This window comes from Devosia sp. (assembly GCF_017307495.1).
Classification (GTDB): Bacteria; Pseudomonadota; Alphaproteobacteria; order Rhizobiales; family Devosiaceae; genus Devosia_A.
In genome coordinates, this window is sequence record NZ_JAFKHE010000023.1 from 1 (window position 1) to 56,570 (window position 56,570).

Here is a 56,570-nt window from a genome sequence, read left to right on the forward strand (position 1 = left end):
AATGCCAGCGTCGGATAACGCTCAACAATGCCATGTCGATCACTCCACAGCCCCCGCTCAAACCACGAGGGGCAAGGGTCACACATGGGTCAAATCTCGATGGAAAAATCCCAGCCTGCTGGGTCAGTTCTCAGTGGCAATCAACAGAGAGAGCGTCTCTTGTCAGCCTCTGCACGCCCCTACGATGCCCGTGCACTAGGGAGGTAGCTGCGCTTGCTAACAGCATAGCGGCGACGGGCTTTGGGGCTACAGCGACGGGCTACGGGCACCCTGCCGCTTCCTGCGTCGGCGACGGCAATGGCAATGATGCCTTTTCCGGTAGGAATATCAGTCACATGACTACATGCTCGATCCATCGAAGCACCGATGGAGAGCATGATGAACACCCTCAATTCGCTGAACCTGATCGCACTGCCGAAGGTCGATGCACGTGACCCGAAGCATCAGCGCCGCAACAAGCTGGTCACTCAGCTTCAGCAGCAGCGTTCGCTCGCCCTTGATCCGAACTTCGTGGTTCCGCGCCAGAAGTGGGTGAAGGCTGAGAACGGCGAGAAGCAGCTGGTCAACAGCCCGAAGCGGGTGAAGCGCTGGTGGAACGAGGATGCTAACGGCAACTGCTTCCTCGTCGTCCGTTACGGAAGCAAGCCGCTTGCACTGGCTGCTGGCAAGCATGCGATCGCAGTGGGCACGAAGGACAAGCTCGTTGAGGTGATCGACCTGGTCACTGTTGCTGCTAAGGCAGGCGAGCTTGATGAGCAGATGGCTGCTACGCAGAAGGTCGGTCAGAAGCCGCCGAAGAAGGGCTAGTTGCCCCAGTCCTGATCATCGACTTCATCAGGAAAGGGCCCAATGTAGCCGAGCTTTTGGCAATGGCGAGTGATCGCCATGCCATCGTCATTCAAAGCGTTTACGTCGCCGATGCCCTGATTTTTGTCGGCAGGTTGGAGCTCGCCGTGCTCTTCGTAGAGAAGTCGCACCATTTCTGTTGCGATGCCGGCCCTCCTAAAGGCCGGATGTAGCTCCCATCCCGTGACCTTCGGTGGCTCCCAGCCATGCTCCAGTTCTATTTGGCCAGTCGTCTCCACAAATCCGATGCACTTCCCGTTCGAGTAGGCGTGGGCGACATCCCCAAGCATGTCGATCTCGACCAGACGGCCAGCCTTATCTATGAAGCGATGCACGAGTGACCCTCCAGTCCACGAGGACATTCTGAAACGGGGCTGTCGATCTGCCAAGTGGCATGCTACACAACCATGCTACGAATAGGAATGATGTTTAATATCAATACTATAAGTGTCTGAACAAATTATTCGTAATGAGGGGGTCGCTGGTTCGAATCCGGCATGCGGCACCACCCCTTCCTTCCCTGAAATTCGCGGATCGTCCGCAGCCCATCACGGGCGACGGCGCAACGATTGCGGAAAGCCTGTCCGGGTTGCGCCTGGCCAGGGCTTGCGCGCAGCGATGGCAGCTGACCCGGCCATCAAAGACCGTCGGTTGCGGAACCGATCCGCCATTCGGGGCTTACCCCTCCCGAGCACAACACGCTCAGGAGCAACAAGAATGAAGAAACCTCTCCTTGCCTCGACGGCAATCCTCATGCTCGGCGCCGCCCCGGTGATGGCGCAGAGCGACAGTGGCGCAGTGGTCGGCGGAACGGCCGGCGGCGTCAGCGGCGCCGTGGCCGGTGGCCTGATCTTCGGGCCGATCGGCGCCATCATCGGCGGCTTCACCGGCGCGGTGATCGGTGCATCGGTGGTTAGCGAGGCCTCGGTCGACTACGTGCGCACCCACCCCACCGAGCCGGTGGTCATCGAGGGCAATCTCGAGGTCGGCTACGTCGTGCCGGATGCCGTCGAACTGCACGTCATCGACGGTGATCCGGAGTATGGCTACTTCTACACCAATGACCGCGTCTGGTTCGTGAAGCTGACCGATCGGACGGTGGTCTATTCGCCCGGCATCGTGGTGGCTGCCAAATAACGCCTGGAACTGTTCCCAGCACGCCCGTCCGGCTCTCGCCGGGCGGGCTTTTTGTTGCCCGCGCCCTTGCGCCGCGCCGCGGGATCGGGCCAGAAGACCGGGGCGAGCGGAGGCGAACATGCAGGCGACGAGCGAGATAGCCAAGTTGAAGCGCGAGATCGCAACGCTCCGCGATATCGTTGTCCGGCCGCGGCCGGCCCTGACGGCGGTTGAAAAGCGCTCGCTCAAGTCCGAGATCGACCGCTGCATCCTCGAGCTCGACGAGTTGCGCGACAGGCTGAGCCGGTGACCTGACCGGCATTGCCCGTTCGTCATGGAGCGACGCGGCCGGGGCCGCGCCGGTAGACCCGCAGTTCGATCACCGAGGGGACATGCCACTCGAGGGAATGCATCACCGGGCGCCCGGCAGTGTCGTGGTCGACCTGCTTGAGGTGCTGGAGCGGAGTGCCCTCCGCCACGCCGAGGATCCCCGCCAGCTCCGCATCGGCGATAACCGGGGAGAGCACGGCGCGGGCATGGTCCACGTCGTGGCCGCGCTGTGACAGCAGGCGGTAGAGCGAACCGGTGAACGCCTCGAGATCGGCCTGGGCATCGGCAAGGTCGGCCGGCAGGCTGTCGATCGAATAGACGGCCGGCCTGCCGTCGGCACTGCGCACGCGCCGGATAACGACGATGTCCGCGCCCGGGTCGAGCCGCAGGTCGGCCGCGACGTCGGCGGGCGCCCTGGCGGTGCGGGCCTCGAGCAGTTGCTTGGTGGCGCGCACGCCGATGCTCTCGAGGTAGTCGGTGTAGCTGAAATTGGTGTCGAGCGAATTGCGCAACGCCGGGCCCTGGTTGACGAACGTCCCGGCGCCCTGGCGGCGGGTGACATAGCCGTCCTCGATCAGGCCGCGCACGGCTTCGCGCAGGGTGATCCGGCTCACCGAGAAGCGGGCGCACAGGGCGTCCTCGTTGGGCAGGCGCGACCCAGGGGGAAACTCGCCCCCGATGATCAGGCGCCTGAGTTCGGCGCGGACCACATCGGGGAGCAGGGGGCGGGAGCGGACATGCTGCATGGACATGATCTCTGCGTTGGCGCTGACGCTGGCGCCGCATCGTCATAGCATGTCCGTTGCGCCCGGGAAGGGTCGGGCCTATGTCGGTTCGGATACAGAGATGGAGCCAGGGGCGATGAGCCTTGACGCGATCGTATGGCTGTTGGCGGGAGTAGGGCTCGGCGTGGCGGCGAGCGTGATGCTGCTGGGTGCCTTCGCGGGCCTCGAGCGTCTGCGTCTCGGCCGCCGCCTCAAGCGTGCCCGGGCGCAGAAGGCCGTGCCGTCGCCCCGCGCAGCGGCGATCCCCGCTCCGGGCAGGCCGGCAGCAGCAATCGCAAGGTTCCAGCCGAACGTCGCCCGCAAGTCGGATCCCGCGTCGGGCACCGGCGGGCAGGGGCGAGCCAAGGTAGTGCCGCTGGCGCGGAAAAAAGACATCGAGACCCCGGCCAAGCCGGCCGAGGACGAGACCGGGCTGGCAGCCATGGGCTCGTCCATCGGGAGCGGGGCGACGGCCCCGGGCGTGGAGCCAGGTCCGGCGACCGAGGTGGTGTCCATCGAGAGGACCGAAGTGCCGCCCCGGCCGCAAGGCGCGGCGGAGCCAGGGGCTGGATCGGAACGGCAGCCGGGGCCGGTCGCCGATGCCGCGGCGATGCGGCAGGTGGAAGGCTCGGCCAGGTCCAGGGCCGATACCGCAAGGCCGGCACCGGTGGCCATGCCCGCTCCGCTGCAACCGCCAAAGGCCGAGCCGAAGAGCGTCGAAGCCCTGTTCGCGGAGGCGTTCGCCCGCGATCGGCTCGTCGTCCCCGGCGACGAGGGCAGCAAGCCCTAGCGGTTGCGATAGACGGCGAGCGTGAGGGCCCCGACCGCCAGCAACAGGCCGCCGACGATGCGCGTATCGTTGTTCGAGATATCGAGCAGTGGCGCCCAGTGCCGATACCACGGGTAGAGAAACACCAGGACGCTCAGCAGCAGCGCTGCCAGGCCGACTGACCGCATATTGCCCTCCGCCAAAGCGGGTGAATTGGCGACGCCGGTGACACTCCCGGTCGAGCAGAGCCTGCCACAGGCCCGTTAACCAGCGATTGCCAGGCCCTCTGCCGGCACGCAGAAAGCGGCGGCGCGGGTGCCGGACGACGTGCATTTCTTGCGATCACCGGAATCTGAACGTCGCCGGCGGCAACCGGATGTCGGTGGCGACGTTGCTTCTCCAACAGACGTGGAGCCGGAGCCCCACGCGACCAAGGAGACCAGTCATGCGCAAGGCAGAACTCGACCGCCTGCTGGAAAAGACCGTAGCCGACGCCCTCGGCGTCAGCTTGCCGCCGCATCGCCGCAGCGCGCGCCCGCACGCCGAGCGCCGGTTGGCGGCCCCGCGCCGCCAGCATCGCCACGCGGTTCGTGAGCTGCATCCGGCGTGATTGGACTTTCGCACCTGCTGGTCTAGATTCGCACCCCGGGGAGCGCTCCCAGGCAAAGCTTCAGGCTTTTTCGGGTTGGGAGCGCTACCCTGCCATGACTTGGCGCAGTCTGCCGATGAGACGGTGGACTGTTGCGACGGGGGACGCGACGATGGAGGGAGTGCCGGCGGCCGAAGTCGCGCGCTATCGCGCCCTGGTCATCGGTACGCTGCCGCAGTTTGTCGGCGGCTCGTTCACCCTGATCAGTCAAACACGGCATACCCTCGCACTGGAGTGCGACGGTTGGATCTTCAAGTTCGCCCGCTCTTCAGAGGCCGAGGCCCGGCTGCGGCGCGAGGTGGTGCTGCTGCAGTTCCTCCGGCCGCGCATTACCATGACGGTACCGCAGATCGTGATGCACGAGGGGCCGGTGCCGTTCTCGCAGCATCCAAGGATTCCCGGCTCGGCGCTGGAAACGGCGGATTATCTCGATCTGGACGAGGGTCGGCGCAATGCGCTGGCCCTGCGCATGGCGCAGCTCTATGCCGAGCTTCACGCCCTGCCGCTGAGCCGGATGCAGCAGGTCGGCGCCGTCGGCGTCGATCCGTGGATGGCGCCCGACGACATCGTTGCCGGGGCCCGTGCGAAGCTGCCGCGTGGCTACAAGGGATATCTCGATCGGACCGTCGCGGCGTACCGCAAGCTGTCGATCGCCGGGCCTGAACTGGTTTACGGCTATTTCGACGGGCACGGCGGGAACATGGCGTTCGACCATGAGACGGGGCGGCTCAACGGCGTATTCGATTTCGCCGATTCCGGCTTCGGTTCGCGCCATCGCGACCTGAGCTGCAGCAACTGGGTGTCGGCCGACCTGACGTTGCGGATCATCGAGCGCTACGAGGAGCTGGCCGGCGTCGAGGTCGATCGGGACAAGGTGATGCTCTACAGCTCCGCGCTGCGGCTGGCCGAACTGGCCGGGGGCTCGCTGCCCGAGAACAGGGCCATCGCCAACGTCACCGACTGGGTGGTCGAGCTCAAGGCGATCGGGATGTTTCACGGCTGAAGGTCAGGCCAGAACCCCGTTGGCGACCACGGCGTCGGCCAGCGTGGTGCGGTCCAGCACCTCGCGGGTGGCGATGGTGACGCGGGCGAAGACGTGCCGGATCTCGCAGGTCAGCTCCTCGGCGCAGTCGGCACAGCGCCGGTAGGCGATCTTGCTGAGGCAGGGCAGCGGCGCAATGGGCCCGTCGATCAGGCGCAGGACCTCGCCGAAGGTAACCTGCTCGGGCGAGCGCAGCAGCACGTAGCCGCCGAGCCGGCCGCGGCGGCTCATGACGATGCCCGCGCGCTTGAGCTCGAGCAGGATCTGCTCGAGGAACTTCTTGGGGATGGCCTGGGCGCGCGAAATCTCCGAGATCATCAGGGACTCGCCGGGGGGCACCTTGGTGAGCGCAACGAGCGCCCGCAGCGCGTATTTTGCCTTCTGCGAAATCATCGCGAGTATCCGGGGCCGCTATGTCGACCGCACGGCTAGGATATAGAAAGTCGACGATGAAGAAAGCCTTGTCTTCAACTCAGGTCTCCTCCACTTCGGCCGGAGGGGGAGGGACCTCGGGGTTGAAGTATGGGGAGCTGGTAGCCTGGGCATTAAAGGGGCTGCCCGGTTTCGTCGCCGGTGCCGCGGGGCTTGGCGGCGCGGGAGCAGTGACCCCGTCGGGCTCGTCCGACGCGTCGACGGCGGCGTGCTCGCCGTCGAGCGCCTGCAAGTCGCTGAGGTCCTCCACCTCGACCCCGTCCGCGTCGGGTTCCTCGCCATAGGAAGAGACAAGGGCGGGTGGCTCGGCCGGCCCGGTATCGGCATGCTGGACGCGGGCCTGGGCCGCCTCGATCGCCTCGGCGAGAAGGTTGGGGTCGGCCGGAAGCCGGGCGCTTGCCAGCGGCGCCAGCACGGACTCGACCGCGTCGGCGGCGGCGATCTCGGCCACGGCCTTGCTGTCGCGATTGACGACATCGGCCATGCCGAGGCCGATCTCGCGTTCGCCGAGGATCACCACGTCCGCGCCGAGGCCCTTGAGATGGCCCGCTTCCTCGTCGGAATGGGCGCGGGCCACGATCAGCACTTTCGGATTCTGCTTGCGCGTCTGCTCGGTTGCCTGCCCGGCCTCGAACGCATTGGGGATGGCGATGACCACCGATGCGGCGCCGGCGACATTGGCGAGCCCGAGCACGCGCGGAGCGGCGGCATTGCCGACGACCACCTCGATGCCGAGTGCCCGTGCGGCCGCGGCGCGACCCTCGGCGTCCTCGACCACGAGGAAGGGCGTCCTCGACTCCAGCATGGCCTCCCCGACCACCGAGCCGACGCGGCCGAAGCCGATGATCACGACATGGCCGGACTTGGCGGTCGGGACCTCCGTCGGCTCGGGTTCCGCCACGGCCTCGACACTGGGGGTGGCCGCCGAAACGGTCAGGTCGGGCTCGACGCGCACGCCCGCCGGCGCGGCAACCATCGCCTCGGAGGTCCGGCCGAGCCGGTTCTCGAGCCAGGGCCGCAGCAGGTCGACGGCGATGAAGATCACCGGGTTGAGGATGATCGAGACAATGGCGCCGGCAAGGATCAGGTCCCGGCCGGCCTCGGGCAGGATGCCCAGCCCCACGCCGAGTCCGGCGAGAATGAAGGAGAACTCGCCGATCTGGGCCAGGCTGGCCGAAACGGTCAGCGCGGTGCCGAGCGGGCGCTTGAAGGCGGTGACGATGACGTAGGCGAGGATCGACTTGCCGATGACGATGATGAACACGGTGGCGAGCACCGGCAGGGGGTTGTTGATCAGTATCATCGGGTCGAACAGCATCCCGACGGCGACGAAGAACAGCACCGCGAAGGCATCGCGCAGTGGCAGGCTTTCCTGTGCGGCGCGGTGGCTCAGTTCGCTTTCGGACAGGATCATGCCGGCAAAGAAGGCGCCAAGCGCCAGCGACACGCCGAACAGGTACGCCGCGCCGGCTGCAACGCCCAGGGCAATGGCCAGCACGGCCAGGCGGAACAGCTCGCGGCTGCCGGTGTGGGCGGTGTAGTGCAGCAGCGCCGGGATCAGCCGGCGACCGACTACCAGCATGAAGCCGACGAAGGCCGCCAGTTTGACGGTGGTGATGCCCAGGATGCCGGGGATGCCGAGGTCGCCGGTGAAGCGCTCGACGAAATCGACGAACGGATCGTGCACCTCGGCGCCGGCAATGCCCGAGATCGAGGCTATGGCCGGGATCAGCACGAGGGCGAGGACCATGGCGAGGTCCTCGACGATGAGCCAGCCGACCGCGATCCGCCCTTTCTCGCTGTCGATCATGTGCCGGTCTTCGAGCGCCTTGAGCAGCACCACGGTCGAGGCGACCGACAGCGCAAGGCCGAAGAGCAGACCGGCGCCGATGCCCCAGCCGAGCAGCGTGGCGAGCCCCAGGCCCATGATCGTGGCGCCGGCGATCTGGACGATCGCGCCAGGCACGGCGAGGGCGCGCACCGACAGCAGGTCCTTGAGCGAGAAATGCAGGCCCACGCCGAACATCAGCAGGATCACGCCGATCTCGCTGAGCTCGGTGGCCAGTTCGGTGTCGCCGACGAAGCCGGGCGTATTGGGGCCGACGAGCACACCGGCGATCAGGTAGCCCACCAGCGGCGGCATGCGCAGCCGGTTGGCCACGGCGCCGAGGATGAATGCCAGCACAAGACCCGCAACGATCGTCGAGATCAGGGGCGTACTGTGCGGCATTGGTGGGACCTCCGGCAGTTCGACCCAAGAGCTTTGTGAACGATTGTGCGTTTTCGAAGATGGGGCAAACACCCGCCCCGTGCAACCACGGCCGCCGCAAAAAGTGCGGCAGAATCATGGGAATGGCCAAATCCTGGCCAAGTCTTTCGTCACGTCAGCGGACCATCACCACCTTGATCTCGCCGAGTGCAGGAGCCGCGCCGACGACATCGGGCACCTCGCCCAGCTCGATCGTGCGGGTGATCAGGCGATCGAGCGACAAGGCCCGCCCGGCGATGAGCGCGGCGGCGCGGGGGTGGGTGAGCGGATTGAGCCAGGCCGCCTCGAGCCGCAATTCGCGCGTCAGCAACTCGAACGGCGATACTTCCACCCGTTCGTCTTGCGGAACCACGCCGAAGAACACGACGGTGCCGCCGCGCCTGGCGAGGCGTAGCGACTGCAGGAAAGTCGCGGGGACGCCGGCACATTCGAGCACCACGTCGGCACCGCCGGGCAGCAGGTCGAGGACCGCTTCGTCGCCCCCGGTGGCGTCGACGGCAATCGCACCCAGCGCCTGCGCAAGCGCGCGTCGTGGCGCCTGGCGGGTGGCGAGCACGACGGTTCCGGCCCCGGCCTGCAAGGCCAGCTCGGCCATCAGTAGGCCGATCACGCCGCCGCCCAGGATCAGCACCGAACCGCCGCGCGGGATGCGGGCGGTGTCGATGGCATGCAGGCAGCACGAGACCGGCTCGCAGAAGGCGCCGTGGCGCGGATCCAGGTCCCCGGGCAGCACCGCCGCCTGGCCCTCGGGCACCAGCACGTATTCGGCAAAGCCGCCGTCGCGCATCACGCCGATCGGGCTGAGTTCGGCGCACAGGTTGGGCCGGCCGCCCCGGCAGAATGCGCACCGGCCGCAGGCGATGTTGGGATCCCCGCTGATCCGCATGCCGACGCGGACGCTTGTCACCGCCGCCCCGGCCTCCTCGACGATACCCGAGAATTCGTGGCCGAGCGTCACCGGCCTCGCGGTAGGGTATTCGCCGCGGAACATGTGCCGGTCTGAGCCGCAGATGCCGCACGCCTCGACCCTGACGAGCAGGTCGTGCGGGCCGGGGACGGGCCGCGGCACGTCCTCGACCAGCATTCGTCCCGGTGCATGGAGACGTGCCGCCTGCATGGTCCAGTCCTCCGTTTCCGGTATCATGAACCCGTCGGGTCGATCCGCAAAGACCGATACGCGCCGGGGATCAGGCAGGGGCCTGGCCGTTCGCGCGTATCGTGGCCTCAAGCGATCAGGCGGTCGATCTTCCCGGCCAGCGCCATGTCCCTGTCGGTCAGGCCGGAGGCGGAGTGGGTGGTGAGCGTGATGCGCACCGTGTTGTAGGTGTTGGACCAGTGCGGGTGGTGGTCCATCTTCTCGGCTGCCAGCGCAACCCGGGTCATGAACCCGAAGGCCTCGGAAAACGTCCTGAAGCTGAAGTCATGGCTGATCGCGTCGGCGACGGGATCGTAGATCCACCCGTTGAGCCGCGAAAGCGCCGCTTCGCGTTGGGCAGGATCGAGCTTTTCGGGCATTGTGGATGACCTCGCTGCAATGAGTCGGGAGTGTCGCGGGACAAAGCGCCCGATTGGTGGCGTCCGTACCGCCGGTAGCGCGATGTCAGCAATGCCGGGCTGCGGGCCAAGGATGCATAAACCATCCCGGCGGAATGCGCCGGCAAAGCAAGCTACCGGCGGCCGCAACGGCCAGCCGGTCGCCCGCCTGAAAGCAGGCATTAACGCCTCGGCGGCAAGATCGCGGCTACCTTGGTGAGGTCCATGTTCGAGCCAGCCTATAAGTCACTGCCGCCCGTCGACTACGTTTCGATGATCCGGTCGCTCTATGCGGACCGGCGCGTGATGATGCTGGGCGCGCTGTCGTCGGCCCTGGTTGCGGGTGTCGCAGGCTTCGAAGCCAATTCGTGGGTCCTCATCGGCGTGGCGATCGGCTTTGCGCTGGTGGGCATGGCGCGCGACGTCGACATGCGCGCCTTCGATCGCACGCCGATCGCCGATGACGACGTGGCCACGGCCGTGCGCTGGGAGCTGCGCTCGACCGTCGGCGCGGCCGCCATCGCCATCCTTTACGCGTTCTGGATGGCCTACAGCTTCCTCGTCGTGAACACCCCGTTCGCCGAAATGAGTTCGCTCTCGGTGACCGCCGCCGTGCTGGTGGGCGTGGTCGGGCGCAACTTCGCCATCGACCGGCTGGTGACCATTCAGATGGCGATCATGTCGATCGGCATGGCCATCGGCATGCTGTTCGACGGCTCCTTCCACACCCTGATGCTATCGGTGGTGCTGATCACCTTCCTGCTGTCGCTGCGCAAGGTGACGGCCAATATCCGCGCCATCCTGCTGCGCGCCGTGCACGGCCGGATCGAGGCGACGCGGCTGGCTTCAGAGCTCGACACGGCGCTCGAGACCATGCAGCACGGGCTTTGCATGCTCGATGAGAACGGGTTGATCACGGTCGCCAATGATCGGGCCGAAGTGGTTTTCTCGAACTTCGTGCCCGGCGACTGGTCCGGGCGCCCGTTCGCGGCCATGGTTGCGGCGGCGGCGCAGCGGGGCACGATCCCGCAGCGTTCGGCGAGCCAGCTGATGGATACCGTGGTTGGCGGCGATGGCGGCAAGGTGGTGCTGAAGCTCTCGAACGGAGAGTTCTGCGAAGTCACCGTTTCGTCGCGGCTCGACAAGACCGTACTGCTGTTCGAGGACATCACCGAGCGCGTCAAGGCCGAAGAGCGCATCAACTACATGGCGCACTACGACACCCTGACCGGGCTGCCCAACCGCGCCTACTTCACCGAGCAGGTCGAGGCCGACCTCGAGCGCCGGCGCCGAGGCAAGCACGGCAAGCATGCCGGAGACATGGCCATGCTGATGATCGTCGACATCGACGACTTCAAGCATGTCAACGACACCATGGGCCACCTGATCGGCGATCGGGTGCTGGTCGAGACCTCCGAGCGGCTGACCCGGGTGCTCGGCAAGGACAGCCTCGTGGCCCGGCTGGGCGGCGACGAGTACGTGGTCTATCGCTCGGGCGGCGTGCAGCTCGCCGATACGGTGAGCGATCCCGAGGCCATCCTCGGCGGGTTCCGCGGTCCGTTCGAGGTCGAGGGCGAAGTGTTCTCGGTCAATGTGTCGATCGGGCTCGTCACCATCACCGAGGGCACCGACGATCTCGACGGGCTGATGACCAAGGCGGACCTTGCCCTCTACAAGGCCAAGGCCCTGGGCAAGGGGCGCAGCCAGGTGTTCCACGACGAGATGGACACCGACTACCGCTATCGCCAGCGGCTCAAGGCCGAGCTCAAGCAGACGGTCGCCGATGGCGGGCTGTCGCTGGTGTTCCAGCCCATCGTCGACCTCCAGTCGCGCCGCGTCGTCAGCTGCGAGGCGCTGGCGCGCTGGCATCATCCCGAACTCGGTTCGATCCCGCCCTCGCTGTTCATTCCGATCGCCGAGGAAACCGGGCTCATCTCCGACATCAGCCGCTGGGTGCTCGCGACCGCGGCGACCGAGTGCCGCAACTGGCCCGAAGAAGTGTCGGTGTCGGTCAACATCTCGGCGCGCGACTTCCGCAATGCCGACGTCGCCGGCATGGTCAAGGACGCGCTGGACAGTTCGGGGCTCGCGCCGCACCGGCTCGAGATCGAAGTCACCGAGACCGCGGTGATCGAGGAGAAGGCCGCCGCCACCACGATCCTCGCCAAGCTGGCCAAGCAGGGCATCGGCATCGCGCTCGATGATTTCGGCACCGGCTATTCGTCGCTGAGCTACCTGCAGGCGCTGCCGTTCAGCAAGCTCAAGATCGACCGCTCGTTCGTGATGGACATCGCGACCAACCCGCGCTCCCTGAAGCTGCTCAGCAACGTGGCGCAGCTGGGCAAGGACATCAACCTGACGGTGACCGCCGAAGGCGTCGAGACCGAGGAACAGCTCAACCTGATCGCCGAGCACTCCAAGGTGGACCAGATCCAGGGCTACCTGTTCGGCGTGCCGCTGCCGCGCCGCGAGGTGGCCGAGCTCATCGCGCGCATGGCGTCGCGACCGACGATCGAGCGCATGCTCACCGTTACCTCGGCAAACCGCAAACGTGGTTAACTTCGTCTAAACCATTCTAGAATCGCGGCAAAACGCGCACGACTCCGGCCCGTTCACCTGCCCATGCGTGGCGCGGACCCCAAGCCTGCGGCATTTCGCGATTTTATTAAGGCTAACGAAAGGTTAAACTTCGCATCAAAGTTGCGGAGTTCCCTATGCGTTCGGACGTTGAAGCTTCGGCAGCCACGTCAGCTGCCCCCGTTTCTCGCTTCGCCGGCACACTGATGGATATACTGGACCGCGTGGAGTATTCACGTGTGCGCATGGACGTCACGGACAATCCAATCTATCGCCTGCGCTACGAAGCTTACCGACGCGAAGAATCGGTCCCGTTCAACGATGCCGGCGTCGTTGTCGACGACCTCGACACCACTCCCAACGGCATGAGCTTTGGCGTTCATATCGACGGCGAACTGGTGAGTTCTATCCGGCTCCACCATGTCAGCGCACGTTATCCTTTCGGTCCGAGCATGAAGAGCTGCCCTGACGTGCTGCAGCCGCTGCTCGACCGGGGCGAGACCTTCATCGATCCGTCGCGATTCACCGCCGACTACGAGGCCTCGCTTGCCTATCCGGCACTGCCGTTCCTGACGCTCAGGATTGCGGTGATGGCCTCGATCTTCTTCAAGGCCGACGCCTGCCTGGCACTGGTGCGGCCCGAGCACACCGCCTTCTACCGCCGCGTCTTCGGCTCGGAGGAGATGTCGGACGTGCGGGTCTATCCGGGGCTGGCCTTCCCGGTGACGCTGTTCGGCGCCTATGTGAACACCAAGCTGCCGGCGACGCTCAGGCGCTACCCGTTCTTCATGTCGACCGAGGAAGAGCGCGAGAAACTCTTCGCCCGCGCCGTCGACGAGCATTTCGAGGCGCCGCAGCGCGCCAGCTCCAGGCTCGCCTACGAGCGTGCCCTGCTGGAGCAGCAGTTCGGACCCGTCGCGGCGGAGTAAGGTCCGCGCCACTACTTGGGCATGCCCTAAGTCCCCCCACCAACTCGAAGTCATCCCTGCGCAGGCAGGGATCCAAGCCTCAGCCGGCGCTGGCGGCGAGATGGATCCCTGCCTTCGCAGGGATGACAGCCGGTGGGGATGACAGCCGGTGGGGAGGAGAGTCCGGGTGGCTCGGACTCTCCAAATAGCTAGCCTCAGGCCTCGGGGATCCACACCACCATCGAGCCCTGGCCGCGATTGGCCCACAGGTAGTAGGGCAGGGCGGTGAGCGTCGCCGGGCCCTCCTTCGGCGGTGCGGTGCGATAGAGCGAGTTCCACTCGCCCTCGTCGATCGCCTTGCCCTTGGCCTTCAGCTGCACGATGCCGTCGAACAGGGACGCCTTCGTCACCTCGAGTTCGCTGTCGCGCGGCAGCTTCAGGCGTTGCACGGTACCGCCCTGGTTGTCGGCTTCCTCGAGGCAGTAGACCAGCGGGCCACGCTTCAGCGCCACGCGCCCGGCATCCATCACCACGGCGGGGTGGGCAAAGACGCGCACCGCCGGCATGGGCAGGTCGAGGGTGAGCGTGTCGCCCTTCTTCCAGGTGCGGTGGACTGTGACGTAGCCGTTGACAGGGTTGAGCGCGATCGCCTCGCCGTTTACCCGGGCCGTCGCGCCATGGCACCAGCCTGGAATGCGGAACTTGACGTCGAAGGCCTTCTCGACCTCGGGGTCGATGGAGATCGAGACATCGCCCGACCAGGGGTAGTTCGAGACTTCCCTGACCGCCACCTTGGTGCCGCCGACGTCGAGCGTCGACGAGATGCCGCCATAGAGGTGGAAGGCGATGCCGTCCGGCGCCGTCGAGACGAAATAGCCGCCGACCGAGGCGACGAGGCGGGATACGTTCATCGTGCAGCACGGGCAGGTGTGCCAGTCCCAGCGCGACGGCGTGCCGTTGCTCTCGAGCGGGTTCATGTAGAAATAGTGCTCGCCATCGCGGCTCAGCCCCGACAGCGCGCCGTTGTAGAGGGCGGTCTCGAGCACGTCGCCATACTTGCCGTCGAGATCGAAATGCAGCATGCGCTGGGCCCAGAAGATCAGCGCCACCGAGGCGCAGGTCTCGGCATAGGCGGTCTGGTTGGGCAGATCGTAGTCGTAGGTGAAGCCTTCATTGTGCGCCGACGGGCCGAGGCCGGCGGTGATGTACATCTTGGTGATCATCACGTCGTTCCACAGCGTCTCGCAGGCCTGCTTCAGCGCCGGGTCGCCGAGCTCGACCGCGAGGTCGGCCATGGCGGTGTAAAGATACATGGCACGAACTGCGTGGCCGACGACCTTGTCCTGCTCGCGCACCGGCTTGTGGCTCTGGGAGTACTCGTAGTTCGACTGGGCGTAGCGCTGGGTTTCCCAGCCCTTCTTTTCGCGCTCCTCGCGCTCGACGTCGAAGTAGTGCGGCGGCTGCTGGCCGCGCTCGTTGATGAAGTAGGCGGCGAGGTCGAGGTGCTTTCTCTCCTTGGTGAGGTGGTAGAGCTTCACCAGCGCCAGTTCGATCTCCTCGTGGCCGCAATAGCCGCGCTTCTGGCCCGGGCCGGTGCCGAAGGTCTGGCGGATGTGCTCGACATAGCGCTCCATGATATCGAGCCAGCGGCGGCGGCCGGTGGTCTCGTAGTAGGCGATGGCGCCCTCGAGCATGTGCCCGGCATTGTAGAGCTCGTGGTTGTCGCGCAGGTTACTCCAGCGCTTTTCCGGCTCGCGGCCGAGATACCAGCAGTTGAGGTAGCCGTCCGGCGCCTGCGCCTTCTCGAAGTCGTCGACGATCGCCTCGATCTTGGCCTCGATGTCGGCGTCGCGCCGGTGGCTGAGCGCATAGGCCGCGGCCTCGATCCACTTGCCGACGTCCGAATCCCAGAACACCTGCACGGTGAAGCCATTGGCATGGCGCGGGAAGCGCAGCGGCGGCGGCGGGTTGGGCAGCTTCAGCGAGTCGAGCAGCCCATATTCGCCGAGCTTTTTGTGCTGGCTGGGAATGGTGCGGGCAAGAACGGTGTCGAGCCGTTCCTTCCAGAAGTCGCCCTCGAGGCGGACATCGACGAAGCGGACGGGGTGGTACTGGCTCATTGCAACTCCTCTTGGCCCCTGCCACCGAGCGAGCGGCGGGGCTTTTCTTGAACTAGCGCCGGGTCGACTCGCGGACGACCAGGGTGCAGGGCAGGCGGCGGATGCCGCGAATCTCTTTGCCGCCGATCATGTCGATCAGCAGCCGGCCGGCCTCGTGACCGAGGGCGGAAAGGTTCATGTCGACGCTGGTCAACGGGGGGCGCGCAGCGTCGGTCATGACGTTCCAGTTGTCGAAGCCGACCACCGCCACCCGTCCCGGTACGTCGATATCGCGCTCGCGCAGCGCCTCGACGACGCCGCGCGCGATCTGGTCGTTGCCGCAGAACAACCCATCGGGGGGCTCGTTCTGCCCATCGAACAGTCGCGCCACCGCGTCGCGGCCCCAGGCCTCGGACCAGGCGCCGGCCAGATAGTGTGACGGGTTGGCGACGAGGCCGGCCTCGGCAATGGCGCTCAGGTAGCCGCGATGGCGCAACTGCACCGCCTCGAAGCGGAGCGGGCCGGTGACGTGGGCGATGCGCTGGCAACCGATCTCGGCGAGGTGCCTGACGGCGATGCGGGCGCCCCCCTCGTCGTCGGGGATGAGCGACAGGGCGCTGTCGTCGTCGGCCTGGGTGAACACGTAGATCGCCGGCAGGCCGGGTGGCAGCGGACCGACCGGCGGGCGCTTGTCGGCGCGGCGGGCGGTGACGACGAGCCCATCGATGCGCTTGCCGAGCAACTGGTCGAGATGCTGGCTCTCGCGCTCCGGATCGTCGGTGGCGTTGCACATGAAGATGGCGATGCCCCGGTCGGCGAACTGCTCCTCGAGCGCCTGGAAGATCGGCAGGGTGAAACGGCCGAAGCTGTCGGTCGAGATGATGCCGACGGTCATCGAACGGGAGCGGTGGAGGCTCTGCGCCATGTCGTTGGGGCGATAGCCGATCTCGCGCGCCACCTCGCGCACCTTGTCGCGCGTCTCCTGCTTCAGTCGTCCGTTGGCGTTGAGCGCCTTGGACGCGGTGCCGATCGACACGCCCGCGATCCGCGCCACGTCGCGGATCGTGGGGCCGTGCCGGCCGTTTCGGTCTGTGGCGCGCTCGTCGGTCATGGCAGCTACTTCACGGCTCCGTTGAGGAAGCCTGCGACGTAGTATTTCTGCAGCAGCAGGTAAATCAGCACGCAGGGCAGGATGGCGATAATGACGCCGGCCTGCAGCGCACCCCAGTCGACCGAGCCAAGCCGGCCGGCACGCACGCTCACCAGCATGATCGGCACGGTGAAGCTGGTCTCCTTGTTCATGAAGATCAGGGCCGAGAGGAACTCGTTCCAGCTGGCGATGAAGGCGAACAGGCCGACCGTCACGATCCCCGGCACGGCCAGCGGCAAAAAGATCGAGCGCAGCGTCTGCCAGGAACTCGAGCCATCCACCTTGGCGGCCTCCTCGAGCTCGCGCGGGATCGACTCGAAAGCGTTGCGCATCATGTAGATCGAAAAGGGCAACTGCAGGATGGTGTGCACCATGGCGAGGCCAAGATGCGAGTTGGCGAGGCCGGCCTTGGAGAAGGTGAGGTAGAGCGGCGTGAGCAGCGCCTGGTAGGGGATCATCAGCGGCGCCAGCAGGATGATGAACCACACCTCCTTGAACGGGATTTTGAAGCGCGCCAGCCCGTAGCCGGCGGGGACCGCAAGCGCGAGGCAAATCACGATGGTCAGTGCCGCGACCAGCAGCGAGTTCGACAGGTACGTCCACAGCCCCGCCTGGAATTCGAACACCTTGAAGTAGTTTTCGAGGCTCAACGCGTGCGGCAGGTAGGTGGGCGGCGACTGGCGTGCATCGGCGGCCGGCTTGATCGAGGCCAGGAAGCCGAGCACGATCGGCGCCAGCATGACGGTCGAGACGGCGACGCAGACGGCGCCGACGAGGTAGCGGATCGGCCGGCTTTCGCCAGCGGCACGGCTGACATGTTCGGCAGCAACGGGGCGCACCGTGCCTTCGGCAATGGCGGTCATGTCGAGGGGCTCCGGTTGGAGAGGAACACCTGGATGGACGAGAACACCAGGATGATCAGCGTCAGGATGATGGAGAGCGCGGCGCCGTAGCCCAGTTTGAAGCTGATGAAGCTGTTCTGGTAGATCCAGTACACCGAGGTGAAGGTCTGCCCGCGCGGGTTGCCGCCGGTCATGATGTAGAACTGGTCGAAGGCGAGCATCGAGCCGATGACCGAGATCAGCGTCGTGAGCAGGATGATGCGCAGGCTGAGCGGCAGGATGATGTACCACACGCGCTGCCAATAGTTGCCGCCATCGATCAGCGCGGCTTCGCCGATCTCGCCGTTGATCGACTGGATACCGGCGACGAACAGCAGCATGCCGAAGCCGATGACCTTCCAGGTGATGGAAATGGTCACGGCGACCAGCGCCATGTCGGCCTTGGTGAACCAGACCGCCGGTTCGGCGAGCAGCCCGATATCGACAAGGAACTTGTTGAACAGGCCGACCTGCTGGTCGAACAGCCAGAACCACAGCAGGCTCGATGAGCCGATGCCGATGACCACGGGCAAAAAGACGATGCCGCGGGTGATCTGCTGCAGCGGCCGGTTCGGCGCCGTCAGCAGGGCAAGCGCGAAGCCGAGGCCCATCAGGATGGGGGTGATGAAGACCGTGTACTTCAGCGTGAACCACAGGGCCCGCCAGAAGGACTTGTCCTCGAAGGCCTTGATGTAGTTCTCGAAGCCGATGAACTTGCCGCCACCGAGCAGGGACGTGTCGGTCAGCGACAGGTAGATGAGCTGCGCCAGCGGCCACAGCACGAAGAAGCCGACGAAGGCCAGTGCCGGCAGCACATAGAGGAAGCCTTCACTCTTCCGAAGCGCCCGAACCACGCTTCCACTCCCTTGGTAGATTCATGAGACTGGCCCGCGACGGCGATGCGCCGCGAGCCAGGGGCCCGGGAGGGCTTACTCTGCCGCGATGGCGTGCATCGCGTCACGCGCAGCCTGGATGGCGCCGTCGACGTCACCGTCGAACACCGCCGTCTGGATCATGGTGAGCCACGGCGATTGGTCGGCGTTGACCATGTCGTTGAAGTGGAAGGCGTAGGGCGTCTGCCCGATGCCGACCGCCTGCGCGGTGGTGATGTAGCGCGGCTCCTCCTGGAAGTACTTGTTGTCGGCCAGGTCCGAGCGCGAGGGCAGGATCAGGTTCTTGGCAAGACCCTCGAGCTGGGCTTCGTCGGTGAGCTGCCACTGGATGAACTGGGTGGCGAGGTCGGCGTGCTTGGCGCCGGTCGGGATGGCGATCACGTCGCCGCCGACGAAGCTCGAGGCCTGGCCCTCGTTGATCCCTGGCAGCGGCGCAATGCCAAAGTCGATCTCCGGGTGGTTGGCCTTGAGCGAAGCGATGGCGAAGCCGCCCGAGCCCTGCATGCCGATGGTGCCGGTCTCGAACGTCGCCTGGAAGTTTGCGCCGGTATCGGCTTCGGCGCTCTCAGGGATGACGCCGGCTTTCCACATGTCCTTGAGCATGGTCAGGACTTCCTTGACGCCCGGGCCTTCCATGGCCGGAGCGTCGCCGGAGGTGGGCAGCAGCGTTGCTCCCGAACCCCACATCATCGGAGCCTGGGTGAAGATGTTGCAGCCGCCGCACGAGCCGGAGAAGTAGTAACCGTAGGCGCCCGGCACCTTCTCCTTGATCTGGGTGGCGTATTGCTGCAACTCGCCGATGGTCTTGGGCGGCTTGTCCGGATCGAGGCCGGCCTGCTTGAACAGGCCCTTGTTGTAGAGCAGGATCGACACGTCGGGGGTGAAGCCGGTCCCGTAGAGCTTGCCGTCATAGGTGGCGAGATCGCGGAAGGCCTTGGCCACCTTGGCCTGGTTTGGGTCGGCGCTGAGCGTCGCGGTGAGATCGGTCAGGAAGCCCGCCTTCATGAAGTCGGGCATGAAGATCAGGTCGAACGAGATCAGGTCGGGCACGTCGCCGGCCTGCACGCTGGTCGCGAGCTTGGTCACCATCTGGTTGTCGGGAATGGTGGTCAGCTCGATCTTGTCGTCGTGGCTCGAATTCCACAGGTCGATCATGTGCTGGGCGGCGTTCGAGCTCGAGGCGCGCGCCCAGATGCTCAGCGTTTCCGCAAAGGCCGTGCCCGGAACGACGGCGACGGCCGACATGGCGACGGCCAGCGCCGCCTGCCAAAGACTTGGCATTCTCATGGATTTCCTCCCTCTGTGCCGTGCCACCCTCCGGACCCGCCTCAATGCGGGCTCCTCCCAGGGGTAGCAGAGAAAAGCTTTTCCTGGATAACCGTCGCCGACGCTTCGCTGGTCGGTCGATGGTGTGGGAAAAGGTTTTCGCACGATGTTGGTCGCATGTTTCCCGGTGCCGCGCAAGAGGTTGGGAAATGCTTTTCTCGAAACCCCCTGGAGGGGGCGGGGAGGGCGTGGTCCGGGTGGCTTGGGCCGCCGATACGGCGCTGTGGCGGGCACCTTGGGTAGCCGGCGCGCGGCGCGGCGCGGCTGGGGCGGCCCGCTCATATGGCAGGTGCGCGCAAAGCCATGCTCATTCACAGAGCGCGACTTGAGGTTTGCGCAACGCAGAGGCTGCTGCTAGCCTCGCTGGAGAAAGCTTTTCCGCTTTCTTGCGCTACGTCGCTTCGGGCCTTTCTTGAGAATGCCGACTGACACGGTAGAGTTAGGGTAGTTACTCTTCACCAGGAGGACATGATGAAGACAACAGCCAGAATTCTCGCCCTCGGCGGCCTCGTCGCCGCCCTTGCCCTGTCCACCGCGGTCACCGTGCGCGCCGCCGACCAGACGCTGCTCAACGTCTCGTACGACCCGACCCGCGAGCTCTACGTCCAGTTCAACGAGGCGTTCGCCAGGCACTGGAAGGACACCACCGGCAACACGGTCACCATCGAGCAGAGCCACGGCGGCTCGGGCAAGCAGGCCCAGGCCGTGATCGACGGGCTTGGGGCCGATGTCGTCACGTTAGCGCTCGAGGGCGACATCAACGCCATCGCCAGCAAGTCGGGGCTGATCGACGAGAACTGGCGCTCCGAGTTCCCCAACAACTCGACGCCCTACACCTCGACCATCGTGTTCCTCGTCCGCAAGGGCAACCCCAAGGCGATCGCCGACTGGGGCGACCTGGTCAAGGACGGCGTCGAGGTGATCACGCCCAATCCCAAGACCTCGGGCGGGGCGCGCTGGAACTACCTGGCGGCCTGGGCCTATGCCAACAAGGCCTCCGGTGGCGACGAAGCCAAGGATATCGAGTTCATCAAGCAGCTCTACGCCCATGTTCCGGTGCTCGACACCGGCGCGCGGGGCTCGACCGTGACCTTCGCGCAGAAGGAACTGGGTGACGTGCTGCTCGCCTGGGAGAACGAGGCCTACCTCGTGCTCGACGAGTTCGGCGCCGACAATTTCGACATTGTCTATCCGCCGACATCGATCCTTGCCGAGCCGCCGGTCGCCATCGTCGACAAGAATGTCGAGGCGCACGGCACCGCAGACCTCGCCAAGGCCTATCTCGAATACCTCTATTCGCCCGAGGGCCAGACCATCGCGGCGCGGAACCACTATCGCCCGTCCGACCCCTCCAAGGTCACCGACCAGGCGCTGGTCGACGCCTTCCCAATGATCGATCTGATCTCTATTGATGATCCGCTTTTCGGCGGCTGGAAGACGGCGCAGCCCAAGCACTTCGGGGACGGGGGCATCTTTGACCAGGTCTACACCCCTGCGCAGTAACGCTCGGGCGGCGGCACCCCTGACCGGTGCCCCCGGAGGTTCATCCCACCCCGCGCGAGCGGGGTGGAGCTTTGTCAAGCCGAGCGTCATCCCGGGCTTCGGGCTGACCTTCGGCTACACCATCCTCTACCTCAGCCTCATCGTCCTGATCCCGATCGCCGGACTGTTCCTCAAGGCGGCGACGACGCCGCTGGAGCAGATCGTCAGGATCGCGACCTCTCCCCGCACGATCAAGGCGCTCGAGGTCAGTTTCGGCTCGTCGCTGATCGCGGCGCTGGTCAACGTGGTGTTCGGCATCGTCGTCGCCTGGGTGCTGGTGCGCTACAAGTTCCCCGGCCGGCGCATCCTGGATGCCATCGTCGACCTGCCTTTTGCCCTGCCGACGGCGGTGGCCGGCATTGCGCTCTCGACGCTCTATGCGCCCAAGGGCTGGATCGGTTCGCTGTTCTCCGACAAGGGCGCGCTGTGGCAATGGTGGCACGCGCAGACCTGGCTGCCGTTCGGGCTGCACGAGTTCTCGCTCAACTTCAAGATCGCCTATACGCCGACGGGCATCGTCATCGCGCTGATCTTCATCGGCCTGCCGTTCGTCGTGCGCACCGTGCAGCCGGTGCTCGAGGAGTTCGAGACCGAGCTCGAGGAGGCGGCGGCGACGCTCGGCGCCAATCGCTGGCAGACCATCACGCGGGTGATCCTGCCGCGGCTCACCCCGGCCGTGCTCACCGGCTTCGCCCTCGCCTTCGCGCGCGCCGTGGGCGAGTACGGCTCGGTGATCTTCATTGCCGGCAACCTGCCCAATATCTCGGAGATCGCCCCGGTGCTGATCGTGATCAAGCTCGAGGAGTTCGACCAAGCCGGGGCCGCCGTGATCGCCGGCATCATGCTGGTCATCGCCTTCGTCATGCTGCTCGTCATCAACCTGATCCAGGCCTGGGCGCGGCGGAGGTTCGGCAATGTTTGAGCCCGAAGTCGTCTACGACAGCCGCCGCGTCATCCCGCCCGAGGAGCATACGCGGCCGACCACCGAGCGACCGTGGGTGCGGCGCACGCTGATCGCCACCGCCGTGGTGTTCATGGCGCTGGTGCTGGTGCTGCCGCTGGTGCTGGTGTTCTTCGAGGCCTTCCGCAAGGGCGCGGAGACCTATTTCGCCTCGTTCTCGGACCGCAACACGCAGACCGCGATCGCGCTGACGCTCACCGTCGCGGCCATCGCCGTGCCGCTCAACCTCGTCTTCGGCGTCGCGGCGGCCTGGTGCGTCGCCAAGTACGAGTTCTGGGGCAAGAGCTTCCTCACCACCCTCATCGACCTGCCGTTCTCGGTTTCACCGGTGGTCTCCGGTATGGTCTACGTGCTGCTGTTCGGGGCGCAGAGCGTGCTCGGCCCGATCCTCAGGTCGTGGGGCGTCGAGATCATCTTCGCCGTGCCCGGCATCGTGCTGGCGACGATCTTCGTCACCTTCCCGTTCATCGCGCGCGAACTGATCCCGTTGATGCAGGACCAGGGCAATACCGACGAGGAGGCGGCGCTGTCGCTCGGGGCCACCGGCTGGCAGGTGTTCTGGCGGGTGACGCTGCCCAACATCAAGTGGGGCCTGCTCTACGGCGTGCTGCTGTGCAACGCCCGCGCCATGGGCGAGTTCGGCGCCGTGTCGGTGGTCTCCGGCCACATCCGGGGCAAGACCACGACGATGCCGCTCGACATCGAAATCCTCTACAACGAGTACAACTTCGCCGCCGCCTTCGCCGTGGCCTCGCTGCTGGCGCTGCTGGCGCTGGTGACGCTCGTGTTCAAGACGGTCCTCGAGTTCCACTACGGCGAGGAGCTCGCCGGCACCCGCCGACACTAGGAGCAGAACAGCTTGGATATCCGCGTCGACACCGTCCGCAAGGAATTCGCGCGCTACCCGGCGCTCAACGACGTCTCGCTCGACATCCGCTCGGGCGAACTGATCGCGCTGCTCGGGCCATCCGGTTCGGGCAAGACCACGCTGCTGCGGCTCATCGCCGGGCTGGAACTCCCCACCGCCGGCCGCATCTACTTCGGCGACGAGGATGCGTCGTCGAAGACGGTACAGGAGCGCAATGTCGGGTTCGTGTTCCAAGCCTATGCGTTGTTCCGCAACATGACGGTACTCGACAACATCTCCTTCGGGCTCAGCGTGCGCCCGCGTGCGACGCGCCCGCCCAAGGCCGAGATCCGGCGCCGGGCCCTGGAACTGCTCGACCTGGTGCAGTTGAGCGGTCTCGAGAAACGCTTTCCGCAGCAGCTTTCGGGCGGGCAACGCCAGCGTGTGGCGCTGGCCCGGGCGCTCGCCATCGAGCCGCGTGTGCTGCTGCTCGACGAGCCGTTCGGCGCGCTCGATGCGCAGGTGCGCAAGGAGTTGCGCAAGTGGCTGCGTGAAATCCACGATCGCACCGGCCACACCACGGTGTTCGTCACCCACGACCAGGAAGAGGCGCTGGAGCTCGCCGACCGCCTGGTGGTGATGAGCCAGGGCAAGATCGAGCAGGTCGGCACGCCCGACGAGGTCTACGACCGGCCGAACGCGCCATTCGTGTTCTCGTTCATCGGGGAGTCCAGTTCGATACCGGTGACGGTCGAGAACCACGAGCTCTGGGTCGGCGGTCGCGCCATCGGCCTGCCGGCGCCGCACGATGCGGCCGGTGAGGCGGTGCTGTTCTTCCGGCCGCACGACGTCGAGCTGGTCGAGGATGGCGCGGCCCTCGCGGGCGTCGTCGTGGCCACGCGCCGCGTCGGCGGCACGCGCCGCGTCGAACTCGAGGTGGGCGGCAATCCCAACCGGGTAGAAATCGACCTGCCGTTCGACCACCCCGCCGGCGAAAAGACCCGCATCGCCTTCCGGCCCAAGCGCTGGCGGGTGTTCCCGAAGGGTTAGTGCCTTCCACCCCTCACCCGTCTCGGCCTGCGGCCGATCCACCCTCTCCCCGACGGGGAGAGGAACAGGGGTGATTACCGAGGCCGCAGGATTCTTCTCCCCGTCGGGGAGAAGGTGGCGCGTAGCGCCGGATGAGGGGGTTCAGCGCTCTGAAGCTGCCGGCGTGCGCACCGCCGTCGCCAGCCAGATGCCCAGGCTGACCAGCCCCAGCGCCACGAGGTTCTTCCACTCGAGGAAGGACTCGCCCAGCACCAGCCCGCTGAGCGTCACGCCGAAGACCGGGATCAGGGTGTTGAAAATGGCAATCGAGCCAACCGGGTTGTGCTTCAAGAGCAGGGCCCAGAGCGAGAAGGCCGCCGCCGACAGGGCGCCGAGATAGGCGAGCAGCACCACCATCTCGAGGCTGAACGCGCCGAGGTGGCCGCTGGTCGCGAGGCCGGCCACGCTCAGCATCACGCCGCCGAGCCCAAGCTGCCAGCCGGTCATCACCAGCACGTCCAGCTTCTTGCTGATGCGCTTGCCGTAGATGCCGGCGACCGAAAACAGCACCGCCGCGATGAGGATGAAGCCCTCGCCGAGCAGCGAGAAGCTGAAATCGAGGGCGGCGCTCGACAGGTTCACCACCACCACGCCGGCAAAGCCGATGACGCAGCCGAGCAGGCGGCGGAGCGTCAGCTTGTCGTTGGCATAGAGCCAATGCGCGAGGAGGGCCGAGAAGAACGTGCTCGACGAGGTGGTGATCGACACCTTCACTCCGCTCGTGTGCGCGAGGCCCACATAGTAGAACAGATACTGCCCGGCCGTGGACACCAGCCCGAGCAGGCCGACCTGGCCGAGGCTGCCGGTGCTCAGCCCGATCGGCCGCCGCGTCGCCACCGCATAGCCGAGCAGCAGAACGCCCGACAGCGTGAAGCGCACCCCGGCAAACAGGAGCAGGGACGGCGTGTCGCCGGGCGCGATCGACAGCAGTTCATAGCCGATCTTCACCGCCGGCACGGCGCTGCCCCACAGGAAGCAGCACGCAAGGGCGAGGGCGAGGACGACGCGACGATCGGAGAGGGGAGAGGGCACGGGTGCTTCTGGAGCGGGAGGTGCACGTTGCTACCCCCACTCCGACCCTCCCCACAAGGGGGGAGCGAGCCCCGCCTGCTGCCCCTAGCCGAATACCACGGTCTTGCGACCGTTGAGCATCACGCGGTTCTCGAGGTGGAGCTTCACCGCGCGCGCCAGCACGCGGCTCTCGATGTCGCGGCCGGCGGCCACCAGGTCGTCGGGGCTCATGGCATGGGTGACGCGCGCCGTCTCCTGCTCGATGATCGGACCCTCGTCGAGTTCGGGCGTCACATAGTGCGCCGTGGCGCCGATCAGCTTCACGCCCCGCTCATGCGCCTGGTGATAGGGCTTGGCGCCCTTGAAGCTGGGCAGGAACGAGTGGTGGATGTTGATGATCTGGCCGTAGAGCCGGGTCGCGAACTTGTCCGACAGAATCTGCATGTAGCGCGCCAGCACGACGAGGTCGGCGCCGGTCTCCTTGAACAGGGCGATGACCTGCTCCTCCTGCGCCGCCTTGTTGTCCCTGCCGACCGGCAGCAGGTAGTAGGGGATGCCCTCGTAGTCGGCGGTGCGGCGGCTGTCCTCGTGGTTGGAGACGATGCCGACGATCTCGGCATCGAGCCAGCCGACCCGGATCTGGTAGAGCAGGTGCAACAGGGTGTGGTCGAACTTCGAGACCATCACCAGGATCTTCTTCTTCTTCGACCGGTCGACCAGCGTGGTGCGCATGTCGAAGCGCTCGATGGCCGGCTTGAGCCCGCGTTCCAGCGCGTCGCGGTCGACGCCGTCCGGCGCGGTGAAGGCCAGCCGCATGAAGAAGGTGCCCGTCTCCTTGTCCCAGAACTGGTTGGATTCGGCGATGTTGCAACCCAGCCCCGCCAGTTCCGTCGTCACCGCGGCAACAATCCCCGGCCGGTCGGCGCAGGAGAGGGTGAGGATGAAATTGGCAGACATCTGAGGCTCCAAAACAAAGTCGCGGAGCGATGCACGCAATAGCGGGTGGGGTCAACAGGTTGGTGGGGTGGAGGGTTTGCGGAGCCAGGAGCGAGGCGGCTAAGCCGCTCGCAACTGCTCGATGGCGTCGATCTCCGCCTTCTTGGCCTTTGCCTCGGTTGCCAGATCGTAGGACGCCTGCATGTTCATCCAGAACTCGGCGGTCGTGCCGAAGAACTTGGCGAGCCGCAGGGCCGTATCCGGCGTGACCGGGGTCTGTTCCGCAGCCAGGCGCTCGATCCGGGTCCGCGGCACATGCAGCTTCTTGGCCAGAGTGTACGGCTTCAGTTTGAGCGGGAGGAGGTATTCCTCACGCAGGATCTCGCCGGGATGGATGGCAAAGCCGAGAGCGGTCATGGTCTGGTCCTCAGTCGTGATAGTCCGTTATCTCAACGTCCTCTGGTCCGGCATCGGTCCAGCGAAAGCAAAGCCGAAACTGGCTGTTGATCCAGATGGCGTGCTGTCCCGCCCGATCCTTGATCAAAGGGTGCAGCTTGTTGCCGGGCGGCGATTTCAGGTCGTCCAGGGTCGTTGCGTTGTCGAGCATAACCAGCTTGCGCTGCGCCGATCGGATCAGATCAGACGGAAAGCCCTTCGGCGACTTGCCGGCCGCAACCGCCTCAGTAGTCTTGTCCCGGAAAGACCTGATCATGCACGTATCATTGCGCGATACCAAGCGTCCGGTCAAGCAAAAGTATCACGACGAGATACGTTGGCCCTGCTCAGCCTGGCCTACCCCTCCAGCCAGGCGCGCCGCCGTCTCGCTCCCCTCCCCCTTGAGGGGAGGGGGTGGGGGTGGGGGTCGTGCGGTGACTCATCGGGCCATCCCCTCCCTCGATCCCTCCCCTCAAGGGGGAGGGAGGTCCAACCGCAAAGCCAGCAGGCCTACCCCTCGAGCATCCACTCATGCTCAGGCGCATTGTAGAATTTCCACGTGCGCCTCGGACCGGCCATGACGTTCAGATAGTAGATGTCATACCCCGCCACCGCGGCCACCGGGTGGTAGCCCTTGGGCACCAGCACCACGTCGCCGTCTTCGATCAGCATGGTCTCGTCGAGCGAGCGGTCGTCGGTATAGACGCGCTGGAAGCCAAACCCCTGCGGCTTGGAAAACCGGTGGTAGTACGTCTCTTCGAGCAGGCTCTGGCGCGGCAGGTCGTCCTCGTCGTGCCGGTGCGGCGGATAGCTCGAGGTATGCCCACCCGGGGTGATGACCTCGACCACGAGCAGGGAATCCGCGTCCGCCGTCTCGGGCAGGATGTTGGTGGGGTAGCGCGTGTTGGTGCCCTTGCCGCGCGTCAGGCGCTCCGCCTGCTCCGGCCCGAACATCCGCGCGGGACGCGCGCCGGGCCTGCCGGGCGCGGTGCAGATCGCGACCTCGAGCGGGGTCAGCGCCTCGATGCGCCAGCTGGCGCCGGCCGGGGCATAGACCGCGTGCGGCGGGCCCTCGAACGGGCTCATGCGCTCGCCGGCAAGGAAGGTCTGGCCGTCGACCTCGATCGAGGCGCGGCCCGAAATCAGCACGATGCAGGCCTCGCGATCGGGCAAGCCGCCCCGCGCGACATCGCCGGCATTGGGCAGCTTGTGCAGGTCAAAGCCGACATAGGTCCAGCCGGCATTGTCGGGGGTGACATGGTGCACGTGCCCCGACGGTGCCGAAGGCCTAATTCTTAGGTTGCCCATCCTCGTACTTCTTCAGTTCCTTGTCGAAATTGATGCCGAACGACCAGATGGCATAGGCCAGCGCCGCGATCGTGATCCACTGCCAGAGCGGCTCGTGATTGAAGAACCACTCGAACACGCACCAGGCCACGATGATCGCGATCAGGATAATGCGCCGGTACGGCGGCTTGAACCAGGGCAGGGTGAAGAGCTTGGGCTTGTTGGTTTGTTCGGTCACGCGCGTCCTCTCGGTCAGCGGGCGGGGAAACCCTGCGTCTCCACCTCATACCCGGCCGCAGCCATCACCCGCATCAGCTCCTTGTAGCCTACTTGCGCCATCCTGAGCGGCGGATTCGTCCTGGGGTCCTGCTCGGCCTCGACCACGAACCAGCCTTCATAGCCATAGTCGGCGAAGCGCTTGACGATGGCGCCGAAATCGAGCGAGCCGTCGCCGGGCACGGTGAAGGCGCCGAGCGCGACCGCATCGAGGAAGCTCTGCTTCGTGCGGTCGAGCCCATCGACCACGGCCCGGCGGATGTCCTTCACATGCACGTGGTTGATGCGCGCGTGGTGCTTGTCGATGGCGCGCAGCACGTCGCCGCCGGCGAAGGCCAGGTGCCCGGCATCGAGCAACAGCGGGATGCCCGGGCCCGAAGCCGCCATGAAGGCATCGAGCTCGGGCTCGGTCTCGACCACCGCCGCCATGTGATGGTGGTAGCTCAGCGGCATGCCCTCAGCCGCGCACCACTCGCCGAAGGCCGTGACCTTCCTGGCATAGGTCTTCATCTCGTCGTCCGAGAGTTTTGGCTTCGTAGCCAGCGGCTTGGACCGGTCGCCCTGGATGGAGCGGCCGACTTCGCCATAGACGATGCAGGGCGCGTCCACGGCCTTGAACAGCTCGATCATGGGGAGGATGCGGTCCTTGTTGGCCGCGAGCTCCTCGGTCACCAGCGTGCCCGAGAACCAGCCGCCGCACAGCGTCACGTCCGCCGCCTTCAGGATGGGCAGCATCACCGCCGGATCCTCGGGGAAGCGGCGGCCCTTCTCCATGCCGGTGAAGCCAGCCGAGCGCGACTGGCGCAGGCATTCCTCGAGCGACACGTCATCGCTCAGATCCGGCAGGTCGTCATTCCACCACGCGATTGGCGACATGCCCAGTTTGGCTTTCAGCATACTTGCTCCAATTTTGTGCCGGGGCCCCTCACCCGTCCCGGCTTCGCCGGTCCACCCTCTCCCCGACGGGGAGGAGGAACAGAGGTGAGCACCGATGCTGTGGTATTCTTCTCCCCATCGGGGAGAAGGTGGCGCGTAGCGCCGGATGAGGGGTTCAGAGCCGCTGCCCCTTCAGCGCGTCCTCATATTCTCTGCGCGCCGCGTTGACCTGCGGCCGCACTGACACCTCCGGCACGGCCACGTCCCACCAGTGTCCGCCGGCCTCGGTCGAGATCAGCGGGTCGGTGTCGATCACCAGCACCGTGGTACGCTCGACCTTCTCCGCTTCGCGCAGCGCGCTTTCGAGCTCGGACACCGAGAACACTTTTCGCGCCCAGGCGCCCATCGCCGCGGCATGCGCGGCGAAGTCGATCTCGGGCAACACCTCGTGCTTGGTGTCCTTGAGCAGGTTGTTGAAGTTCGCCCCGCCGGTGGCCATCTGCAGCCGGTTGATGCAGCCGAAGCCGCGATTGTCGAGCACGACGATGGTGAGTTTTGCCCCCAGCATCACCGAGCTCGCGATCTCGGAGTTCATCATCATGTAGCTGCCGTCGCCGAGCATGACGATCACGTCGTCATGCGGCTTGGCCAACTTCACGCCCAGTCCGCCGGCGATCTCGTAGCCCATGGTCGAGTAGCCGTATTCCATGTGGTAGCTGCCCGGCGCGCCGGCCGGCCAGAGCTTGTGCAACTCGCCCGGCAGCCCGCCCGAGGCGCAGACCAGCGTCGCCGCCGAGCCGCGGGCGCGGGCGACAGCGCCGATCACCTGCGCATCCGAGGGCAACTCGTTGGTCGGGTCGGTGACGGCCTTCGCCGCCTGCAGCCAGTCGGTCTTGGCGGCCTTGGCCGTCGCCTGCCAGGCATCGCTCGCATGCCAGGGCCCGAGCTTGCCGTCGAGCAGGTCGAGTCCGGCCTTGGCGTCGGCGATCAGCGGCAGGGCACGGTGCTTGCTGGCATCGAAGAGCTGGGTGTTGAGCCCGACGATCTTGACGCCATCGGCCTTGAACAGGGCCCATGAGCCGGTGGTGAAATCCTGCAGCCGCGAGCCGACGGCCAGTACGAGGTCGGCCTGCTCGGCGAGCAGGTTCGACGCCGACGATCCCGTCACACCAACCGAGCCCATGTTGAGCGGATGGTCATGCGGCAGGCTCGACTTGCCGGCATTGGTCTCCATCACCGGCACGCCGTGGCGTTCGGCAAAGGCGCGCAGCCCCTCGGCGGCGCCGGAATAGAGCACGCCGCCACCGGCGATGATCACCGGCTTCCGGGACGCGCGGATCGCCGCTACCGCGGCTTCGAGTTCGTTGACGTCCGGCATCGGGCGGCGCGGCGTCCACACGCGCTCGGCGAAGAAATCCTCGGGATAGTCGTAGGCCTCGGCCTGCACGTCCTGGCACAGGGCCAGCGTCACCGGCCCGCATTCGGCCGGGTCGGTCAGCACCTGCATGGCGCGGTTCAGCGCCGGGATGATCTGTTCCGGACGGGTGATGCGGTCGAAATAGCGGCTCACCGGGCGGAACACATCGTTGGCGCTCACCGTGCCGTCCTGAAAACTCTCGACCTGCTGCAGCACCGGGTCGGGCGCGCGGTTGGCGAAAACGTCGCCGGGCAGCAGCAGCACGGGCAGGCGGTTGACGTGCGCCAGCGCCGCAGCCGTCACCATATTGGTGGCGCCGGGGCCGATCGAGGAGGTCGCGGCCATGAAGCGGCGGCGGAAGCTGGCCTTGGCGAAGGCGATGGCGGCATGCGCCATGCCCTGCTCGTTATGGGCACGATAGGTCGGCAGCTCGTCCCGCACCTGGTAGAGCGCCTCGCCGAACCCGGCGACGTTGCCGTGCCCGAAAATGGCGAACACGCCGCCGAAGATCGGCAGCTTCTCGCCATCGATGATGGTCATCTGCCGGGTCATGAATCTTGCCAGCGCCTGCGCCATGGTGAGGCGGATGGTTGTGTTGGTCATTGGTTTCCTCCCTCACGCGCCGGTGGGCGCAACCCCTCATCCGGCGCTACGCGCCACCTTCTCCCCGACGGGGAGAAGAACACCGAAGCATCGGCGATCACTCCTGTTCCTCTCCCCGTCGGGGAGAGGGTGGATCGGCCGCAGGCCGAGACGGGTGAGGGGTTGCGGCACGCTCATTCCCCCCAGATCCCCACCAGCGCGGCGAACCGCGCGGCCATGTCCGCCACCGCCTCGTCGTCCGACATCGTGCCAGCAAACCACGCCTTGGCCGCTTCGCCAAATATCGTCCGCCCCACGGCAAAGCCGCGCACGGTGCGGGCCGACTTGGCGATGGCGAAGCCGCGCTGCAATTCGTCCTGCGGGGCATCGAGCCCGAGCAGCACGACGCCGCGGCAGAAGGGGTCGTTGGCCTCGATGGCCGCGTCGATCGCCGCCCAGGCGGCCGGACTCGGCTGGCTCTCGAGCTTCCACCAATCGGGCTTCAGCCCCGCGGCGTAGAGCTGTTCCAGGGCGCGGGCGGTGGTCGTGTCGTCGACCGGGCCGACCTTGGAGGGGATGATCTCGATCAGGATGTCGCGCCCGACCTTGCGGCAGGCGTCGTGGGCGGTGCGCAGCTTCTCCAGTTGTCGGGCATTGATCTTGTTGGGATCGTTGGGGTGCCAGAAGCACAGCACCTTGAGGGCATGGTCGACCGGCCACTCGACCAGTCGGCTGCCGATATCCTGCGAGAACTCGAATTCCAGCGGAATCGAGCCGGGCAGTTCCACCGGCCGGGCGATCCAGAAATCCTTTGGCGCCTCGAACAGGGCGTCGCGGCCCCATTTGTCGTCAAGCAGCATACCGAAGCCGGGCCGGCCATCGGCCACCTGCGCCGCCGCCTTCACGGCCAGCACCTTGAAGGCCGGGATGCGGTCGGCCTGGTCGCCGGCGATGTCCTCGATCTGCTTGCGATGATCGATGGCAAAGGCGGTGAGGCGCGGCCACTGCCTGCGGCGCGTCGTCGCCCAGTGGATGTGGTTAAGCGTCTCGTCCTTGCGCAGAGCCTTGAATTTGCTGCCGTGCCTGAGGAAGTGCTCGAGTTCGGTCCAGCTCGGATATTCGGGCGCGCAAAGCAGGCGGGAGACGGCGAAGGCGCCGCAGGCATTGGCCCAGGTGGCGCTCGTCGCGTGCTCCTCGCCGCGCAGCCAGCCGCGCAGGAAACCGCTCATGAAGGCGTCGCCGGCGCCCAGCACGTTGTAGATCTCGATCGGAAAGCCCTGGCCGACGATGCCGGCTTCAAGGTCGCCGCCGATCTCGCCGTCATAGACGATGCAGCCCTTGGCGCCGCGCTTCAGCACCACGGTCGCATCCGAGACGGCGCGGATGGCCTTGAGCGCCGCCAGCAGGTCGCTCTCGCCGGCGGCGATCAGAACCTCTTCCTCGGTGCCGACGATCAGGTCGCAGTCCCTGAGGATGGGCTTGATCTTGCCGGTCACGTAGTCCGATTTCACATAGCGCTCGAAGCCGGCGGCGTGGCCGGCGAGGCCCCAGAGGTTGGGGCGGTAGTCGATGTCGAACACCACCTTGCGCCCGGCCTCGCGGGCGATGCGGATGGCCTTGAGCTGGGCCGCCTCGGCGTTGGGGGTGGAAAAGTGCGTGCCGGTGACGACGATGGCGGCGGCACTCTCGATGAAGTCCGGGTCGATGTCCGCTTCGCTCAACGCCATGTCGGCGCAGTCGGTCCTGACGAAGATCATGGGCGAGACACCCTCGGCCTCGACGGCGAGCAGGACGAGCGCGGTCAGGCGGTCCGGGTCGGTGGCAATGCCCTGGGTTTCTACGCCCTCGCGGACCATCTGCTCCTTGATGAAGCCGCCCATCTGCTCGGCGCCGACGCGGGTGATCAGCGCCGACTTCAGCCCGAGCCGGGCGGTGCCGATGGCGATGTTGGCGGGGCAGCCGCCGACGGCCTTGGTGAAGCTGCCGATATCTTCGAGGCGGCTGCCGATCTGCTGGCCGTAGAGGTCCACCGACGAGCGCCCGATGGTGATGACATCGAGCCTTGGCTCCGGCATGATCTTCCCCGCTTGTTTCCGCTGGACGGCTTCCAGTCGCCGTTGTATCCCTCGCGCAAATGAAACGTCAATTCCGAATTGTCCAATTTCGGAATGAACGTTCTGCATTGTCGGGCGCAAAAGTCGTTCACAGTTCGTTCATCGGGGAGGCAAACTCGTGGTCAAATTCGGGATTCTTGGTGCTGGCCGTATTGGCAAGGTGCATGCGGGCACCATCGCCAACTCGCCGCGGGCCAGCGTCGCCTACGTGGCCGACGCCATCGCCGATGCCGCATCTTCGCTGGCCGGGAGCGTGGGGGCACAAGTTCTCTCGGTCGATGAGGTGATTGCTTCCGACGTCGATGCGATCCTGATCGCGACGCCCACCGATACGCATGCCGACCTGATCGAGCGCGCCGCGCGGGCCGGCAAGGCGATCCTGTGCGAGAAGCCGGTGTCGCTGTCGGTCGAGCGCATCGAGGCCTGCCTACCGGTGGTCGAGAAGGCCGGCGTGCCGCTGATGATCGGCTTCAACCGGCGCTTCGACCCCAATTTCGCGAGCCTGCAGAAGCGTTTGCGTGACGGCGCGGTGGGCGAGGTCGAGATCGTCACCATCATCTCGCGCGACCCGGCGCCGCCGCCGGTCAGCTATATCGAGCGTTCCGGCGGGCTCTATCGCGACATGATGATCCACGATTTCGACATGGCGCGCTTCCTCGTTGGCGAAGAATTCGTGACGGTGCAGGCCCTGGGCAGCGCGCTGGTCGACAAGGCGATCGGGGTCGCCGGCGACGTCGATACCGCCGCCGTGCAGATGCAGACCGCCTCGGGCAGGATCGCGGTGATCACCAATTCGCGCCGCGCCACCTATGGCTACGACCAGCGGCTGGAAGTGCATGGATCCAAGGGCATGCTGCGGGCTGGCAACGTGCACATGACGACGCTCGAGCAGGCCGACGGCGGCGGCTTCACCCAGGACGTGATCCAGAATTTCTTCATCGACCGGTATGTCGCGGCCTATGCCGCCGAGGTGAACAGCTTCATCGACGCCATGGACAAGGGCACCACGCCGACACCGTCGGGGCACGACGGGCTCATGGCGCAAAAGCTCGCGGAAGCAGCGACCAAGAGCTCGCAGACCGGGCAGGTCGTGCGGGTGGGGTGATACGGCTCTCCAACCCCTCACCCGTCTCGGCTCCGGCTTTCGCCGGAGCCGATCCACCCTCTCCCCGAGGGGGAGAGGAACAAGTGGACGCCACCGCGCTTGCCGTATTCTTCTCCCCGTCGGGGAGAAGGTGGCGCGAAGCGCCGGATGAGGGGTGGTTCCACGGGCAGGCCTCTATATCACCCAAACGGAGGGGCTTGGCTTACGTGCCTCCAGTCCCTAGTCTCCGCCGCACCATACCAGCCTCAGAGTCCCACCAGATGCCCGATGCCGCACCCGCCCCATTTGCCGGCAAGATTGCCGTTGTCACCGGAGGCGCGCAGGGCCTCGGCGAAGCGACGGCGCGGCTCCTGGCAGCGCGCGGCGCGGCCGGCATCGTCATTACCGACCGACAGGCCGACAAGGGCGAGGCGGTGGCCAAATCCCTGAACGCGGCCGGCACGAAGACGGTGTTCGTCGCTGCGGATCTCGCGAACCCGGGCGACGTGGCCCGGGTCATTCCCGCGGCGGACAAGGCGTTCGGGCGGGTCGACGTGCTGGCCAACATCGCCGGGCTGACCGACCGCGGCACCATCCTCGATACGGACCAGGCGCTGTTCGACAAGATGTTCGCCATCAACGTACGGGCGCCGTTCTTCCTGATGCAGGACGCCATCGCGGTGATGCAGCGCGAGCGCATCGAGGGCACGATCGTCAATATCCTGTCGGTCAACGCCTATATCGGTTCGCCCAACCTGGCGGCCTACAGCGCCTCGAAGGGCGCGCTGATGACGCTGACCAAGAACACCGCCAATGCCGTCAACATGCTGCGAATCCGGGTCAACGGCATCAACCTGGGCTGGGCCGACACGCCGGGCGAGCACGTGACGCTGAAGCGCTTCCACGATGCCGCCGACGACTGGCTGGAAAAGGCCGAGCCGACGCGGCCGTTCGGCCGGCTGATCAAGCCGGATGACGTAGCCCGGCTCGTCGCCTTCCTCGCGGGACCGGAATCGGCGCCAATGACCGGCTCCTGCGTCGATTTCGAGCAGACGGTGATCGGCGCAAGCGGCGGCGGGGCGATTGGCTATCCGGTGAAGCAGTAGGGCCTGGCAAGGCCCCCTCACCCGGTCCTTCGGACCGACCTCTCCCCCAAGGGAGAGGTGGTGTTGGGGCGAGATTGTGCCACAGGTTCACCTCTCCCTTGGGGGAGAGGTCGCCGCGTAGCGGCGGGTGAGGGGGCCTTTTTCTGCTTCTACTTCTCCCCGCGCCTCCCGGCCACGGCCACCGTGAGCGTCATGGCCAGGGCCATCGTTGCCGCCATGGAGCGGAAGCCCTCGAAGTCGGCTTCGACAATCTCGAGCCAGGCGTCGGCGATCGAGGCGATGGGGGAAAAGATCGAGTCGGTGATCGAGACCAGCTTGGCCTGGCGGGCCCGGGCGGCGTGGGCGAGGCTGACGGTCTCGCTGGCATAGGGCGTGAAGCTGATCGCCAGCACCGCGTCGCGCGGCGAGATGAAGTTGATCTGCTCGGCGCCGAGGCCGGCGACGCCGTCCACCAGGACGCTGCGGACGTTCAGCTTGCCCATGGCGTAGGCCATGTAGCTGGTGATCGGGAACGAGCGGCGAAGGCCGACGAGGTAGATGGTGTCGGCTCCCGCGAGGATGTCGACCGCCCTGTCGAGAACGGCCGGGTCGAGCTTGACCCGGAGGTCGGCGACGGAGCGCTCGGCGGCATCGGCAAAGCCCTGCAGCAGCAGGCCGGACGTGCTGGCGCCGCCGTGCTCGCGCAGCTGCTTCAGGCGCTCCTCATAGCTCGGCACGCGGTCGCGCAGGCGGGCGCGAAAGACATCCTGCAGGTCGGTGAAGCCCTGGTAGCCAAGGGCCTGGCTGAAGCGGACGAGGGTCGAGGGCTGGACGCCCGAATCCTGCGCGACGCTCGCCGCGGTGCCGAAGGCGATCTCGTCGGGATGGTCGAGCGCGTAGGTCGCGACCTGGGCCAGCCGGCGCGGCAGGGTGGGGACGCGGGCAGCGATCAGCGCGCGCAGGGCGGGAAAGTCCCGCGGCGCCGCCTCGTCCAACTTGATATCCGCGTCAGCCATGGACCGTGCTAGAACTCCCGGGGATCGGTTGGCCAATGTCCGACAGAAGTCCAAACCAAGTCCATGAACTTCTGCCGGTTTTTCCACGTTCCGCAACGGGAACGCCGCTCGCTTGACGGTTCAGCCTAAAATGGAATAAACATTCCATCAATGGGGAAAATTGCGTAACACGTTCCATTTGGCAGGACCATCGGTCCGGTGATCGATACGGGCGCCGTGCCGGTCACCATGGGCAATGCCGCGCAGTACAAGCAGGCTCTCTCCCACGAGCGGCACGTCCGGGGCCCGCAAGGGCTGCGGGCGCCTTCTCAAGTTCGGCGCGTGCACCCCTCGTCCGGCGCTGCGCGCCACCTTCTCCCCGACCGGGAGAAGAACACGGAGAGATCGGCGGGCAGCCCCGTTCCTTCCCCGTCGGGGAGAAGGTGGACCGGAGCAGCCGGGACGGGTGAGGGGTTGAGGCAGGGAGTCTCAAGATGACCACGATCGGGGTCGGCCTGATTGGCACCGGGTACATGGGCAAGTGCCATGCGCTGGCCTGGAATGCGGTGAAGCCGGTGTTCGGGGACGGGCCGCGGCCGCGGCTCGTGCACCTTGCCGAAGTGTCGCCGGAGCTCGCCGCCCGGCGGGCCGGAGAGTTCGGGTTCGACAAGTCCACATCGGACTGGCGCGCGCTGATCGCCGATCCGGAGGTCGAGGTGGTGTCGGTGACGACGCCCAATGCCTTCCACGCCGAGATGGCGATCGCAGCGCTCGAAGCCGGCAAGCACGTCTGGTGCGAAAAGCCGATGGCGGTGGCGCTGGCGGATGCCGAACGGATGGCGGCGGTGGCGCGCGGGTCGGGACGGGTCACGGCGCTCGGCTACAACTACATCCAGAACCCGGTGATCCGGCACATCCGGCGGCTGGTCGACGAAGGCGCCATCGGGGCCGTCAATCACGTCCGCTTCGAGATGGACGAGGACTTCATGGCCGACCCGGAGGCGCTGTTCTACTGGAAGAGCGAGGCCAGCTCGGGCTACGGCGCGCTCGACGATTTCGGGGTGCATCCGCTTAGCCTGATCCAGTACCTGTTCGGCGGGGTGCGGCGGGTGATGGCGCAGCTCGGCATGCCGTATGCCGACCGGCCGAGCCGGGATGGCGGGCGGCGCAAGGTCGAGACCTGGGACATCGCCTCGGTGCTGCTCCAGCTCAGGAACGGCGCGTCGGGGGTGATGGCGCTCGACCGTTCGGCCTGGGGGCGCAAGGGGCGGATCGCGGTGCAGATCTTCGGCAGCACGGGGACCATCGCCTACGACCAGGAGCGCATGAACGAGTTCCAGCTCTATAGCGCCAGCGCGCCGGCGGCCGAGCAGGGATTCCGGACGATCCTGACGGCGCCCGTGCATGCGCCCTACGAGAAGTTCATCCCGGCGCCGGGGCACGGGCTGGGGTTCAACGAGCTGAAGATCATCGAGTGCCATGAGCTGCTGCGCGCGATCGGCGGCGAGGCGGGGGCGCAGATCGTCGGCTTCGAGCGAGGGCTCGAGATCGAGCGGGCCGTGCATGCGATGGCGCAGAGCCACCGCGAGGGACGGTGGGTGGAGGTCTAGCGGCGGCGGATCGCTGCGCCGATGAGGTGGGGGCGCTCGGTGACGGACCGGGCCACCCCCCTCCCTCGTTCCCTCCCCTCAAGGGGGAGGGAGGCGATCCGGTCGAGGCGATGGGTTGGGGGAGGGCGGCCCTCACACGGCGGCCAGCGTCCCCGTCCGGCTGCGGCTTTCGACCCAGTAGATGAACACCGAGGCCAGCACGATCAGCGCGGCGCCGGGCCAGAACCAGATCGACGGGACCTGGCCGAGCAGGATCCAGCCGAGCAGGCCACTCAGCGGCACCTTGCTGTCGCCGAAGGGCTGCAGGTAGGTCGCATCGGCCACCTTGTAGGCGAAGGCGAGCAGGTACTGTGCGATGCCGGTGAGGACGCCGAGCAGGGCCAGCAGCCACAGGGCGGTGCCGGTGGGGATGGCGAAGACGTTGTGGGCGAGCCCCGCCGGCAACAGGCCGGGTGCGGCAAGGCCCAGCGCCCAGACCGCGAGCAGGATCAGCAGGTGGTTCGGCGTCACCAGCACGAGCAGCGAGATGGTCAGCGTCTCGGGGCCCTCGCCCTTGAGCGCCAGGTACTTGGTCAAGACGTCCGTCGTCGCCCACAGCGCGGCGGCAACAATGGGGACCAGGGTGTGCCAGCCGAGGCCCTCGGCGCCGACCCCGGAAATAATGATGGCGCCGACGAAGCCGACGAGCGCCGCCGCGATACGGGCGGTCGAGGCGCGTTCGCCGAGGAAGATGGTCGAGCCGAGAATGATGAAGAGGGGCCCCGTGGCCAGGAGCGTCACCATCTGCCAGATCGGCACGCCGGTGGCGAAGCCGTAGACGAAGACGTGGACGCCGAGCGCCGACACGAAGGCGCGGATTTCATGGGCGAGCGGATGGCTGGTGCGCAGGTTCCTGACGCCGATGCGCAGGATGAGCGGCAGGCTGACGATGGCGGCAATCACATATTGCCAGAAGGCCATGCCGGTCGAGCTCATGCCGTAGCCGCCATATTCAACGGGAGTGGGTAGAGCGGATTGCAGCAGGTTGGAGCCGGCAAATGCCGCGGCGGCAACCAGCATGAAGACCGCCCCCGTGGTGGTGGCGGAGGTCTTGGCAGACGAGGAAATCTGGTTCATCGATCGATCCTTTCCGTAACCAGTTCCCTCAGGGAGTTACGGGGATCAGCGATGGCGGGGCGTGGTGCGCCCTTGGCCGCGTCTGCCATTCGAGCATAGCTCTCATGGCCTTCTCGGGGAAATCGCTCCACTGGAGTGATTTCTGACCCCTCGAAGTCCCGTTCTCTTTCATCCGGACTATACCGTCGGCTCCGGAATCACACCGGATCTGCTGACCCCTCCAGGTGCCTGAAGGGCGCTCGCGGGCTTGGGATCGCTCCCTTTACCGCCGGTGGGGAATTGCACCCCGCCCTGAGAACAATGCCATCGTGAGATGACGATGGAGATTTAGGCCCGGGCGCCGCCGCATGCAAGGGCGGATCCGAGAACGCTGTGTCGTCGTGCGGACGAACGATGGATGGGATTGGCGTCAGGAGCCCCACAAGGAGGCGTGATGGCGCCACGAATACGGAGTCATTACCGCGAAAGCGGGACACTCTGTTTGCGGTTTGGCAAAACGGAGGTCCCCACTTTCGCGGGGATGACCCGGTGAGGGTGGGGAGTCCTGGACCCTATGGCGAGTTGCCGCGCGTCCTACGCCTTGCGGGTACGGCCGCTGGAGGTGAAGCCGATGAAGCTGGCGATGACGACGGCGAGGGCGACGACACCGATGATGATGGTGGCGAGCGCGTTGACCTCGGGCGAGACGCCCAGCCGCACCTTCGAGAAGATGATCATCGGCAGGGTGGAGGAGCCGGGGCCGGAAACGAAGCTGGCGATGACCAGGTCGTCGAGCGACAGGGTGAACGCCAGCAGCCAGGCCGAAATGAGCGCCGGTGCGATGATCGGCAGGGTGATGTCGAAGAAGACGCGGACGGGCGTGGCGCCGAGGTCCATCGCCGCTTCCTCGATCGAGGTGTCCATGTCAATCAGGCGGGACTGGACCACCACGGTCACGTAGGCGGTGCAGAAGGTCGCGTGCGCGATGACGATGGTGAGGATGCCGCGGCCGGCGGGCCAGCCGATCAGCGACTGCATGGCGACAAAGAGCAGCAGCAGCGCGAGGCCGGTGATCACGTCGGGCATGACGAGCGGGGCCGAGACGGTGGCCTGCAGCACGGTCTTGCCGCGGAAGCGGCGGAAGCGGACGAGCGCCACGGCGCACAGCGTGCCCAGGACCAGGGCGATCGAGGCGGCGACGGCGGCGATCTGCAGGCTGAGCCATGCCGCCGGCAGCAGCTGCGGGTCCTTCAGCAGGTCGGCATAGGATTGCAGCGAGAAGCCCGACCAGACCGTCACCAGCCGGTTGGCGTTGAACGAGAAGATCACCAGCGAGATGATCGGGGCGTAGAGGAAGATGAAGCCGATGGCGGAGGCCAGCGGCAGGAACCAGCGGTTCTTTCCCATCAGCGACGGCCCTCCACGACGGCATTCTGGGCGCGCTGCATCAGCATGATCGGGATCACGACGATGACCAGCATGGTGATGGCGAGCGCGGCGGCGCGCGGCCAGTTGGTCTTGGCGAAGAACTCGTCCCACAGGATGCGGCCGATCATCTGCGTGCCCGGCCCGCCGAGCAGCGAGGGGATGACGAATTCGCCGATCGCCGGGATGAAGACCAGCATGGCGCCGGCCACGACGCCCGGCATCGACAGCGGCAGCGTCACCGAAAAGAAGGTGCGGATCGGTCGCGCCCCGAGGTCGGCCGAGGCCTCGAGCAGCGAGGGATCGAGCTTCACGAGGTTGGTGTAGAGCGGCAGGATGAAGAACGGCAGATACGAATAGACGATGCCGACATAGACCGCGAAGTCGGTCTGCATCATGGTCAGCGGCGCGATGCCGAACAGGGCGAGGGTGTTGTTGATGACGCCCTCGCCGCGGAGGAACCCGCTCAGCGCGTAGACGCGCAGCAGGAACGAGGTCCAGAACGGCAGGATCACCAGCATCAGCAGCACGTTGCGCCACTTATCCGGGGCGCGCGCGATGGCGTAGGCCATGGGATAGCCGATCAGGATGGCGACCACGGTCGAGATCGCGGCGATGCGGATCGAGCTGAGGAAGGCGTTGATGTAGATGCCCGACGGATCGGTGAAGACGCGGATGTAGTTCGACAGGTGCAGGGTGAGCTGCACGGTGCCGTTCTCGGTCGTCATCAGGTTCGAGTAGGGCGGCTGGCCGAACTGCTTGGTGGCGAGCGAGATGCCGAACACCACCGCGAGCGGCACGATGAAGAACAGGGTGAGCCAGGCGGCCGGCGCCGCGATGACCAGGGCACGCCCGGAAATGCCGACGGCCGACGGCAGCCGCCTCAGCCAGGTGAGGAAGCCGGAAGGCGGCGGGGCGGGCGGGGGCGCGACCTCGGTCAATTGGTCAATACCGAGCCGGAGGCGCCTGCCCAACTGGCCCACACCGTCTCGTCCCAGGAGATGGCATTGGGGTCGCCGCGCAGGGCGTTGGTCTTGGTGACGCGCATGTAGCGGCCGTTGTCGAGCCGGACCTGGTAGACCGTCATGTCGCCCAGGTAGGCGATGTCCTCGACATAGCCCTTGACCATGTTGGCGTCGGGCGGGACGCCGGGCTGCGGCGCGGGCCGGTCGCGGGTCAGCACGACCTTTTCGGGCCGGATGGCCCACCACAGGATCTGTTCGGGCGAGCAGTCGACGCCGTGGTCGACATAGATGTCGGTGCCCAGTTCGGTCGAGTGGATGCGCACGTGGTCGGGCTCGTCCTCGGTGACGACACCCTCGACCATGTTGGCCGAGCCGATGAAATTGGCGACGAAGCGGGAGTTGGGGAACTCGTAGATCTCGGTCGGCTCGCCGACCATGGCGATTTCGCCCTGGTTCATCACGCCGATCCGGGTGGCGAGGCTCATCGCCTCTTCCTGGTCGTGGGTGACGACAATGAAGGTGACGCCGAGCGTCTCCTGGATCTTGACCAGCTCGAACTGGGTCTCCTCGCGCAGCTTCTTGTCGAGCGCGCCGAGCGGTTCGTCGAGCAGCAGCAGCTTCGGGCGCTTGGCGAGGGCGCGGGCGAGTGCGACGCGCTGACGCTGGCCGCCGGAGAGCTGGTGCGGACGACGGGCGGCGTAGTCCTCGAGCTTGACCAGCTTCAGCAGTTCCTGGACGCGGGCGGTGATCTCGTCCTTGGGCATGTGGTCGCGCTTCAGGCCATAGGCGATGTTGTTCCACACATTCATGTGCGGAAACAGCGCGTAGGACTGGAACATCATGTTCACGGGCCGATTGTAGGGCGGCACCTTGGACATGTCCTGGCCATCGATCTCGATGGTGCCCGAGGTCGGGCTCTCGAAGCCGGCGAGCATGCGCAGCAGGGTGGACTTGCCCGAGCCCGAACCGCCGAGCAGGCAGAACAGCTCGCCCTTGTAGATGTCGAGCGAGAGGTCGTTGACGGCGGCGACGTCACCAAACTTCTTGGTGACGTGGCGGATGCGCACAAAGGGCTTGGCCGCGGGATCGCGCCAGGGGCGCGTGTCGGCGGCAAGTTGCGGTTTCTTCGCCATCGGGCTTTCGCTGTCCAGTCAGAGGCGGAGGATGGGGCCAACGGCCCCATCCCGGTTGTGGGTGGCTACGAGCCGGCCTTGATACGCTGCCAGGTCTCGGTGAGGATTTCGTCGTAGTCGGGCGTATGCGCCTTGAGCGGGAACAGCTTGGCCGAGATTTCCGCGCTCGGGTAGATCGCCGGGTCGTCCTTAATGGCCGGATCGATAAGGTCAAGAGCCGCCTTGTTGCCCGAGGCGTAGTACACGTAGTTCGTGTTCGCTGCCGCGATATCGGGACGCAGCATGAAGTCGATGAACTTGTAGGCGTTGTCGACATGCGGCGCGTCCGCCGGAATGGCGAACAGGTCGAACCACTTGAGCGCGCCTTCCTTGGGGATGACGTAGTTCACCTCGACGCCGGCATTGGCCGCTGCCGCCGCGTCGCGGGCGATGAAGACGTCGCCCGAATAGCCGATCGACAGGCAGACCTCGCCGTTGCCGAGGTCGTCGATGTACTGGCTCGAGTTGAAGTAGCGCACATAGGGCCGGATCGACATCAGCAGGTCCTCGGCCTTCTTGAGGTCGTCCGGGCTCTCCGAGTTGGGGTCGAGGCCCAGGTAGTTGAGGGCGGTCGCCATGACCTCGGCCGGCGCGTCGAGCAGGGTGACGCCGCAATCCTTGAGCTTGGAAACGATCTCGGGCTTGAACACGATGTCCCAGGTGTCGAGCGGCTGGTCGCCCAGTGCCGCCTTCACCTTGGCGACATTGTAGCCGATGGCGGTGGTGCCCCACATGTAGTCGACCGAGTGGGCGTTGTCGGGGTCATGCGCCGCCGTGGCGGCCATGACCTCGGGGTCCATGTTCTTGAGGTTCGGGATCTTGGACTTGTCGAAGGGCAGGAACAGGCCCGCGGCGACCTGGCGCTCGAGGAAGAAGCCCGAGGGCACGACCACGTCATAGCCCGAGCCGCCGGCGAGCAGCTTGGCCTCGACCAGTTCATTCGAATCGAAGACGTCGTAGTTGACCTTGATGCCGGTCTCGGCCTCGAACTTGGCGACCGTGTCCTCGGCGATGTAGTCGGACCAGTTGTAGACGTTGACCACTTTGTCCTGGGCCAGGGCCGGGGCGGCCGCGAGCAGCGCGCCCAGGGCGGCCGCCATCCTGACCATCATCATCGGTTTCAGCATGCTGGAGTCTCCTTGTTCGAGTGCTGCCGCCGGCGTAGGGCGGCGCATGACAATCGGCCGGGCCGCCTCGCGGGCCGGTTGGCAGCCGCCGGCGTTCCGGGGGGCCGGCGGCGAAACTGGATATGACGGGAAGCGGGTACGCGGGAGGTAAGGCCAAGCAGCGCGGTCATCGCGCCGGGGTAACGAGGGTCGTCAATAGGCCCGGAGCCGGGCGAGCATCGATCCGGAGGTTCCGGATCAACAGTGACCGTGTGCAGTGAAGTATCCCCGCGCCATGCACCCACAGACGGGGCCGGAACCTAGAGGCAAATGCCTTCGCGGGCAAGGGTTTTGGGGATTGCCAAGGTGCGGCGTTTGGTGCTGGCGGGTCTGCTCCCCTCCCCCTTGAGGGGAGGGGTTGGGGGTGGGGGTCGAGCGGTGATCCACCGAACTACCCCCTCCCTCGGTCCCTCCCCCCAGGGGGAGGGAGGCGAAGGCGCCGCCGGCATCGGTCGCAACAGTTGAACTCCCGGCGTTTTCGGTTCAAACGAGGGCGAAGACCATCCGACCCAGAGGCGTGCCTTGAGCCTGAAATCCCATCTGTCCATTTCCCCGGCGGTGCAAGCCGCGCTCGCTGCCAACAGGCCCGTGGTGGCGCTCGAATCGACCATCATCACGCATGGCATGCCGTATCCGCAGAACCTGACGATGGCGCAGAACGTCGAGACGGTGATCGAACGGAACGGCGCGGTCCCGGCGACGGTCGCGATCATGGACGGCAGGTTCAAGGTCGGGGTGACGGCCGAAGACCTGGAGCGGCTGGCACAGACGGGCGGCAAGGCGGCCAAGGCCTCGCGACGCGACGTGGCGGCGCTGCTCGCCTCCGGCGAGATCGCCGGCACCACCGTGGCGACGACGATGATGGCGGCCGAGGCGGCCGGCATCCAGGTGTTCGCCACCGGCGGCATCGGCGGCGTGCATCGCGGGGCGGAGACGACGTTCGACATCTCGGCCGATCTCGATGAGCTCGGCCGCACGCAGGTGGCGGTGGTGTGCGCCGGGGCCAAGTCGATCCTCGACATCCCCAAGACGCTGGAAGTGCTGGAGAGCAAGGGCGTGCCGGTCCTGGGCTTCAACACCGACGACTTCCCGGCCTTCTGGGCCCGCAAGAGCGGCGGCAAGGTGGACCACCGGGTCGACAGCGGGGAGGCGGCGGCCAAGGTGATCGGGCTGCAGTTCGCGCTCGGGCTGGGCGGCGTGCTGGTCGCCAACCCGATCCCGGAAAGCCATGCGCTCGATGCCGCAATGATCGAGGAGCGCATCGCCGAGGCGATCCGGGGCGCCGAGGCCGAGGGCGTGGGCCGGAAGGAGCTGACGCCGTTCCTGTTGAAGCGCATCTTCGAATTGACGGACGGCAAGAGCCTCGTCGCCAACATCGCGCTGGTCGAGAACAACGCCAGGGTCGCATCCGAAATCGCCGTGGCGCTGAGCAAGCAGGCCCGATGAGCGAGGCACCGGGGCGGGTGATCGTCATCGGGGACGTGATGACCGACGTCATCGTGATCCCCGAAGGACCGCTGGTGCGCGGCTCGGACCGGCGCGCGCAGATCACGCAGCGGCCGGGCGGCTCGGGCGCCAACCAGGCGGTGTGGCTGGGCGCGATGGGCACGCCCGTCAGTTTCGTGGCGCGTGTCGGGGCCAAGGACAAGCCGCACCTGGAGGCGTATCTGCGCGGCTTCCACGTCGATCCGATCCTGATCGCCGATCCGGCGCGCCCGTCGGGCATCCTCGTCACCATCGTCGATCCGGACGGGGAGCGGAGCTTCCTCACCGACCGGGGGGCCAACCTGGCGCTGTCGCTGAGCGACATGCCGGTGTGGCTGCTGGAGGAAACGCGCTGCGTCGTGGTGTCGGGCTACTCGCTGTTCGCCGAGCAGCCGCGCGCGGCGGTGCGGTGGATGGCGGACGAGGCGCGGGCGCGCGGCATCCCGGTGGTGGTCGATGCGGCCTCGGTGGGGTTCGTCGAGGAGGTCGGGGCATCCCGGTTCCTCGAATGGACGAAGGGGTTCACGACGCTGTTCGCCAACGAGGACGAGGCCCAGGCGCTGTCGGGGCGTGGCGATCTCGAAGGGCAGATGCGGGCCCTGGGTCCGAACTACGGGCGGGTGGTGATCAAGCTCGGCGCCGCGGGGGCGGCGGTGGGCGATGCGACCGGAGTCACGTTCAGGCTGCCGGCGCCGGTGGTGGAGGTGATCGACACGACCGGGGCGGGCGATGCGTTCGCCGCCGCGTTCATCTCGGCCGGGCTGGCCGGGGTGGATGTCGAGGGCTGCCTCAGGCGTGGCATCGAGGCCGGCTCGGCGGCGGTGACCCGGATCGGCGGGCAGCCGGAATAGGGCCGGTGCCCCCCGCAGGCTCCAGCTACTCCTCGCGCAGGAAGCTAGCGGGCCGCGTCGACAGGGCGGACCAGGTGATGAGCATGCCGACGGCGATGGCGAGCGCGACAGTGCCGAGCGTGACCCAGACGATCAGCATCGGGTCGGCCCAGAAATCGATCTGCAGCACGTATTCGACGAAGGCCCAGGTGCCGGCGAGGCCGAGCAGCGCCGAGAGCAGCGCGGCGAGCAGCCCGAGCACGCCGTACTCGACCAGGTAGGCGCGGATGACGTCGCCGCGGGTGGCGCCGAGCACCTTCATCACCACTGCGTCGGCCTCGCGCTGCTTGCGGCCGGCGGCCATGGCGCCGGCGAGGACGAGGACGCCGCTCACCACCGCGAGGCCGCCGATGACTTCCACCGCAGTGGTCACGTTGGCAAGGATCGAGGCGAAAGTCTCGAGCGCTTCGCCGACGGGCATGAACAGCAGGTCGGGGAACCGGGCGACGAGGCGCTGCTGCACGGCGCGCTCCTGGCCGGGGGCCGCCTTCATCAGGCCCAGATAGCTCAGCGGAAAGTCGGCCAGCGCGTTGGGCGAGAGCACGAACCCGAAGTTCACGCTGCCCGAGCGCCAGGCATAGTCGCGGAAGCTGCCGATCCGGGCGGTGATCGGCTCGCCGAAGATGCGGAAGGTAATGGTGTCGCCTAGCTTCAGGCCGAGCGGGGCCTTGAGGCGCTGGAACACCGAGACCTCGGGGGCGCCGATCATGTTGGGCGGCCACCAGGCGCCCTCGGTGACGGTGGAGTTGTCGGGCAGGGTCTCCGAGGCGGTGAGCGGAATCTCGCCCTCGAAGACGAAGCTGAACTCGGGCGGCGGCGTGCGGTTGAGCTGCTTGACGGGCGTGCCGTTGATGGCCTCGATGGCGCCGGTGACCATGGGCAGCTCGGAGAACAGCTCGACGCCCTTGTCGGTGACGGTGAAGTCCTTGAGCGCGGCCACCTCGTCGTCGAACAGGTCCATGAAGACGAAGCTCGGCGCATTGGGAATCGACTCGCGGTCGAGCTGGTGGCGCAGGTTCCCGTCGACCAGCGCGATGAGCAGCAGCAGCGCCAGGCCAAGCCCGAGCGACAGGATGACGACCGGGGCCGGGGCGCCGGGGCGGTGGATGGCCTTGATGGCATTGCGCAGCGCCGCGTCGGGCAGCGGGGGGACGAGCTTCAGCAGCCGCTGCAGGGCCCAGGCGGCGAGGCGCAGGACGAGGAAGGCGCCGATGACGCCCAGCGCGTACCACAGCACGAGGAGCGGCCGGCCGGTGGTGAGCGCGGCGAGGGCATAGATGGCGGCGGCGGCGAGGCCAAGCGGCAGCCACAGGCCCGGCCGCACGAGATCGCGCCAGCCGAGCCCGCCCTCGATGGCCGAGCCGGCCGAGCGGAACAGCAGCGCCGGCTTCAGCCGCTCGGCCCGCACCAGCGGCAGGTAGCCGAAGGCGAAGCCGGTGAGGGCGCCGAAACCGGCGGCGGTCCAGAGCGTCGTCGCGTCGACGACCGGTGGCAGGGCAAGGCCGAGCAGGCCGCCGAGGATGGGCAGGATCACCATGCTGAGACCGCTGCCGAGCAGCAGGCCGAGGACGATGCCGACGGCGGTCAGCAGCATCACCTGCACGAGGAAATGCGCGAGGACGCGCGGGCCGGTGGCGCCGAGCGCCTTCATGGTGGCGATCGAGCGCTGGCGCTCGGTGACATAGGCGGAGATGGCGTTGGAGACGCCGAGGCCGCCGACCAGCAGCGAGGACAGGCCGACGATGGTGAGGAAGCGCGCGAAGATATCAAAGAAGCGACCGACGTCGGCGGTGGCGTCGCGCGGGGCGAGAACCTTCCAGCCAGCATCGGGGAAGGCATCGAGGATGCGCGCCCGGGCGGCCTCGAAATCGGGGTCGGCGAGCAGGAGCTTGTAGCGCCAGGTGGCGAGCACGCCGGGCTGGAGAATGCCGGTGGCGTTGACGGCGTCGGTCGACATCAGCACCGAGAGGCCAAACTGCAGGCTGGCGGTGACCTGGTCCGGCGCCCGGCCGAGGATACCGGTGAGGACGAAGCGGGCAGTGCCGATCGTCACCTCGTCGCCGAGCTTGAGGCCGAGCCGGTCGAACAGCAGCTGGTCGGCGACGAGGCCATAGCGGCCCGATCGTTCGGCCAGGAGGGCGGGGAGCGGCTGGTCGGCGCCATCGACGGCGAGCGTGCCGACCAGCGGATAGTTGGCATCGACAGCGCGGATGGCGAGAAAGGACGAGCCGTTGCCCGCCTTGGCGCGGCCCTGTACCTCGACCACCTCGCCAACCCGGCCGAGCGCGGCGAACAGGGCGCGCTCGTCCGGATTGGCGGCGCGATAGGACAGCGTCGCCTCGAGGTCGCCGCCGAGCAGGGTGCGGGCGTCGCGCATGAGCGCCGATTGCAGCGCCGCGCCGACCGAGCCGACCAGCGTGATGGTGCCGACGCCGAGCGCCAGGCAGGCGAGCAGGATGGTGAAGCGGCGGAGATCGCCGCGCAGGTCGCGGACGGCGACGCGCAGCCAGCCGCGCAGCCAGTTCACGCCGGCACCCGCTCGGCGAGGCGCCCTTCGTTCATGTGCAGCTGGCGATCGGCCCTGGTCGCGAGGTCGGGATCGTGGGTGATCAGCAGGATCGAGGTGCCGCGCTCGCGGGCGAGGCCGAACATCAGTTCGATGACATGGGCGCCGGTCTCCTGGTCGAGGTTGCCGGTCGGTTCGTCGGCGAGCAGCAGCCTGGGCCGCCCGACCATGGCGCGGGCAAGGCCGACGCGCTGCTGCTCGCCGCCCGAGAGCGCGCTGGGCAGGTGGGTCGTGCGGTTGCCCAGCCCGACATCGGCGAGGGCGGCGGCGGCGCTGTCGCTGATCTCGCTCCAGGCCATGGCGGGATGGGCGATCTCGAGGGTGAGCGCGACGTTCTCGAGCGCGGTCAGCGAGGGGATGAGGTGGAAATTCTGGAACAGGATACCGAGCGCCTCGCGGCGGAAGATGGCCAGCCGGTCCTCGTTGAGGATGGTGATGTCGGTTCCCGCGACCTCGATATGGCCGCTGGTCGCCTGCTCGAGGCCGGACAGGACCATGAGCAGCGAAGTCTTGCCGCTGCCCGAGGGACCGACAATGGCCGCGACCTCGCCCGCAGCGAGCGCCAGGTCGACGTCCTTGAGGATATGCAGGGGCGTTCCGCCGCTGCGCAGGTGCAGGTTGACGCCTCTTGCATCGACGACGGGAGCGGGCATGGTCTGGCCGGGGTTGGAGTGCAGTATCAGGCAGATAGGCTCTGCCCGCGCCGGTTCAATGGCAGGCGGGGCAACGGGTTCCCCGTCTGGCCGGCGAGTACGCGGCAAATGGGCCGGAAGGGCAAGCCGAAACGCGTCCCGCCGGCACGATTCGCGCTGCGGCCAGTTGTGCAAGTGCCGGCGTCATGGGTTAAGGTGGTTGCACCGGAACGTCGGATACGGGCCAACAGATAATCGCAGAACGCCAAGAGCTTGCCCTTTTCGCCGGTATCCTGCAGCCCGGATGGCGTGGCACCCCCGCATCCGCAAGCACTGGCTGAGAAGCGCACATGAACGAGATGGCTCCGCAACCCCAACCGCAGGGCACGGCCAGTGAGCCGGCGACCATCGACGGTGCGGTGCGGCCGGGCCGGTTCGTGGCCAGCCTCATCAGGCTGTCGATGCTCGACCTGAGGGGCAGCGTTCGCCACCTGTGGATCCTGATTGCCTGCCTCGCGCTGGGGGTCGCCACGGTGGCGACGGTCGGAGCAGTCGGCGCCTCGCTGCAGGCGGCGCTGATGCGCGACGGACCGCTGCTGCTGGGCGGCGACATCGAGGCCCGGCTGACCTACCGGCCCGCCGAGGCGGCCGAACTGGCCCTGTTCCACCGGCTGGGTCGGACCAGCGAAGTGGTCGACCTCATCGGTCGGGCGCGGCACGGCAGCACCAGCGTGCTCGCAGCAGTCCGGGCGGTCGATTCCGCCTATCCGCTCTTCGGCTCGGTCGAGGTGGACGGGGCGGGTTCGGTGGCGCAGCTGCTGGCGCCGGCGAACGGTACCTTTGGCGTGCTCGTCGGTCCGGGCCTGCTGGAAAGGCTGGGACTCGGCGTCGGCGGGCGGCTCGGCCTGGGCAAGGCCGAGTTCGAGATCCGCGGCGTCCTGCGCGGCGTTCCCGACAAGGTGTCCCAGGGCATCGCCATCGGCTATCCGCTGCTGATCTCGGCCGAGGCGCTGACGCAGACCGGAATCATCGAGCCCGGCAGCCTGGCCCGCTACCGCTACAAGATCGCCCTGTTCGACGGCCAGGACACGGCTGCGGCGATCCGCTCGATCGAGCAGGCCTTTCCGGAGGCGGGATGGCACATGAGCGTGCCGGCGGACGCGACCGAGGAGCTGTCGCACTATCTGGGGCTGCTCGAGCGCTTCCTGGTGCTGGTCGGCCTGTCCGCGCTGCTGGTGGGCGGGCTCGGCGTCGCCCATGCCGCCGCCGCCTACATCACCGAGCGGCAGGAAGACATCGCGATCATGAAGGCGCTCGGGGGAACGCGCCGGCGCGTCCTGCTGCACTTCCTGATCCAGCTGCTCGCCCTGACGCTGGTGGGGATCGCGCTGGGCATCGCCGCCGGAACGGCGATCGCGTTGTTCGCACTGCCGCTGCTCGGGCCGGCCATCGGGCTCAAGCTCGCCCCCCTCCTGGACCTGCCGTCGATCGCGGCTTCGGTTGCCTTCGGCCTGCTGGCCGGTTTCCTTTTCGCCTACCTGCCGCTCAGCCGGGCCGAGACGCTGCGCCCGGCGCAGCTATTCCGCTCCGCCGCCGCCTCGGCCGGCGCCGCGTCGAGCTGGCGCGTGCTGCTCAAGCCGCACATCCTCGTGCCGATGCTGGTCAGCGCGGCCGGCCTGCTGCTTGTCGCCATCGCCGATACCGGCCAGCCGGAGGCGGTGGGCTGGTATGCGGCCGGTGCCGTGCTGGCCTTCGCGATCCTGCGCCTGGCGGCGTTCCTCATGCAGCGCGGGCTGAGGCTGCTGCCACCGGCGCCCAACGCGATGCTGAGGAATGCGCTGAAGTCGATCCATCGACCGGGATCGCCCGCCGCGGCGGTCGTGCTGTCGATGGGCCTGGGCCTGGCGCTGCTCCTGATGATCGCGCTGGTCGAAGACAGCATGCGCCATCAGCTCGACCCGCAGGTGCGGATCGACGCCCCCGACTTCATCTACATGGACCTGTTCGACGACGAGGTCGCCAGCCTTGAGGCGCTGGCGACCTCGAACCCGCGGATTTCGAGCTTTGTCGCCATTCCGCTGGTTCGCGCCAGCTCGCTGACCATCAACGGCACGTCCCCGCCCGAGCTGAAGCGGCCATCGAAGGACCTGTCGGTGTATTTCGGCGACGAGCAGCCCCTGACCTATGCCGCGACCGTGCCGGACGGCTCCCGCGTCGTCGGCGGGCAGTGGTGGCCGGCCGAGTATCACGGCCCGCCGCTGGTCTCGGTGTCGGATGACCTGCGCGACGTGCTCAAGCTCAAGCTGGGCGACCAGATCACCTTCCTCGTCTTCGGCGAGCCGGTGACCGCCACGGTGTCGAGTTTCCGTACCTATGAATGGCAGCGCGGCGGCATCAACTTCCCGTACGTGCTCTCACCGGGGGCGCTCGATGCCTATCCCGTCTCCTATTTCGGCCTGCTGTCGGCACGGCCGGGCGAGGTAGAGGCGCTGCAGGCGGAACTGACCACGGCGTACCCGGCGCTGGTGTTCCTGCCCATCGAGGAAGCCATCGACGCGGTGCGCAGCCTGATGGCATCCGTCTCGGCGGCGATCGCGGTGGTGGGGGCCGTCGTCTTTGCCAGTGGCGTGCTCGTGCTTGCCGGCGCCCTGGCGGCCGGTCGGCGCCGGCGCGAGATCGACTCGGTCATCGCCAAGGTGCTGGGCGCGACCCGTGCCGAACTGGTCCTGGGGTTCGTCATCGAGTACGGCCTGGTCGGGGCCCTCGCCGGAGGCCTGGCCGTGCTGCTGGGCGTCGCCGGGGCCTGGGCATTCGTTACGATCGTGCTGGAATCGGGCTTCGTGGCCAATCCGGTGCTGCTGGCGCTGGTTGTCCCGGTGGCCGCGATGCTGACCATCGGGGCGGGGGCGGCCATCACCTGGGGCGCGCTGTCGAGCAGCCCGGCGGCATTCTTCCGCCGCTAGGGTGCCGCCATCACTCGGGATGCTCTGCCCTGAGGGAAGGCCGGCGCGGCAGCAATGGCTTGCCGCGGCCGGCCGGACTCCTGCTATCGTGGCGGCCATGCCAAGCGCGCTGATCGCCACCAAGCTGTTCGTCCCGACGCTTCGCAGCGGCGTCGTCGACCGGATCCGCCTGAACGATCGGCTGGAGCGCAGCGGCGCGGCAAAGCTGACCCTGGTCTCGGCGCCGGCGGGGTTCGGCAAGACCACCGCGGTCGTGGCGTGGCTGCAGTCGCGCGCCTCCGGCCACCGGGCAGTGGGCTGGCTCGCGCTGGACCCCTCCGACAACGAGCCGGCGAATTTCTGGGCCCACGTGGTGGCGGCGCTGCAGGACGCGGTGGCGAGGGTGGGCGCGCCGCCCCTTGACATCCCGAGCCTGGCCGAACCAGCCGACGACCTCGCCCCCGCAATCGTGAATGCGCTTGCCGGGCTGGGGCAGCCTGTCGACCTGGTCCTCGACGACTACCATGTCGTCGAGCAGCCGGCCGTCCACGCGGGCCTGACGTTCCTGCTCGAGCACCTGCCGCCCAATGTCCATCTGATCATGACCACGCGGGCCGATCCGCCGCTGCCGCTGGCGCGGCTGCGCGCGCAGGGCGAGCTGGTGGAAATCCGGGCGGCGATCCTGCGCTTCACGCCCGAGGAGATCGCGGCGTACCTGAACGGCGCGATGGGCCTGGGGCTGTCGGGGGCCGACGTCGCGGCCCTGGGCGAACGCACCGAGGGGTGGATTGCCGCGCTGCAGCTGGCCGCCCTGTCGATCGAGGGACGTGGCGACGTGGCCGCCTTCATCGCCGGATTCACCGGCAACGACCGCTATGTCTTCGACTACCTGGTCGAAGAAGTGCTGCAGCGCCAGCCGGAGGAGGTCCGTGCCTTCCTGCTCGATACCTGCTTCCTCGACCGGCTGAGCGGACCGCTCTGCGACGCCGTCACCGGGCGGAGCGGGAGCCGGCAGAGGCTCGAGGCGCTGTATCGCGCCAACCTCTTTCTCGTAGCGCTGGACGACGGGCGCGAATGGTACCGCTACCATCACCTGTTCGCCGATGTGCTCGCCACCCAGCTCGATGCCGCCGCGCGCGATCGGCTCCGGAGCCTGCGCCGGCGCGCCAGCGACTGGTACGAAGCGCAGGGCGAACGGCCGGAGGCGATCCGCCATGCCCTCGCCGCCGAGGACTTCGAGCGTGCCGCCGAGCTCATCGAGCTGGCCATTCCCGCCATGCAGCGCCTGCGCCGGGAAGGCACGATCCGCGAGTGGCTGCGCGCCCTGCCCGATGCGCTGGTGCGCAACCGGCCGGTGCTCGGCATCGGCCTCGTCGGCGCCCTGGCCTCGGTCGGCGAACTCGGGACCATCGAGGAGCGGCTGCGTGAGGTCGAGCGCGGCCTTGCCATACTGGCAGAGGGTGGTTCCGCGCCTGGCGGCATCGTGCTCGTCGACGCGAGCCAGTTGCCGCGCGTGCCGGCGGCGGTGGAGCTCTACCGCGCCGCCCTGGCCCAGGCGCGCGGCGACGGACCCGCCACCATCCGCCATGCCCGGCGCGTGCGCGAGCTCGCGCCCGCCGACGACGAGCTGGGGCGGGCGGCCGCTGCCTCGCTGCTCGGCATCGCCCACTGGGCCGCGGGCCAGCTGGAGGCGGCGCGCGCCGAATGGACCGAAGGCCGGGACGGCCTGATGCGCGCCGGCCATGTCGCCGACATGCTCGGGGTGTCGATCGCGCTGGGCGACATCAACCTGGCCCTCGGCCATCTGGGCGAGGCGGGCCGCAGCTTCGAGCGGGCGCTGCAGGTTTCTGCCGGCGGGCAGGGCGCCATCCTGCGCGGGACCGCCGACATGCATACCGGGTTGAGCGGGGTCCTGCGCGAACGCAACGAGCTCGAGGCCGCCCGTCGGCACCTGACGAGCAGCGCGGACCTCGGGCCCGGCGCCGGGCTGCCGCAGCACCCCTACCGATGGCACGTGGCCGATGCGCTGCTGCTGCAGGACGAGGGCGACCGCGAAGGCGCCCGGAGGAGCATCGAGGAAGCCGTGCGCCTCTATGTCGGCGACTTCTTCCCCGACGTCCGCCCGGTCGCGGCGACGCGGGCCCGCATCCTGATCGGGCAAGGGCAGCTGGACGAGGCCATGTACTGGCAGCGCGAGGCCGGGATCGGTGTCGATGATCCGCCCAGCTATGCGCGCGAGTTCGAGCACATCACCCTCGCCCGCCTGCTCCTGGCCCAGGACCTCAAGGCCCCGACAGGCGCCACCGGCGTCCTTGCCTTGCTCGACCGGCTGCTGCGAGCGGCCCAGGACGGCGGCCGCAACGGCAGCGTCATCGAGCTCAGCATCCTGCGGGCCATGGCGGGCCGGCAGAGCGGGACGGACGAGGCCCTCGCCCATCTCGGGCGCGCGCTGTCGCTCGCGGCCCCCGAGGGCTACGCGCGCCTCTTCATCAATGAGGGGCCGCCGATGGAGGCGCTCCTCAAGGTCGCCGCCAGGCGCCATGTCGGCGCGGACTACGCCCACCGGCTGCTCGCCGCGTTCGGGCCGCTCGACCGCAAGCCGCCCCGGCACCCCGAGCTGATCGAGGCGCTGAGCGAACGCGAACTGGATGTGCTGCGGCTGCTCGGCAGCGACCTGGGAGGCCCGGAGATTGCACGCGAGCTCGCCATTTCCGAGAACACGATGCGCACCCATACCCGGAACATCTACGAGAAACTGGGCGTGAACAGCCGCCGCGCCGCCGTGCGCCGCGCCGAAGAACTCCGACTGCTGGCGCACCGGACAGCCTGACGCCCGGCTCGGCGCGATCGGCCGTTGCCCGGGCAGCGGCCGAGGCTCTCACCAAAAAAAAACGCAGCGGCTCATCAAGTCGGGTGAGGCGCGCTCACCAAGTCCGCTCTCAGAAGTGGCTTCGCCGGCGACGCAACCACCTCGCCGGCAGCACGAACCGAGAGACACCATGAGCAACCCAACCACAGGACAGGCGGAACGGCAGGAGGGCGAGAGCTACGAGGTTCGCCTTGGCGGCCATCTCGATCCGCGCTGGGCCGCCCGCCTGGACATCCCCGGCCTCACCCACGAGAGCGACGGCACCACGATGCTGCGTGCGACCGGGATGGATCAGGCGGCGCTGCACGGCCTGCTTCAGCGGGTCCGCGACCTGGGGCTCACGCTGATCTCGGTCATCCGTGTCGGTAACGCCGCCGACGACGCCTTGAACTGACCCTAACTCACAAAGGAACCAGAAATGAGCACCATCGCCTCGACCTACTCTCCCGCCGGCGGCGCGGCCGCCAGACCCGCGGCCAGTACCCGTGCGGCGCAGAAGGACACTCAGCTGCTCGCGCGGCTGACCGGCCTCTTCTTTCTCGTCACCTATGCCACGTCCATCCCGCCCTATGTGTCGATGTACGTTCCGGCGCTCAGCGACCCGGCCTTCGTTCTCGGGGGCGGGTTCGATCAGGTCGTCTCCTGGGGCGCGCTGCTCGAACTCGTGCTGATCCTCGCCAACATCGCCACGGCCCTCACCCTCTATCCCGTGCTGAGGCGCCGCTTCCCGGTGCTGTCGCTCGGCTTTGTCACGGCGCGGCTCACCGAGAGCGCGTTCATCGGCATCGGCATCATCGCGGTCCTTGCGCTCAACACGCTGCGTCTCCATGGCGTGCCAGCCGGTGCCGACGAAGCGGGGCTCGTCGCCGCCAGCCAGGCGCTGGTCGCCGTGCACGACTGGACCTTCCGCCTCGGGCCGGGCGTCGTGGTCGGCATCGGCAACGGCCTGATCCTGGGCTACATGATGTGGAAGACCCGGCTGGTCCCCCGCGCCCTGTCGATCCTCGGCCTGATCGGTGGCCCCGCCCTCCTCGTCTCGGGTGCCGCGGTGGTCCTGGGCCTCATCGAAGCCGCCTCCGCCCCGCAGCTGATCGCGACGATCCCCGAGTTCTTCTGGGAGCTTGGCCTCGGCCTGTGGTTGCTGATCCGCGGCTTCAGCCCGGCAGCGGTGACGGCGCTCGAGCGCACCGGCGCCCCCATCGCAGCCTAGCGTCCCGTGTCCGCTCCTGGCGCGCGCAACCGACCCTTGGGTGTGCGCCAGGGTCCGGAGCTCGATCTGCTCAGCAAGCCGAAGCGCGACACCTGCCTCCCCGCGAGGCAGGTGTATTGATGTGTCCCGATCCACCGATGAACGAGGCGGGCATACTGGCGGGCGGAGATGCGGCGCTGCGCAGCACGACCGATAGTGAGCTGGAGATGCTGCAAGTGCAGGAACTGGTCGCGCAGCGGCAGCGCGCCATCGCCCTGACGGCGAGCCTGGTGCAGGCGCTGCACGACGCCGCTCGCCAGGTGGCTGCCAACCTCGGCTCCTCGCCTCCGACCGAGTCAGAAGCCTCGTCGTCGGACCATGGCGGCGGAGGCTGTGAACTCTGCAGTCATGACACGACGCCGTGACCCCCGGAATCGGCTGCG

Annotated in this window: 50 protein-coding genes, 1 pseudogene and 1 riboswitch; of the genes and pseudogenes, 22 read left to right on the forward strand and 29 right to left on the reverse strand. The window is 67.3% G+C overall.

The window, feature by feature from the left end; all coding sequences use genetic code 11:
- Positions 1-378: 378 nt before the first annotated feature.
- Complete coding sequence (locus tag J0I99_RS14580) at positions 379-807, forward strand: DUF6641 family protein (RefSeq protein ID WP_291398408.1); 429 nt, start codon at positions 379-381, stop codon at positions 805-807.
- On the opposite strand, the gene J0I99_RS14585 is transcribed toward J0I99_RS14580, so the two are convergent.
- A complete protein-coding gene (locus J0I99_RS14585) occupies positions 804-1,181 on the reverse strand; it encodes a hypothetical protein (protein WP_291398409.1) in 378 nt (125 codons plus the stop codon). The genes J0I99_RS14580 and J0I99_RS14585 overlap by 4 nt on opposite strands.
- Before the next feature lie 382 nt (positions 1,182-1,563).
- Here J0I99_RS14585 and J0I99_RS14590 point away from each other — a divergent pair, with 382 nt between their 5' ends.
- Both J0I99_RS14590 and J0I99_RS14595 read left to right on the forward strand, forming a co-directional pair.
- The gene (locus tag J0I99_RS14590) at positions 1,564-1,983 is read left to right on the forward strand and encodes a DUF1236 domain-containing protein (protein WP_291398410.1); all 420 of its coding nucleotides are present in this window, start codon (positions 1,564-1,566) and stop codon (positions 1,981-1,983) included.
- Between the two features lie 118 nt (positions 1,984-2,101).
- Positions 2,102-2,272 carry a hypothetical protein gene (locus tag J0I99_RS14595; RefSeq protein WP_291389862.1) on the forward strand — a complete coding sequence of 57 codons (171 nt, stop codon included), beginning with the start codon at positions 2,102-2,104 and terminating at the stop codon, positions 2,270-2,272.
- A 22-nt stretch (positions 2,273-2,294) separates the two neighbouring features.
- Here the strand turns inward: J0I99_RS14595 and J0I99_RS14600 are convergent, their stop codons facing one another.
- Complete coding sequence (locus J0I99_RS14600) at positions 2,295-3,044, reverse strand: GntR family transcriptional regulator (protein WP_291398411.1); 750 nt, start codon at positions 3,042-3,044, stop codon at positions 2,295-2,297.
- A 109-nt stretch (positions 3,045-3,153) separates the two neighbouring features.
- On the opposite strand from J0I99_RS14600, the gene J0I99_RS14605 reads away from it, so the two are divergent.
- A complete protein-coding gene (locus J0I99_RS14605) occupies positions 3,154-3,846 on the forward strand; it encodes a hypothetical protein (protein WP_291398412.1) in 693 nt (230 codons plus the stop codon).
- On the opposite strand, the gene J0I99_RS14610 is transcribed toward J0I99_RS14605, so the two are convergent.
- Positions 3,843-4,013, reverse strand: a complete 171-nt coding sequence (locus J0I99_RS14610; protein WP_291389859.1) for a hypothetical protein — start codon at positions 4,011-4,013, stop codon at positions 3,843-3,845. The genes J0I99_RS14605 and J0I99_RS14610 overlap by 4 nt on opposite strands.
- 257 nt (positions 4,014-4,270) lie before the next feature.
- Here J0I99_RS14610 and J0I99_RS14615 point away from each other — a divergent pair, with 257 nt between their 5' ends.
- On the forward strand, positions 4,271-4,435 hold the full coding sequence (locus tag J0I99_RS14615) for a hypothetical protein (protein ID WP_291389858.1): 165 nt from the start codon (positions 4,271-4,273) through the stop codon (positions 4,433-4,435).
- 115 nt (positions 4,436-4,550) lie between these two features.
- On the forward strand, positions 4,551-5,477 hold the full coding sequence (locus tag J0I99_RS14620) for an aminoglycoside phosphotransferase family protein (RefSeq protein WP_291398413.1): 927 nt from the start codon (positions 4,551-4,553) through the stop codon (positions 5,475-5,477).
- A 3-nt stretch (positions 5,478-5,480) separates the two neighbouring features.
- Here the strand turns inward: J0I99_RS14620 and J0I99_RS14625 are convergent, their stop codons facing one another.
- From J0I99_RS14625 to J0I99_RS14640, 4 genes and pseudogenes are all read right to left on the reverse strand, one after another.
- A complete protein-coding gene (locus tag J0I99_RS14625; protein WP_291398414.1) occupies positions 5,481-5,909 on the reverse strand; it encodes an Rrf2 family transcriptional regulator in 429 nt (142 codons plus the stop codon).
- Positions 5,910-6,402: 493 nt separating this feature from the next.
- Positions 6,403-8,178 (reverse strand): annotated as a pseudogene (locus tag J0I99_RS14630) (cation:proton antiporter); the annotation flags it as partial.
- A 154-nt stretch (positions 8,179-8,332) separates the two neighbouring features.
- Positions 8,333-9,334 carry a zinc-dependent alcohol dehydrogenase family protein gene (locus tag J0I99_RS14635; protein WP_291398489.1) on the reverse strand — a complete coding sequence of 334 codons (1,002 nt, stop codon included), beginning with the start codon at positions 9,332-9,334 and terminating at the stop codon, positions 8,333-8,335.
- Between the two features lie 107 nt (positions 9,335-9,441).
- On the reverse strand, positions 9,442-9,732 hold the full coding sequence (locus tag J0I99_RS14640; RefSeq protein WP_291389855.1) for a 4a-hydroxytetrahydrobiopterin dehydratase: 291 nt from the start codon (positions 9,730-9,732) through the stop codon (positions 9,442-9,444).
- A gap of 243 nt (positions 9,733-9,975) precedes the next feature.
- Here J0I99_RS14640 and J0I99_RS14645 point away from each other — a divergent pair, with 243 nt between their 5' ends.
- Positions 9,976-12,309 (forward strand): EAL domain-containing protein, encoded by a 2,334-nt coding sequence (locus J0I99_RS14645; protein WP_291398415.1) that lies wholly within the window; start codon positions 9,976-9,978, stop codon positions 12,307-12,309.
- A gap of 224 nt (positions 12,310-12,533) precedes the next feature.
- Positions 12,534-13,256 carry a hypothetical protein gene (locus tag J0I99_RS14650; protein WP_291389853.1) on the forward strand — a complete coding sequence of 241 codons (723 nt, stop codon included), beginning with the start codon at positions 12,534-12,536 and terminating at the stop codon, positions 13,254-13,256.
- A gap of 194 nt (positions 13,257-13,450) precedes the next feature.
- Here the strand turns inward: J0I99_RS14650 and J0I99_RS14655 are convergent, their stop codons facing one another.
- The 5 genes from J0I99_RS14655 to J0I99_RS14675 all read right to left on the reverse strand — a co-directional run bounded on the left by J0I99_RS14655 (position 13,451) and on the right by J0I99_RS14675 (position 19,545).
- Complete coding sequence (locus J0I99_RS14655) at positions 13,451-15,355, reverse strand: beta-L-arabinofuranosidase domain-containing protein (RefSeq protein WP_291398416.1); 1,905 nt, start codon at positions 15,353-15,355, stop codon at positions 13,451-13,453.
- A 52-nt stretch (positions 15,356-15,407) separates the two neighbouring features.
- Positions 15,408-16,445, reverse strand: coding sequence for a LacI family DNA-binding transcriptional regulator (locus tag J0I99_RS14660; RefSeq protein ID WP_291398417.1), 1,038 nt, complete (start codon positions 16,443-16,445; stop codon positions 15,408-15,410).
- Positions 16,446-16,450: 5 nt separating this feature from the next.
- A complete protein-coding gene (locus J0I99_RS14665; protein ID WP_291398418.1) occupies positions 16,451-17,347 on the reverse strand; it encodes a carbohydrate ABC transporter permease in 897 nt (298 codons plus the stop codon).
- Complete coding sequence (locus tag J0I99_RS14670) at positions 17,344-18,219, reverse strand: carbohydrate ABC transporter permease (protein WP_291398419.1); 876 nt, start codon at positions 18,217-18,219, stop codon at positions 17,344-17,346. The genes J0I99_RS14665 and J0I99_RS14670 overlap by 4 nt, the downstream gene beginning before the upstream one ends.
- 75 nt (positions 18,220-18,294) lie before the next feature.
- Positions 18,295-19,545: a sugar ABC transporter substrate-binding protein gene (locus J0I99_RS14675; RefSeq protein ID WP_291398420.1), complete on the reverse strand. Its 1,251-nt coding sequence runs from the start codon at positions 19,543-19,545 to the stop codon at positions 18,295-18,297.
- Positions 19,546-20,052: 507 nt separating this feature from the next.
- Here J0I99_RS14675 and J0I99_RS14680 point away from each other — a divergent pair.
- From J0I99_RS14680 to J0I99_RS14695, 4 genes are read left to right on the forward strand one after another with little or no spacing between them, the layout of a single operon-like run.
- Positions 20,053-21,087 (forward strand): sulfate ABC transporter substrate-binding protein, encoded by a 1,035-nt coding sequence (locus J0I99_RS14680; RefSeq protein WP_291398421.1) that lies wholly within the window; start codon positions 20,053-20,055, stop codon positions 21,085-21,087.
- 19 nt (positions 21,088-21,106) lie between these two features.
- The gene (locus J0I99_RS14685; RefSeq protein WP_291398490.1) at positions 21,107-22,048 is read left to right on the forward strand and encodes a sulfate ABC transporter permease subunit CysT; all 942 of its coding nucleotides are present in this window, start codon (positions 21,107-21,109) and stop codon (positions 22,046-22,048) included.
- Complete coding sequence (gene cysW, locus J0I99_RS14690; protein WP_291389846.1) at positions 22,041-22,934, forward strand: sulfate ABC transporter permease subunit CysW; 894 nt, start codon at positions 22,041-22,043, stop codon at positions 22,932-22,934. Before J0I99_RS14685 ends, cysW begins: the two co-directional genes overlap by 8 nt.
- A 12-nt stretch (positions 22,935-22,946) precedes the next feature.
- Positions 22,947-23,984 carry a sulfate/molybdate ABC transporter ATP-binding protein gene (locus J0I99_RS14695; RefSeq protein WP_291398422.1) on the forward strand — a complete coding sequence of 346 codons (1,038 nt, stop codon included), beginning with the start codon at positions 22,947-22,949 and terminating at the stop codon, positions 23,982-23,984.
- Between the two features lie 141 nt (positions 23,985-24,125).
- On the opposite strand, the gene J0I99_RS14700 is transcribed toward J0I99_RS14695, so the two are convergent.
- The 9 genes from J0I99_RS14700 to iolC all read right to left on the reverse strand — a co-directional run bounded on the left by J0I99_RS14700 (position 24,126) and on the right by iolC (position 32,918).
- Positions 24,126-25,055: a DMT family transporter gene (locus J0I99_RS14700; RefSeq protein ID WP_291398423.1), complete on the reverse strand. Its 930-nt coding sequence runs from the start codon at positions 25,053-25,055 to the stop codon at positions 24,126-24,128.
- A gap of 84 nt (positions 25,056-25,139) precedes the next feature.
- Positions 25,140-25,991 (reverse strand): formyltetrahydrofolate deformylase, encoded by an 852-nt coding sequence (purU, locus tag J0I99_RS14705; RefSeq protein ID WP_291398424.1) that lies wholly within the window; start codon positions 25,989-25,991, stop codon positions 25,140-25,142.
- Between the two features lie 99 nt (positions 25,992-26,090).
- Positions 26,091-26,387 (reverse strand): HigA family addiction module antitoxin, encoded by a 297-nt coding sequence (locus tag J0I99_RS14710; RefSeq protein ID WP_291389842.1) that lies wholly within the window; start codon positions 26,385-26,387, stop codon positions 26,091-26,093.
- Positions 26,388-26,397: 10 nt separating this feature from the next.
- Positions 26,398-26,682: a type II toxin-antitoxin system RelE/ParE family toxin gene (locus tag J0I99_RS14715; RefSeq protein ID WP_291389841.1), complete on the reverse strand. Its 285-nt coding sequence runs from the start codon at positions 26,680-26,682 to the stop codon at positions 26,398-26,400.
- A 233-nt stretch (positions 26,683-26,915) separates the two neighbouring features.
- Positions 26,916-27,713, reverse strand: a complete 798-nt coding sequence (gene iolB, locus J0I99_RS14720; RefSeq protein WP_291398425.1) for a 5-deoxy-glucuronate isomerase — start codon at positions 27,711-27,713, stop codon at positions 26,916-26,918.
- On the reverse strand, positions 27,694-27,930 hold the full coding sequence (locus J0I99_RS14725) for a hypothetical protein (RefSeq protein ID WP_291398426.1): 237 nt from the start codon (positions 27,928-27,930) through the stop codon (positions 27,694-27,696). Before J0I99_RS14725 ends, iolB begins: the two co-directional genes overlap by 20 nt.
- Before the next feature lie 14 nt (positions 27,931-27,944).
- Positions 27,945-28,862: a myo-inosose-2 dehydratase gene (gene iolE, locus J0I99_RS14730; RefSeq protein ID WP_291398491.1), complete on the reverse strand. Its 918-nt coding sequence runs from the start codon at positions 28,860-28,862 to the stop codon at positions 27,945-27,947.
- 157 nt (positions 28,863-29,019) lie between these two features.
- Positions 29,020-30,864 carry a 3D-(3,5/4)-trihydroxycyclohexane-1,2-dione acylhydrolase (decyclizing) gene (iolD, locus tag J0I99_RS14735; protein WP_291398427.1) on the reverse strand — a complete coding sequence of 615 codons (1,845 nt, stop codon included), beginning with the start codon at positions 30,862-30,864 and terminating at the stop codon, positions 29,020-29,022.
- Between the two features lie 173 nt (positions 30,865-31,037).
- Positions 31,038-32,918 carry a 5-dehydro-2-deoxygluconokinase gene (gene iolC, locus J0I99_RS14740; RefSeq protein WP_291398428.1) on the reverse strand — a complete coding sequence of 627 codons (1,881 nt, stop codon included), beginning with the start codon at positions 32,916-32,918 and terminating at the stop codon, positions 31,038-31,040.
- A 157-nt stretch (positions 32,919-33,075) separates the two neighbouring features.
- Here iolC and iolG point away from each other — a divergent pair, with 157 nt between their 5' ends.
- Positions 33,076-34,062: an inositol 2-dehydrogenase gene (iolG, locus tag J0I99_RS14745; protein ID WP_291398429.1), complete on the forward strand. Its 987-nt coding sequence runs from the start codon at positions 33,076-33,078 to the stop codon at positions 34,060-34,062.
- A 260-nt stretch (positions 34,063-34,322) separates the two neighbouring features.
- A complete protein-coding gene (locus J0I99_RS14750; protein ID WP_291393994.1) occupies positions 34,323-35,147 on the forward strand; it encodes an SDR family oxidoreductase in 825 nt (274 codons plus the stop codon).
- 149 nt (positions 35,148-35,296) lie between these two features.
- Here J0I99_RS14750 and J0I99_RS14755 read toward each other — a convergent pair whose 3' ends face one another.
- Positions 35,297-36,142: a MurR/RpiR family transcriptional regulator gene (locus tag J0I99_RS14755; protein ID WP_291398430.1), complete on the reverse strand. Its 846-nt coding sequence runs from the start codon at positions 36,140-36,142 to the stop codon at positions 35,297-35,299.
- Positions 36,143-36,615: 473 nt separating this feature from the next.
- On the opposite strand from J0I99_RS14755, the gene J0I99_RS14760 reads away from it, so the two are divergent.
- Complete coding sequence (locus J0I99_RS14760) at positions 36,616-37,731, forward strand: Gfo/Idh/MocA family oxidoreductase (protein ID WP_291398431.1); 1,116 nt, start codon at positions 36,616-36,618, stop codon at positions 37,729-37,731.
- Positions 37,732-37,863: 132 nt separating this feature from the next.
- Here J0I99_RS14760 and J0I99_RS14765 read toward each other — a convergent pair whose 3' ends face one another.
- The 5 genes from J0I99_RS14765 to J0I99_RS14785 form a co-directional block, all read right to left on the reverse strand.
- On the reverse strand, positions 37,864-38,847 hold the full coding sequence (locus J0I99_RS14765) for a DMT family transporter (protein ID WP_291398432.1): 984 nt from the start codon (positions 38,845-38,847) through the stop codon (positions 37,864-37,866).
- A gap of 156 nt (positions 38,848-39,003) precedes the next feature.
- A riboswitch (FMN riboswitch) is annotated at positions 39,004-39,150 on the reverse strand.
- Positions 39,151-39,420: 270 nt separating this feature from the next.
- A complete protein-coding gene (locus J0I99_RS14770) occupies positions 39,421-40,233 on the reverse strand; it encodes an ABC transporter permease subunit (protein ID WP_291393989.1) in 813 nt (270 codons plus the stop codon).
- On the reverse strand, positions 40,233-41,192 hold the full coding sequence (locus J0I99_RS14775; protein ID WP_291393986.1) for an ABC transporter permease subunit: 960 nt from the start codon (positions 41,190-41,192) through the stop codon (positions 40,233-40,235). The genes J0I99_RS14770 and J0I99_RS14775 overlap by 1 nt, the downstream gene beginning before the upstream one ends.
- Positions 41,189-42,349, reverse strand: a complete 1,161-nt coding sequence (locus J0I99_RS14780; RefSeq protein WP_291398433.1) for an ABC transporter ATP-binding protein — start codon at positions 42,347-42,349, stop codon at positions 41,189-41,191. The genes J0I99_RS14775 and J0I99_RS14780 overlap by 4 nt, the downstream gene beginning before the upstream one ends.
- A 65-nt stretch (positions 42,350-42,414) precedes the next feature.
- Positions 42,415-43,503 carry a polyamine ABC transporter substrate-binding protein gene (locus J0I99_RS14785; protein WP_367115444.1) on the reverse strand — a complete coding sequence of 363 codons (1,089 nt, stop codon included), beginning with the start codon at positions 43,501-43,503 and terminating at the stop codon, positions 42,415-42,417.
- 579 nt (positions 43,504-44,082) lie between these two features.
- On the opposite strand from J0I99_RS14785, the gene J0I99_RS14790 reads away from it, so the two are divergent.
- Together J0I99_RS14790 and J0I99_RS14795 are read left to right on the forward strand one after the other, a co-directional pair.
- Entirely contained in the window at positions 44,083-45,000 is a 918-nt protein-coding gene (locus J0I99_RS14790; RefSeq protein WP_291398492.1) for a pseudouridine-5'-phosphate glycosidase, read from the forward strand.
- A complete protein-coding gene (locus tag J0I99_RS14795) occupies positions 44,997-45,890 on the forward strand; it encodes a carbohydrate kinase family protein (protein WP_291398434.1) in 894 nt (297 codons plus the stop codon). The genes J0I99_RS14790 and J0I99_RS14795 overlap by 4 nt, the downstream gene beginning before the upstream one ends.
- 25 nt (positions 45,891-45,915) lie before the next feature.
- Here J0I99_RS14795 and J0I99_RS14800 read toward each other — a convergent pair whose 3' ends face one another.
- Positions 45,916-48,456, reverse strand: coding sequence for an FtsX-like permease family protein (locus J0I99_RS14800; RefSeq protein WP_291398435.1), 2,541 nt, complete (start codon positions 48,454-48,456; stop codon positions 45,916-45,918).
- Entirely contained in the window at positions 48,453-49,148 is a 696-nt protein-coding gene (locus tag J0I99_RS14805; protein WP_291398436.1) for an ABC transporter ATP-binding protein, read from the reverse strand. The genes J0I99_RS14800 and J0I99_RS14805 overlap by 4 nt, the downstream gene beginning before the upstream one ends.
- Positions 49,149-49,477: 329 nt before the next feature.
- Between J0I99_RS14805 and J0I99_RS14810 the strand changes: the two genes are divergently transcribed.
- The 5 genes from J0I99_RS14810 (at position 49,478) to J0I99_RS14830 (ending at position 56,552) form a co-directional block, all read left to right on the forward strand.
- Positions 49,478-52,090 (forward strand): FtsX-like permease family protein, encoded by a 2,613-nt coding sequence (locus J0I99_RS14810; RefSeq protein WP_291398437.1) that lies wholly within the window; start codon positions 49,478-49,480, stop codon positions 52,088-52,090.
- Between the two features lie 97 nt (positions 52,091-52,187).
- Positions 52,188-54,899: a LuxR C-terminal-related transcriptional regulator gene (locus tag J0I99_RS14815; RefSeq protein WP_291398438.1), complete on the forward strand. Its 2,712-nt coding sequence runs from the start codon at positions 52,188-52,190 to the stop codon at positions 54,897-54,899.
- Positions 54,900-55,068: 169 nt separating this feature from the next.
- Positions 55,069-55,332: a hypothetical protein gene (locus J0I99_RS14820; RefSeq protein ID WP_291398439.1), complete on the forward strand. Its 264-nt coding sequence runs from the start codon at positions 55,069-55,071 to the stop codon at positions 55,330-55,332.
- A gap of 24 nt (positions 55,333-55,356) precedes the next feature.
- On the forward strand, positions 55,357-56,148 hold the full coding sequence (locus tag J0I99_RS14825; protein WP_291398440.1) for a DUF4386 domain-containing protein: 792 nt from the start codon (positions 55,357-55,359) through the stop codon (positions 56,146-56,148).
- Between the two features lie 137 nt (positions 56,149-56,285).
- The gene (locus J0I99_RS14830) at positions 56,286-56,552 is read left to right on the forward strand and encodes a hypothetical protein (RefSeq protein ID WP_291398441.1); all 267 of its coding nucleotides are present in this window, start codon (positions 56,286-56,288) and stop codon (positions 56,550-56,552) included.
- The last annotated feature ends 18 nt before the right edge of the window (positions 56,553-56,570 follow it).

Excerpts from the sequence above, each read along its gene's own strand:
- J0I99_RS14580 (WP_291398408.1), top strand. The coding sequence starts at position 379 with ATGAACACCCTCAATTCGCTGAACCTGATCGCACTGCCGAAGGTCGAT.
- J0I99_RS14590 (WP_291398410.1), top strand. The coding sequence starts at position 1,564 with ATGAAGAAACCTCTCCTTGCCTCGACGGCAATCCTCATGCTCGGCGCC.
- J0I99_RS14595 (WP_291389862.1), top strand. The coding sequence starts at position 2,102 with ATGCAGGCGACGAGCGAGATAGCCAAGTTGAAGCGCGAGATCGCAACG.
- J0I99_RS14600 (WP_291398411.1), bottom strand. The coding sequence starts at position 3,044 with ATGTCCATGCAGCATGTCCGCTCCCGCCCCCTGCTCCCCGATGTGGTC.
- J0I99_RS14605 (WP_291398412.1), top strand. The coding sequence starts at position 3,154 with ATGAGCCTTGACGCGATCGTATGGCTGTTGGCGGGAGTAGGGCTCGGC.
- J0I99_RS14610 (WP_291389859.1), bottom strand. The coding sequence starts at position 4,013 with ATGCGGTCAGTCGGCCTGGCAGCGCTGCTGCTGAGCGTCCTGGTGTTT.
- J0I99_RS14615 (WP_291389858.1), top strand. The coding sequence starts at position 4,271 with ATGCGCAAGGCAGAACTCGACCGCCTGCTGGAAAAGACCGTAGCCGAC.
- J0I99_RS14620 (WP_291398413.1), top strand. The coding sequence starts at position 4,551 with ATGAGACGGTGGACTGTTGCGACGGGGGACGCGACGATGGAGGGAGTG.
- J0I99_RS14625 (WP_291398414.1), bottom strand. The coding sequence starts at position 5,909 with ATGATTTCGCAGAAGGCAAAATACGCGCTGCGGGCGCTCGTTGCGCTC.
- J0I99_RS14635 (WP_291398489.1), bottom strand. The coding sequence starts at position 9,334 with ATGCAGGCGGCACGTCTCCATGCACCGGGACGAATGCTGGTCGAGGAC.
- J0I99_RS14640 (WP_291389855.1), bottom strand. The coding sequence starts at position 9,732 with ATGCCCGAAAAGCTCGATCCTGCCCAACGCGAAGCGGCGCTTTCGCGG.
- J0I99_RS14645 (WP_291398415.1), top strand. The coding sequence starts at position 9,976 with ATGTTCGAGCCAGCCTATAAGTCACTGCCGCCCGTCGACTACGTTTCG.
- J0I99_RS14650 (WP_291389853.1), top strand. The coding sequence starts at position 12,534 with ATGGATATACTGGACCGCGTGGAGTATTCACGTGTGCGCATGGACGTC.
- J0I99_RS14655 (WP_291398416.1), bottom strand. The coding sequence starts at position 15,355 with ATGAGCCAGTACCACCCCGTCCGCTTCGTCGATGTCCGCCTCGAGGGC.
- J0I99_RS14660 (WP_291398417.1), bottom strand. The coding sequence starts at position 16,445 with ATGACCGACGAGCGCGCCACAGACCGAAACGGCCGGCACGGCCCCACG.
- J0I99_RS14665 (WP_291398418.1), bottom strand. The coding sequence starts at position 17,347 with ATGACCGCCATTGCCGAAGGCACGGTGCGCCCCGTTGCTGCCGAACAT.
- J0I99_RS14675 (WP_291398420.1), bottom strand. The coding sequence starts at position 19,545 with ATGAGAATGCCAAGTCTTTGGCAGGCGGCGCTGGCCGTCGCCATGTCG.
- J0I99_RS14680 (WP_291398421.1), top strand. The coding sequence starts at position 20,053 with ATGATGAAGACAACAGCCAGAATTCTCGCCCTCGGCGGCCTCGTCGCC.
- cysW (WP_291389846.1), top strand. The coding sequence starts at position 22,041 with ATGTTTGAGCCCGAAGTCGTCTACGACAGCCGCCGCGTCATCCCGCCC.
- purU (WP_291398424.1), bottom strand. The coding sequence starts at position 25,991 with ATGTCTGCCAATTTCATCCTCACCCTCTCCTGCGCCGACCGGCCGGGG.
- J0I99_RS14710 (WP_291389842.1), bottom strand. The coding sequence starts at position 26,387 with ATGACCGCTCTCGGCTTTGCCATCCATCCCGGCGAGATCCTGCGTGAG.
- J0I99_RS14715 (WP_291389841.1), bottom strand. The coding sequence starts at position 26,682 with ATGATCAGGTCTTTCCGGGACAAGACTACTGAGGCGGTTGCGGCCGGC.
- iolB (WP_291398425.1), bottom strand. The coding sequence starts at position 27,713 with ATGGGCAACCTAAGAATTAGGCCTTCGGCACCGTCGGGGCACGTGCAC.
- iolD (WP_291398427.1), bottom strand. The coding sequence starts at position 30,864 with ATGACCAACACAACCATCCGCCTCACCATGGCGCAGGCGCTGGCAAGA.
- iolC (WP_291398428.1), bottom strand. The coding sequence starts at position 32,918 with ATGCCGGAGCCAAGGCTCGATGTCATCACCATCGGGCGCTCGTCGGTG.
- J0I99_RS14750 (WP_291393994.1), top strand. The coding sequence starts at position 34,323 with ATGCCCGATGCCGCACCCGCCCCATTTGCCGGCAAGATTGCCGTTGTC.
- J0I99_RS14755 (WP_291398430.1), bottom strand. The coding sequence starts at position 36,142 with ATGGCTGACGCGGATATCAAGTTGGACGAGGCGGCGCCGCGGGACTTT.
- J0I99_RS14760 (WP_291398431.1), top strand. The coding sequence starts at position 36,616 with ATGACCACGATCGGGGTCGGCCTGATTGGCACCGGGTACATGGGCAAG.
- J0I99_RS14765 (WP_291398432.1), bottom strand. The coding sequence starts at position 38,847 with ATGAACCAGATTTCCTCGTCTGCCAAGACCTCCGCCACCACCACGGGG.
- J0I99_RS14770 (WP_291393989.1), bottom strand. The coding sequence starts at position 40,233 with ATGGGAAAGAACCGCTGGTTCCTGCCGCTGGCCTCCGCCATCGGCTTC.
- J0I99_RS14780 (WP_291398433.1), bottom strand. The coding sequence starts at position 42,349 with ATGGCGAAGAAACCGCAACTTGCCGCCGACACGCGCCCCTGGCGCGAT.
- J0I99_RS14785 (WP_367115444.1), bottom strand. The coding sequence starts at position 43,503 with ATGATGATGGTCAGGATGGCGGCCGCCCTGGGCGCGCTGCTCGCGGCC.
- J0I99_RS14795 (WP_291398434.1), top strand. The coding sequence starts at position 44,997 with ATGAGCGAGGCACCGGGGCGGGTGATCGTCATCGGGGACGTGATGACC.
- J0I99_RS14805 (WP_291398436.1), bottom strand. The coding sequence starts at position 49,148 with ATGCCCGCTCCCGTCGTCGATGCAAGAGGCGTCAACCTGCACCTGCGC.
- J0I99_RS14810 (WP_291398437.1), top strand. The coding sequence starts at position 49,478 with ATGAACGAGATGGCTCCGCAACCCCAACCGCAGGGCACGGCCAGTGAG.
- J0I99_RS14815 (WP_291398438.1), top strand. The coding sequence starts at position 52,188 with ATGCCAAGCGCGCTGATCGCCACCAAGCTGTTCGTCCCGACGCTTCGC.
- J0I99_RS14820 (WP_291398439.1), top strand. The coding sequence starts at position 55,069 with ATGAGCAACCCAACCACAGGACAGGCGGAACGGCAGGAGGGCGAGAGC.
- J0I99_RS14825 (WP_291398440.1), top strand. The coding sequence starts at position 55,357 with ATGAGCACCATCGCCTCGACCTACTCTCCCGCCGGCGGCGCGGCCGCC.
- J0I99_RS14830 (WP_291398441.1), top strand. The coding sequence starts at position 56,286 with ATGAACGAGGCGGGCATACTGGCGGGCGGAGATGCGGCGCTGCGCAGC.